Raw genomic sequence first — 51,166 nt, forward strand, 5'->3', positions numbered from 1 at the left:
TGTGCCAGCGTCAGCACGTTGGAGGTGACCCAGTAGAGCAGCAGGCCCGCCGCGAACGGGGCCATCACGAACATCAGGATCCACGGCATGATGTCGAAGATCTTCTGCTGCATCGGATCCATCGCACTGGGGTTGAGCTTGAAGGTCAGCCACATGGTGAAGCCCAGCAGCACAGCGAGCACGCCGAGGCCGAAGATGATCATCAGCCAGCCGGGCACATCGATGCCGACATAGGCCAGCGCATTGGCGAGGTTGGCCGGATCGGGCGCGGAGAGATCGTCGATCCAGGCGAATTTCTCGTGCCGCATCTCGACCGCCAGGATCAGCACCTTGTAGAGCGCAAAGAACACCGGGATCTGGAGCAGCATCGGCAGGCAGCCGGCGAGCGGGTTGACCTTCTCGCGCTTGTAGAGCTCCATGATCTCCTGCTGCTGCTTGGGTTTGTCGTCCTTATATTTCTCCTGCAGCTCCTTCATTTTGGGCTGGATGGCCTTCATCGCGGCCATGCTGGCAAAGCCCTTCTGCGCGATGGGGAACATCAAGCCGCGCACGATGACGGTCAGGATGATGATGGCGACGCCGAAATTGCCGACCGCGTCGAATAGCGTGCGCAGCAGCCACAGGATCGGCTTTTCGAACCAGCGGAACCAGCCCCAGTCGATCGCGAAACCGAACTTCTCGATTCCGGCATCCTGGTACTGGTCGAGCACCACGCTTTCCTTCGCACCGGCATAGAGACGCGAGGTCGTGGTGTACTTGCGGCCGGCCGGAACGGTCACCGGTTCGTAGATCACATCGGTGCGATAGGTTTCGTTGCCGAGCGAGCGATAGCTGGTCGCCGGCGCGCTGCCATCCTGCGGGACTAGAGCGGCAATCCAGTAGATATCGGCGAAGCCTGCCCATCTGGTGCGGCCCTGCGGGCGCACGACGCCTGCCTCGTCCACGTCCTCGTAATCGACATCGTAATCGGCTGTGTCGCCGAACACACCCATCGGGCCCGAATGCGCGTTGAAGATGTCCTGGCTGGCGGTGCGGCTGGTGCGATTGACGAGGCCGAAGGGCTCGACGACCACCTGGTTGCCGGAGGTATTGCTGACCGCCTGCTCGGCCGTGATCATGTAATTGTCGTCAATGGCGTAGGTGATTTCGAAGATCAGGCCCTGACCATTGTTCCAGCTCAGTGTGACCGGTGTCTCGGGCGTCAGGCGCTCGCCATCCGCCTCCCATAATGTCTGCACTCCGGGCACGCGAATGTTCGAGCCGACCCAGCCGAACTGCGCGAAATACTGCGCGGGGGTTCCGTTGGGCGAGAACAGGCGAACGGGGCCGCTGTCTTCATCCGTCGTCTCGGTGTGATCCTTGAGGACGATATCGTCGATCAGACCGCCGCGCAGGTTGATCGAACCAGCCACGCGCGGCGCGTCGATCGGCAGGCGGTCGGGCGAGGCAAGAGCCTGCGCAACATCGACCTCCTCCTGCGCCTGCAATGCGGGATCGACCAGTCCGCCAGTGCGCGAGTGCTGCGTGGCCTCGGCAGCACGCGAGGCCGGCGTATCGGCCACCTCTTCCACCAGCGCCTCTTCGGGCTGCGGGTAGAAATATTGCATCGCATAATCCCACCCGATCAGCAGCAGGAAGGAGAGAGCGATCGCCAGGATCAGATTGCGCTGGTTTTCCAAGGTCGGTCCCGTCGTAGTCAGTCGTGTTCGGTATGTGGGGAGGTGTGTTATATAGCCAAGACAGCGGCGCTAAGGCACCGGGTCGTAGCCATGCCCGCCCCATGGGTGGCAGCGCATTATACGCTTAAGCGCCAGCCATCCACCCTTGATCGCACCGTATTTGCCCAGCGCCTGCACGGCATATTCGCTGCACGAAGGGGCATAGCGGCAGGTCGGCGGCAGGATCCGGCTCGGCCCCCATTGCCACAGCCGCGCGATGAAGATGAAGATGTGCTTCACGACCGGCGGCTCCGGCGCTTGCGTGGGCCGCGCCCGGGATCGCCCTTGCCCTCGGCGGCCCGAGTGAGCGCCGCGCCAAGTTCCTCGCGCAGCTGCGCAAAATCGCGCTCGACCCCGCCTTCGCGGCCGATCAGGACGTGGTCGTGATCGGGCAGGCCGCTCTCCGGAAGTGCAACCCAAAGAAGCTCGCGAAAGCGCCGCTTCATGCGATTACGCACCACCGCATTGCCGATCTTCTTCGTAACCGTGATGCCATAGCGCTTCCCCTGCCCGTTGTTCGGCCGGGCCAGCAGAACGAAGCCCGGGCGCGCCACGCGCAGCCCGCGATTCGCCGCCAGAAAATCGCTACGCTTGCGGATGACGGAAAGGCTCGGGTGCATGGATGCCAGATACGCAAAACGGGCCCCCGATGGGAGCCCGCTTGCAACTGCCGGATGATCGCCGCGCGCCAGGCGCAGCGGATCACATCACGCGCAGAGGTTCTTGCGGCCGCGGGCGCGGCGGGCGCGGAGGACCTTGCGGCCGCCCGGAGTCGCCTTGCGTGCGAAGAAACCGTGGCGACGCTGGCGCACGAGGTTCGAGGGCTGGAAAGTCCGCTTCATCGGATAAGTCCTTAAGTCTTACAGTGTCCGGCGGCGCCATCCGGCTGCCACCAATAAAAAGGGCCACCCGGGCGGGGTGACCGCTTGAATGGCGCGCGCATACCCACACGGGCGCTGCGCGTCAAGAAAAAGTCATGGCCGCATAGGCGAGTTTCGGCGCCGGTTCTGCTACCTCGCGAGCAGGCGCGACAGGCTTGGGCTCGCGCCTTTCGCTCGCTTGGCGCAGGCCCGGAGCGGTCAGGCGACGCATGTCGCGCGCGCCGAGCCAGCGGGCCGAGCGGTGCGGGACCGAATTGGTAAAGTCGTAGAACGCGCGCGCCTGCCCTTCGCTCATGCCCATCTCGCGATAATAGGCAAGATACTTGCGGTTCTCCGGCGCATCGGCAGCGAAATCGGAAGCCTCGCGGCCGTAATCGTCCATCCAGCTGTGCACGGCGAATTCGGCACCGTCGGAAATGTCGCGCTCGACACCGGCGAGAAACAACTCGACCGCGCCCGACCGGACCGAGCCATTGGTCGGCACATGCGTCACCAGTCGGGCGGCACGGATCATCCGGCCGAGCTTCATATTGGCGATATCGTCCTGCGTGCCGGGGCATTCGACCATGTCGATCTGCGCGAGGCCGGGGAAGTCGCGCAGCATGGCCGCAAAGGCAGCCGGCGTTGCGCGGTCGGTTTCGCCGAGCAGGGCGACACGGCGCTCGTCGAGCACGAGGAACGGGCCGAAACGGGCAATTCCCCGGCGATAGTCGCGGCGGCTGCGGTCGATCGCGTGCGGAGCCTGCCAGCGCGGCGCATCCGACACGGAGAGCTCTGCCTGCGGGCGGATACCGACGAAGTCTGCACCGCGGCGCGGCGGCAGCGGTGCGGGAAGCGCGACGGCCTCGGGCAGCACCTTTTGCCCCTCGCGCGGATCGTAGAACGGCGCAGCCTCGATCGGCTGCACCACCGGCGTCGATGCGAACACGACCGGCATTGCCACCAGACCCAGCGACTGCGCCGCTGCGGGACCGGACAGGGCCAGTCCGACAAGCGAGAGCAGCGAGGCGAGGATGCGAAGCATATCGCCGCTGTGCGCGCGCCGATGTTGCCGAACTGCCAAAGTGATTGGTGAAGACCGTCTTTATGCTTTTCGTTCTCCACCACGATGGACCGGGTTTCCCCTCGACAAATCAATCCGTTCTGGCCATCCCCGCCGGGTACGTCACGCGGTGGGGATTAACGCTGGTAGCTCTGGTTCGGACGGTCGCCTATCTGGGGCTGGAAGCGCGCGCGGTCGAAGTGCAGTGCTCGGTCGCGCCTGGCCTGCCCAAATTCAACATCGTCGGCCTGGCGGACAAGGCGGTGGGCGAGAGCAAGGAGCGGGTGCGCGCCGCGCTATCCAGCATGGGCCTCGCCCTGCCGCCCAAGCGCATCACCATCAATCTTTCGCCCGCCGACCTGCCGAAGGAAGGCTCTCATTACGATTTGCCGATCGCGCTGGCGCTGCTCGCGGCAATGGGTGTGACCGATGCCGAGCAGCTGACCGAATGGATTGCTGTGGGCGAGCTCGCGCTCGATGCGCGGATTGTGCCCTCGCCCGGCGTGTTGCTGGCGGCCATCCATGCGAGCGAGGCGGAGTGCGGGCTGATTTGCCCGAAAGCGCAGGGGGCGGAAGCCCGCTGGGCGAGCGGGGTGCCGATCTGCGCCGCGCCCGATCTTGCAAGCCTGCTCAACCATCTGAAGGGCACGCAACAACTGCCCCCGCCGGAACGCGGCGAGGTGGAGGAGCCGGCGCGCGGGCCGGACCTCAAGCAGGTCAAGGGCCAGGAAACCGCCAAGCGCGCGCTGGAGATCGCCGCGGCTGGCGGGCACAACCTCCTCAGATAAGATAGCCCTACACTTCAATCGACGATTTCGATAAGTCAGAGGCACATGGACTGCGTCATCTACATCCGCTGGTCGAGTTCTGAGCAGGGTAAGGGTTCGACTCTCGAGCGTCAGAGAGAGGATTGTCGGCGCCATGCGCTTGAACAGGGCTGGACTGTCCTCGAAGAACTTGTCGACGACGGGATCAGCGCCTTCAAGGGAGAGCACGCATCGACTGGTTCCCTAGGTGGATTTGTGCAAGACGTCGAGGCCGGACGCTACCCCGATGGGGTGGTGCTGTTGGTCGAAAAGCTCGATCGCCTATCCCGCCAGGAGCCCGGTCGGGTCTTCATGTGGATGATGAACCTGACGGAGGCGGGCGTGATACTCGCGACTGTCGATGGAGCCCGGCGATACAGCAAGGGCAACTTCGATATGGCTTCCATCATCGAAGTCGTCGTGAAGGCGCAGCTCAGCCACGAGGAAAGCGAGAAGAAGAGCCAGCGGCTCTCTGCGGCGTGGGCTTCCAAGCGTCGTCGCCTGAATGCGGGCGAAAAGTTCGTCATGACCCGCCGAGCACCTGCTTGGCTCGATGTCGTGGGTTCGCCCCCGGTGTTTATCCCGATACCGGAACGGGCCGCCATAGTCCGACGCATCTTCGAGGAGACGGCCGCCGGCTTCGGAAAGCAGCATATCGCCAAGAATCTGAACCTGGACGGCGTTCCGACCTTCGGCCGATCGGGTGCATGGCATGCCAGCTACGTGCAGAAGATCCTCCGCAATCCCGCAGTCGTCGGTGAGTTGCATCTCGCCCGCAAGGCGCGGGGCTCTAAGCGACAGGTTACCGGCGATGTCGTCCTCGGCTATTATCCGAGCGTCGTAGATGCCGACCTGCACAAGCGAGCCAGCGCCGCGATGCGCGAACGAACTCGCCGCTACACAGGGCGCGGCCGCAGGTTGGTGAACGTCTTCTCCGGCCTTGCTCGATGCGGGACATGCGGGTGCAAGATGACCTTCCGTGGCAAGGGAAGAAAGCAGCGTGCCGACGGCTCGTGGGTCAACGAGGACTACCTCGTATGCGACGGTTATCAGCGCGGCATGGGATGCTCCAACGGCTTCCACTTCAATTATGCGATCTGGGAAGAGGGGATCCTCGCTCCAATAATCCACGAGGCTCTTCAAGATCACGATTCGGCTCCACAATCCGAAGTCCGCGAAATCGAAATCGAAGTCGCTCGACTTGAACGGCTCTGGGATGTCGCGAAGACGCGAGCAGATTCAGCTCTGCGGCTAGCGGTGGAGACTAACAGGAGCGAAGCGAAGACCCTCTGGACCGAACTTGCCACGATCGCCGACAAGGCCGGCGATGAGCTCGACGATGCTCGGGAACGCCTGCTCGAACTGGTGCACGCCCCCAGCGCCGAAGAACATCAGAGGCGCGTGGGTGAACTATGGTCCTCGCTAAATCACGAGGACGAGAAGACAAGGTTCGAGGCCAGGTCGAAGGTCATGGCAGCGACCCACGCACTCATCGATCGGCTCACGTTCCACGGCCCCGATCCGCTGGGCGTGGAGATGGAAGTGGCGGGCGAGCGGGTGATCAGCATTCACTACGACGAAGTGAACCGCAGTACCGAATGGTCGATGTGTGATATCGACGACGAACGGACCTCTCACGCCTGAGCAGGCTCTATCGGGGACGTTGAAGAAACCGCCGGAGCTCCTCGACGCGCTCATCCAGCCAAGCGAATATCGCCACCGCACGCGCAGCGGGGTCCCCGTGGAAGCTGTCATAGTCACGGAAGACGAAGAAGTCGCTCACGGGTCTGTGCCATTCAGATCCCGGAAGTCCACCCGCCCGGAACATCTCGATGTCCTCGTGCGCCAGTTGCAGGAAGACCTTGGGCGCGGACGATATCGGTTGCTTTCCGGGCTCCGCCAGAGCTTCGTCGATCGTGTCCCGATAAAGCTGGTTGGGACTGTCCGGGAACCAGAGACCCGTGTTGAGAAAGCAATTCTCGGGCCACCCTTCATCCAGATGGACCCAACGGTAGGTGTTGAACCGGCCGAATTCGACATCCGCCTCGGCCCAGACGGTGTTCCCGTTCCATCGTCCGATATCCTGGATCCGGACAAACATGTCATCGACGAGCTTCTTCAGTCGATCCGTCGAGCCGATCTGGAGACCCAGCAGCGCCACGTCCTGACTTGCGGGATATTCATCGGACATTCCATGTTCCTCCAGAAATTCTGCGAAAGCGTTGATCAGGGCTCGCGGATGTGAGTCCGGCGCGAGGTCCGTTGTGGCTTCGATGAAGATGCGTGACAGTGAACCCCACGTCGCGACATGTCGATCGAGCCCTGAGAAGCCCGGCTGGGCCGGGCGGGGCGATGTGTAACCCGGCGGCACGGGCGTGAAGTGGGTCACAAATACCAAGGCTTTGGACAAACCACTCATCTCGTGCTCTTGCGCTTGCAGCCAGACACCGTACCGTTCCATCTGCGAGGCATAGCGCGGGTCTGTCGAGCGATCGTGATCGACGTGATGAACGACCTTGTTCTCGAAGACGAGCCATGGACTTCCGTCGATGCTTATCATCATGTCGGGACGCTGCACTCCGACCTTCCGGGCATCCGCTTCCGGCCCGTCGATCGCGTCAGCGATCTCCTTTGCGATAACGAACTGCGTCGCGACATGCGGTACGGCTCCTGCCTCGAGAAGTCCTGAACAGTCCTGTCCGGTGATGGCCTCCAGGACTGCCGCGAACCTATCGTTCGGCAACGTGCGCAGCACCGCCGCAACGCATTCGGTCAGCCAGTCCTCCATGGCTTCCCGCTTCTCACGGCTCCGGTACTTGAAGAGATCGACGAGCAGGCTGCTCATACGGTTTCCCGTACAGCGGCGATGAGCCGGCTGAACTCCGCGTTGTCGCCATCCGATTTCCACCGGTTGATGAAATTGCAGACGATCTGGAGATTTCCCTTCTCGTAATGACCATCGCTGTCGATGCGATCGAGCGAACAACACAATTGGGGATCATCGCCGCCGATCCACTGAAGCTGCAGGCCGGACAGGGCGCACAATCCTTCCTGTGCCTCGAACAACTCCTCCAGGTAGCGCTCTGCTTCCATCCGCGTGCCGAGCCGGAATTCCTTGTTCTTCACGCGCCGCTCGACAATCTGCCCATTGGCCCTTCTCGCAGTGTCTTCCGCGCGCATGACCATCTGCAGGAAGGTCTTCGCTCGAGCGTCGCCGAAGATGACCGGCATGGATCGGCGCCCTCTTTCGGTCTTCGCGATCCAATCGGATCGGCGATGCCATTCGGAAAGATCGTCCCCCTTCACCAGGGATCGCGCATATTCGGCGTAATCGACGCCGAGCTTCTGCAAGGTAGCTTCCGTCGCGAGGAAGTCGTGCGCCTTGCAATGCACCGCGCTCCACCTCAGCGGCCTGCCGAGTTGGTCGATCGATGACCATGGACGACAAGGTTTCCGGTAGAAATAAACCTCGCGCGATCCCCATGGTGCGGGTTTGGGATCTGGTTCGAGATCGATCAATCCCTCCTCATCCTCTGTCACCGTCCACCAGATGCGGTCCTCGTGCCGATGGATCCACAGATCGCCGCTGCTTTCCATGATGATCGTACCCAGATTGTACCAACGGCTGGCAGTGGACTTTACCGGGGTAACACCCTTAGCGGTCTTCAGGTGGATCAAGGTCCGCTCGATATAGCCGTCCCTGTCGCCCGCCGCCCAGTAGGCGTGCAGCCGTTCGTCCTGCATCGTGGCGACATAGTTTCCGGCAAGGCAGCGCGGCCATTCGTAGTTTTCGCGACCGAAGTTGGCGATGTAGACGTTCAATTCGGTTCGCTCCTCATCCAGGACGCGCGGTTCGGTGGGAGATCCGACGGATCGAGACGCCCATCCCGCTAGCCAAGCTCTATCTGCGAAAGCGGAACGAGGGCAACGCGTAACATCGCCGCGCGAGCGAGGCCGCGAGCGCGAAAGCGGATGGCAGTATCTGCCTGAAGCCACTCGGGGAACAGTCCCCACGCTGCGACACGGCGCAAACCACCCAGTCCCGCGGATAGACGATCTTCGCCGTGGGTGGATCCGACGCTGTCGATCGTGGGACCGGACGCTCACGGGGGCAATGGGAAGAAAAATCAATCAATTGATCGCTACCGCCTCGGCGAAGGCGAACTCGCAGATGGAGGACGGGTGAAGAACCGACCTCAATGGGTATCGGAAAGGGAGAGAGCAGGAAGATGAAGGGAAAAGGGTTCCCTCGTCTGCTCCACAAGGAGACATGGAATGTACAACGGAATTCGCAGCCGGTTCGCCGATTTCGCCACTCGAGTGCGTAAGGAACTTGCCCTGGCAGGACATGGCGATGTAGCATGCCGCACCGCTTGGCTCTCTCGCGCGACCCAAGGCGATCCCTTCCAGATGAATGTGCCGGTGGCGTCCGACCTCGTGATCACCATCCGGCCGAGTGTCGCAGGAAGAAGAACGGCGCGAGATGAGGACTGGACGCTTGAAGCACGGGCCTTCGCATCCGCGCTCATCACTCTTGATCAGGGCAAGGACTCGCTCGCGGAATACGCGAGGACGATGCGTGCGGCCGCAATGCGGGAGATCGACAGCGCCCGCGCACTCGGCCTAGACATTCGCCTTGCCGCAGTCGGCTTCATGCCCTGCCGCGCCCATACCCTCGATAGGGAGGATCGACAGGAAGCGCTGGATTACGTCATCTGCGAGATCCAGGTCGAGATGACCTCTTACTCATTGGGCCGGGAGATCCTGTTCCTTACCATCGAGGAACCGGAGGACGTGCCCGCGGCAGTCGGAGAGCACCTCGATATCCAGAAGGAGCGGCAGGCTCGCGAGGACGAACTCGAAGAATTCGGCGCCGACCTCGAGATCAGTGACATCTCGCTGGAGATTCTCGACCTGACAGGCAGACCGCCGCACGAGATCCTACGGGACCTCCTCGAGCGGAACGAGCGCGTCATAAAGCTCGATGGCGATGTCCGGATCGGACTCACGAACGATTTCGGCGTGGTCGAGGTGAGCCTCGAGACCGAAGAGCTATTATGGAACGGCAAGTCGCTTCAATTGAGGAATGGCGCCGGGCCCCTCGAACCCTCGACAATCACGGGAAAGTCTCTCGGGGAGCACATCAGCGATCCCGTCTTCGCAAGCCGCCCCATCAACTTCTGCACCACATACGGGGGAAGTCAGTCGCATTTCCTCTACGACGAGGAACGTTCCTACATCGATCTGACAGACGGTCGGCATTGGAAGGTGGAAAGACCGGTCTCGGTCGCGGCCTGACGACATGAGCATCGCGAGGGTTGAGGCCCCGCGATGCCACCTCTCGGTCGAATGACCCGGCATGAAAACCGGCCTCGCCGATCGACGGCGCCCTCGTCGGGTCCGATCCACCCGCATCACCATCGGGGATGAACGGACGGGGCCGGTGCACAGCAGGGCGGAAACCAGTATTCCGGGCCGATGAAGGATGCGGACGAATCGCCCGATGACCATCTCGCTCGAAGCTTCGGGCGGTGCGTGACCAGACATCGGGAGGCAGCGGGCCAATCGATGGCGAGCCTCGCGTCGATCGCGGGCCTCTCCCGCGCCTATCTCTGGCGCATCGAAGAGGGCAAGTCCCTGCCCAATCTACGTAACGCAGCCCGTCTTGCCGCCGCGCTAGAGATGCCTCTCTCCACACTCGTCGAGGGGCTCGACCTATCAAAAGTGCAGCTGGAGAATCGCCCCTACGACGGCGCCCGCGAGGGATAATCAGCACGCATCCTTGACATGTCGCCATTTCTGTATACTTTAAAGTATACGAAAGGGCAGCGGCATGAATCTTCGACGCGGCGATATCCAACCCATCGGGCTCGAAGCCCTTCTCATCGACGAGGCGCGTCATCGACACGCGAACGAGTTCGCTTCCGCACTCGCGGCCTTGCATATACTCAAGGCCAGAACGCCAAACCCTCCCCGCATCATCGAGGAGACTATAGCGAGGCTCGAGGCCAACGTCAGGATCGAGAGGCTGCTCCTGGACGCGGGCACGGACAACCCCGCCCTGGCGGTGGGGCGACTGTGCGAGACCATCGCCATGTCCCACAGCCGAGCCCCCGAGTTCGTGATCCGCTCGATAGGCCGGGCAGCGACCGGAGAATCCGTCCCAGTTCGACTTCTCCTGCTCTTCGCCTATGAGCTCGTCACAAACGCCATCAAGCGTTCCGACCAGGACCCGGGGCGGATCGCGATCAGGATAGTGATCAAGGCCGGCATGCTCCGTCTAACGGTGGTTAACAGGATCGATGAGCATCGCGCGGCGCCGGGCCGCGTGGGGAATGGCATCGAGATCCTAGACAGGCTGGCCGACTCGGTCGGAGGCCGTCTTGCCCTGCGGAACGAGACGGATCGTTTCGTCGCGCAAGCGATGCTGCCCATGCAGCCAGGCGACCGTAGTTCGAACTGAATCAAGGAATGGAGAGCATCATGTTCCAGACACGGATCACCGACAACGGCAGCGTCGACCTGACCCACGATGAAGCGAACACCGCCCGAGAGGCGCTCGGCGCCCTGCGGCTCCCGTCCACGGCCGCCATCGCGGTCGAGAGGCTGGAGAACGGCAGGCCTATCGCGTACTGTCTGACGACGGTGGCGGAGGTTCTCGCGTGGCGGCCGGAGCTATCGGCCATACCGAGGCCGAGCGCCGGACTGGACGCCGTCCTGCCAGACGTCGCGCGGCAAGCGTCGCATGGCTGAAATAAGAAGGTCCGTGCCCGACCGCTCCGGCACAGCGCCAGCCCTACAGCCGCGAGAGCGCGACCTCGAGCGCCGCCTTATCGCAAATTCCCACATTTACGATCGCCTCGGTGATCCGTTCACCGAGCGCACCGAGATCCAGGCAGACAGAGGCGCGATGCCCCAGTTTCACCCCGGAATTGTTCCAGTCGATCATCTCCACCGAGGGGACCGCCGCCTTCCCCGAGGCGGTGGAGAGCCTAGTCGGGCTCACGACGAGGACGTCTCCCCTCCTGCCTCGAGCCCCCACCACCCTTCGCGCGACGGTTCCCCCCACGCGATTGGCCTCCTTGCACACCGCCGCGGCCGTGTCGACGTCAAAGCCCGCGTCGATGAGGGCGAACGCGGTGACCGTATCGATGATCGAACGCGGGCCGTAACTCACCTGTCGACCGCGTCCGATCTTGGGGTCAGGCCAATCGAGATAGCGAAGACGCTGCAGGCGGGTCTTTATGACCGGACCCGAGCGGACTTCGAAGGCACCCGCGACCACCCGTGCGAGCTCCGAAACGGAGATCGGGAAACTCACCCGACGAAGGACCCGGCAGAGAACGGACGAGAGCGTTCGTGCGGCGGGTAGTGGTGCTCGATCTCGAAACGGCTCCCGAGCAGCAGGCTCTCTGCCTGCTTCGTAGCGAAAAGGGCGTTGCCAGGGCGACTTGGGCCATCCAACGGATCGAAGGTCTCTGCATGCTCGTCGCGGAGGAACGCGGCGGCCGGTTCGCCGTGACCGACTTCGTCTGCGCCGACCGCGAAGCCCCGCGCGAAATCGAGCGTCATGACGAGACCGCAATGCTCAATCTTGTCGCTGATCACCTGGATCCTTCCGAATTGCGAACGACGCTCGTCACCTACAACGGGAGGCGTCATGACCTGCCAATCCTCCGCCGGCGAGCTTTCGTCAACAGCTTGTCCCACAGACCGGCCTTCCAACCCTACCCACCCTTCGACCACGAGGACGCGATGCTCAACCTCGGCCCGGACCCTATGGGTATGGCAGTCCCCCTGATACAGGCCGCCGGCGGTCTCGGCATTCCGGTGATGCACCGTTTTCCGACCCAGGCCGCATTCGCCGCCACCCCGCGAATGCGCAAATGCCAGGTGGACGTGCTCGCCACCTTCCTCCTCCACCTGCAGACTCTTTCGGCGCGGTCGGGGAACCCGGACATCTTTGACAACGGGTGGGAGGCGGTTTGCACCTTCCTGGGGCGTATCGGTGCGAAGGGCGATCACCTACTCCAGTTCATCAGAATGCAGGAGAGGCGCCTGGCGGCCCTGCTGGCTTCTCCGACCACGCAACCCGCGCGATCCGATGCCCGGAGCGATGACCCGGGACGCTCCTGTTTCGCGAGCCCGCATGACCGCCCGTCAGCACCGTTTCGGCGGCGCCCGCGACCGACATCCGATGACGGGGATGCGGGGAACGGCAAGTAAACACTCGACAGCAGGACACCGCGAACGATAGCAACCACGCATGACAGAAGAAGTCGAACAGACGCAGCCCCTCGATGGGGAGCAGATCGAGGGATACGATCCCACAAGCGGCGATGGTTGGGGGGACTACCCGCTGGATGCCGTCTTCGTGCGCACGGAGCAACGAACGGTCGGCGAGGTCGTCGGTCGGATCCAGAAGAACCGCTACATCCTCGATCCGGATTTCCAGCGGGACTTCGTCTGGTCCAACGCCAAGCAGTCGAAGCTCATCGAGAGCTGCGTGATGAGGATCCCGCTCCCGGTGTTCTATGTCGCCGAGGCAAAGGACGGCCGGATCATAGTCGTGGACGGGTTGCAGCGCCTCACCACATTCGCCCGCTTCCTCAACGGCGACCTGCGACTGACGGGCTTGGCGACGGATGAGAATTCGGGATCGCACGAACTCGAGGGCAAGCATTACGACAGCCTGCCCATAAACCTGCAAGAACGGGTGAGCGACACCCAGCTGACGATGTACATCCTCGATGCCAAGGCGCCGGAACGCGCGAGGCTCGACATCTTCGAACGCGTGAACAGCGGCGCCGTGCTCACCCGGCAACAGATGCGGAACGCGTTGTACAACGGACCCGCCACCCAGTGGCTGAAGGCGGCCGCCGACAGCGATCCCTTCCAGACGGCCACCGGCGGCTCTCTCTCAAGCAAGACCATGCGCGACAGGGAAGCGATAAACCGCTTCGCGGCCTTCGCCATCCTCGGTTGGGAGACCTACGTCTCGGGCGACATGGACGTGTTCCTCGCGAAGGCCCTCCAACACCTCGCGACCCTGCCCGAGGCCGAGCGCGAGGGTCTGCGCTCTCGCTTCGACCGCGCGATGACCCTCAGCCATCAGCTGTTCGGCCAGCATGCCTTCCGCAAGTCGCTGGCATATGAAGGCGTCGATTCGCCTCGAAGCATCATCAACATCTCGCTGTTCGAAGTCAGCGCGGTCGTGCTCTCGCGGATCACGGGCGACCTCTCAGCGCAGGATGAGGAGAACATACGCGATACGATCGCCACGCTCGTGGACGACGAGGATTTCAGCCGGGCGATCACCTACTCGACCAACAGCACACAGGCGGTGCATGCGCGGTTCTCCATCCTCTCGCACGCCCTGGAGGAATATCTGCCGTGACCTCCCCACTGACCTCGCTGCGCATCGAACAGTTCAAGTGCTTCGCCGACCTGCAAGTCCCGTTGAGGCACCTCACGCTCTTCACCGGCTTCAACGGCGCCGGCAAGTCGACGGCGATCCAGTCACTTCTCCTCCTCGCGCAGGGTGCGAAATCCGGCAGCTGGGTGGCATCCGCTCCGGAGTCCTTCGTACCGCTCAACGGCGATATCGTGCGGCTAGGTTCGATAGGGGATGTCGTTCGCGCCGGTGCGCCAGGGGGCCGCGTCCGCTTCGAAGTCGCTTCCGACACCGAGACCATCGAACTATCGCTCACCGGAAGGTCGGGCGCGAGAGTGTTGTCCGCGGAAGCGACCGACGGTTCGCCCAACGACCAGCTTCTGCGATCGCTCGACCGGCTGGTTCACATCAGCGCTGTCCGGTCCGGTCCCGCCGATTCCTTCCCGATGCCCGACCGACCGCACACGGGCGTGCCCGACGTCGGAGTGGACGGCAGGTTCGCGAGCTACTGGTATCATGCCCGGGCCGACGAACCCGTCGCCGCCACGCGATGCCTTCCCGGCAGCGAAGGAGACACCTTCCGCCGGCAACTCGATGCCTGGCTCGATTTCCTCGCTCCGGGCGCGAACGCGAACGTGCAGATCCTACCCGTCGCTTCCGCTCTCGCGCTACAATTCCGTCTGTCCGGCACCGGAGAATGGAAACGTCCGGCGAATGTCGGTTACGGCCTGACTTACGCCTTCCCCATCCTGGTGCAGCTCCTGGCGTCGGCCGAAGGCGACGTGGTCGTGATCGATAGCCCGGAGGCGCATCTCCATCCTCAGGCGCAATCGCGAATGGGGCGCCTGCTGGCGGCATTCGCGGCGGCCGGGGTTCAAATCCTGGTCGAGACACACAGCGATCACGTCCTCAACGGCGTCCGTCTCGCCGTCGCCGATGGCGTCATGCCAGCCGCGGAGCTCGGGATACTCTTCTTCGCCGGGGCGAGCGAGACCGACCACGGAGTGACCATTCCCGTGACCGACGTGACCGGCCGCATCGATTCCTGGCCCGAGGGATTCTTCGACCAGATCGACAACGACGTGGCCCGCCTTTCCGGTTGGCGCTGAACCATGTGGTTCGTCAACGACACCTCCGTCCAGGGGCAATTCCCCGACCACGCGGCATTCCGGTCCCGCATGCGCGACCTCGTAGCGCTGCGCGCGAGGCTCGCGCGTCTCAGGGACAACCTACGCGTCTCCCACCTCCTGCCGTCGTCCCCGGTCGACGGCGATGCCACCGTAAGGGACGTGATCTTCGCAGGGGGCGACAGGGATCTGACGCGGGCCGTCATGTTCTGGCTAGACCGCACGGGTCCCTTCGTCGACGACGACAGGGCCCCCGAGGAGGACGATTACTTCGAATACGCCGGGGTAGAGGTCACCGACGGCGGTCTGGGTGAGGCGGCGAGACGCACGAAGGCGGGCGAAGGCTGCGCGACCTTCAGTTTCGAGGGCGGGGACATCGACTTCGCCATCGATCCGCTGGTGACCGATCATGGGCTCGAAGAGGAGAGGTTGGGCCAATACGAAGTGGCGAACCGGTGGGACCTCGAGGCGCTAGAAGCAGACATACTCGCTTCGGATCCCCCGCCGACCAGCTGGGAACAGCTCGTCGTGACGGCCCGCGACCGCTTCCCTCACCTGGAGATAGCGGACCTTCATGCTTCCCCCGAATTATTCCGGCAGCCCTTCGAGGCCTCGATCGCGCGCAGTGCCCTGACACTTTGGGGCCACCTGGAACGCTATGCCTCGGACCGCGCGCCGGACGGATCGGTCGGGCCAATTGGTCGGGAAATCGTGGAACAACACTTCAGCGGAGACCGTGCCGCCTTCAGCAACGAATCCCCCAACAAGATCGCCGAATACCGGAATGAACTCACCTTCGAAGCGCCTGATGGAAGTGCGATCTTCGCGCCTTGGCACGGCAAGATATCCCATCGTACCTTCAGGATGCATTTCGAATGGCCTCTGCGCGCCGAACGAGATCGCATCGCTGTGCTGTACCTAGGCCCCAAGATCACGAAGGACTGAGCGGCTCCGATCAAGGCGCGATCGGATATCCACGACCGGCCGCCAGGCCAGCGCGAGAACGTGAAAGAAGGAGACCCTAGGAGAAGTCTTTCCTGCGAAACCGCAGGAAGGAATGGAAAATGAAGAATGCGTCGCTTGCCGACACCTTGCAGGTCCTGGCCGATGACAGCGAACTCACCACGTTCTCGAGAACGCTATGCCGCATTTCGCGGCGCGCCCTGTTTGAAGGCCGGATCCACATCGAAGACCTCGAGGACCTGGCCGCCGCGACCGATGGCAGCGATCTTTCGAAGGAGGTCCGCGAACTGCGCCTTCTGTGGAAGAACGATCTGCTGGATGCCACCCTCACCGCAGCCTTGGCACTCACCGAGAACGCACGACCGTCCGACGCCTCGACCGTGAGTGAAACAGGGCCTTCCCGGATCGCCGCGCTCGGCCACGATGTCCTCGCTCACGCGGACCAGATACTCATCGGGTCGCCCATCGGTCTCGCCCTGATCGAACTCGCGCGCATCGAGGCAAAACACCTTGTTGAGCTTGGGGAGGGGGAGCCGCTTCCTTCCGATGACCGATCGGGGCCGATCTCGGACCTGCTGACGACCTTCACCATCCAAATCCCCTGACCCCGTTCGGAGACGATACCATGAGCATTAAAGTCAGCGGCCTGGTGGCCGCATGGATCGAGGGCCTGCAACCGCACCGCGTAGCTGCCGCCTTCGAAGGCCTCACCGACCTTGAAGATGTATCGAGGCGATACCTGCACGACACCGAAGGAACTGAGTTCGAAGGTCTGGGGTGGCACTCGCTCACTCTCACCCGCGACGGGCCGTTCGTGGATCTCGAGTTCCACTACAAAGACATCCTGTTCACCACCGATTGCCGACGTGAGCGCGTGATCGTGATATTGCATCAGCGCGTCTCGCTCACCGTGCTCACCGCCTGGCGGACCGACCCCAGCACCCTTCTCGGGAGCACGGCGATCACGCTCCCTCCCATGACGTTGTCCGACAGCTCGTCGGAGAAGGGGGTGACCTCCCTCATCCTGACCGTAGAGAACCGGGATATCGCATGACGCAATGTTAGGCGTAACCTGTGCAGGCGGTGCGGCTCGCGGGAGCCATTGCAAGGTCGGACCCGGCTGGCTTGTAGGTCGGCCTGAAGTAGGACGTGGGTGTCGGATTGAGGCTTCGAACGAAGCGCTCTTCCGCAGCGTCACTCGATCAGAGAAGCTGAACTTCTTGGTGGAGTGTCACCGCACGCGAGAAGACCCATGAAAACATAAGGATCTAGTGGGGGTCGTCGCGTGCGGTGTCACCACACCCTACGCGGAACAAAAAAATCTCTGGAGACGTTTGGTTCATAATTTTTTATGACCTATACGTATCCATGACCGATCGCTACCACACTTTTGAAGTCGGCGGAAAATGGACCGTCGCTCTCGGCGACCGCCGAGACCCTGACCTCACTGAAGGCGTCAGGGCGGCATTCGACCGCCTCGCGGATACCTCCGTAGCACGCATCAAGGGCCTGTTCGAATCCTTCCTCAATCATCGGATGCACGACGGAGAGAGCGTGGGCTCCTTCATCGGCGAACGGCGCGACCAAGGTGTCGAGCGGATCGAGGACATGTTGGAAACCCTTGGGTTCGAATGCGTCTACAGCAATCGGGAGGACGAGGCGACCCATGTACGGCGTGGCGCCGGAGCCAGCTTCGGCGTGCTACCGACCTTCATCCAATCGCTCGACGTCCTCTACGCCAGTCTCCATCGCCAAGGGCTGCGGGAACTCGAACGGCCGACCAAGGTGCTCGGCTTCCAGACCCTGACCCCGACCGAGCTCAACGACAGGCGCCGCACCCTCTATGGCTCGGTCAAGAAGGGTGCCTCGTACAACGGCACCCAGTTCCTCACCATCGGCAGGGAAACCTATCCGCTCCGGTTCGAGGATCCGCGCGGCCTGGGCCACAAGATGCGTTCCGCCGCCGAAGCGGACGGGTGGAAGCATCCGGCATACGACCTGCTCTGCGTGATCGATGACGACGGATGCAGGTTCGAGGATGCTCACGCTCTCAACGCGCATGACTGGGCGAGATGGAACTTCGGTTGCGTGATCGCAGCTCCCAACAAGGGCTCGGACGGCCAACGCGTCAAGACCGTCGTCATCGGGAAGGAGACCGCCCTCCGGCTCGCGCATTCGTTCGACGACGATCCAGCGCGGCCATCGATGGCAGAACTCAGGCGCATGGTCGAGATCGGCGACGAAACAGGGCTCAGGGCCGTGGCGCTGTTCCCATCCGCCCTCGGCAAGCCGTTCACCTATCACACCTACAACAACGACTACGTCAGGCCGACGATGGAGCGTCACAATGTGATGATCCACTCAAAGTTCACATCCGTCCGGGCCACCATTCACCGCTTGCGCGCCGGCAAGATCCAAGCGGAGCTGGAGCACATCCTGCTTTCCGGTCAAGGAGAGGAGGAGCAGAAATGGCGCGCGGTCGATCAACTCCGGCAGGACATGTCGATCAAGTCCAAGAAGTCATTCTACCGTTACTGCGGCGAGCTTGTCGACATGATAGCTGCGGATGCGAAGGTCCGTCGCCATGAGATCCGCGTCGATAGGCGACCGCAGACCGGCGGCCTAGTCATGCCCGTGAGACGGCAGAACGGTGCCCCGAACCATACCGACCGGCGTCTGAGCGAAATCGCGCGATGACCGGTCCGGCACTCCATGCGACACACGTGGCAGTTCCCAAGCGGACAGCGGCCCGGATGATGAGCGTCAGGGCCGCAACAGTCGATGAACTCGCTCGCCTCGGAGTCATGAGGTCCTGGACCCGACCCGGTGGGAAGAGGAAACTCGTGATCATCCATCCGGTCACCCTGCTCGACGGCGTCTATCACGAGTGGCGGGAGAGGCATGGTGCTGTCACTACTCCCCATGACCTCCAGCTGTACTCGGACGCTCGGGAACTCTGCAAAATCGACAGAGACGAGGAGCATCCGCTCGACGTGCTCAAGGCAGTCGGCGGCGTCCTTTCCGAAATCGGGGTCCTGAACGAGGCAGAGGCCAGAGCATGGCTTCCGAAGTTGCCCGACGAATGGCACACCATCCAGGAGGCCATCAGGCCGCATTTCCGCAGCGCGCTCACGACCCGCTGGGCCGCCGCTGCCGGCGACGTTCCGGAGGTCGACGCGTCCCTCGCGGCGAGCGTCCTCCCAGAGGATCTCCGCAGTCTTCCGCGAACAAGCCTGGACCCACTCAGAGGTCACGAATACGAGCCGCCGGCGCGGAATGTCCTGAACAACGCGGTCAAGCTCACCCGGAAGATCGAAGCGGCCGTCCTCTACGCCTTCATCTCCGCCCGATCGAGCAGGCGCTGGCAAACGCAGGCGACCATCCTTTTCTACCTCAGGAAGTTCACCGAGATCCTGGAGGCGGCGTGGGGCGAAACCGTCTGGGAACCCGCGCGCCTTGACGAGGCTTGCAGGTGGCTCCTCTCGGACGCGGGCGCGGAGCTAAGCGGAGAAAGCAACTACAGCCGCCTGTACATGGTTCGCGCTTGGGGCTGGTTCACCTCGACCCTTGCGCGCTATTCGAGAGAACTACAGGACGAGAAGCGCAGCATCTTCCTCCGTCACATTCCCACCGCCTTCAAGCCCTCGGCGGAACTTTCGGAAGCCATGACGCGGATCGCCTCCGCCTCGTCCGCAGAGAGGAAGGAATGGCGGAAGACGAGGACCCGACGCGTCCGCGTCAATCTCGACGAGATTCTCGCGTCGGTCGATAACCGCGCATACTGTGCGCGTGCGCTCACGGAAGGCGCGATCGAAGCGATCAAGCAGCTTGGGGATGGAAGGGGCCATCAGGACTTCGAGGTCCTGCTTCCCAACCTCGATCGGCGCGGACTCTATGACGGAGGCTGGCACATACAGCATCTGAGAGTCTGGAAGGACGCAGCCGCATGGGAATCGTTGGGCTGGCTCGAAACCAGTATTGCCACCCGGGAAGCAATCAGGCGCCACCGCAACCGCCAAGAGGATGACGGTCCGGTCATCGAGTTGCTGGCGATGGACCGGCACACCGGAGCGGAACCCTCGGAATGCTGGCTTCTCGAATGCGCGCGCAACTTCACGCAGGCATCGATCGCCTCGTTGCCTGTCGAGACGAGGCTGAAACGGATCGAGACGCTTTCCAAATACGGATTGCCGACGGTGCGGGAGGCCTTCTCCGGGCTACTCAAGTTCTCGGACACCCGCGCCACGCTCGCGCGCAACGCATCGCTTCTCGGACGGTCTTTCGTGCCACTCCTGGAGATCTGCCACGCCGTCCGCCTGGCAGCGCTCCTCGTGACCATCGGCGCACAGACCCAGGCCCGGCTCGACGAGATCCTGCAGCTACGTGTCGATCGCTGGACGCGCGACGACATGATTCCGGGCCAAGCTCACTACTCGCAAGAGGTCATACCCAAGGTCCCCAGCCATACCCCGCTTGAGGATGTCGAGCCGAAGCTGCTCGTGGTGGACCGGGCGACCATGGACGAAATACTCGATCTGCATGATCTGGAGCTCTTCAGGACCGGCCGGGACCGCTTTCCCACCGTCGAAGCGGATTTCCTCAGGGCCTGGAAGGTCGAGCCCGGCCCCCTCACGTTCTCGCATTCGGGCCGGCGGTTACCCGATCTCTTCACGATCACCTGTCTGGCTTACGCACTGGCCGGCTGGGAGCGCTTCACCATCCACGACCTTCGACACGCCCTCAATGAGGAAGCGCAATTCGAAGGGGTGCCGGACTGGATCCGGGCCGCGCGTCTCGGGCACTCGGGTCTGTTCGCCCTCGTCACATACGATACGGACGAAGAGGAAGCGAAGAGCGCCGCCTCGGCCGCGAGCATCGAGCGCCGCTTGGGGCGCCTGGAGGACGGCGCATGAGCTACCTGCGCCTCGTCGGCCTCGAGGATGAGGCGAACCTGCCTACGCACCCGGCAGCGCCATCCGCACGAGCGACCAAGAGGGGTCGCGACAGCATGCCGGTCGGCTCCGGCGGCCCGGCGTCGCTGGACGACTACGACAAGCGGCGGATCAGGGACACTACGAGAAAGCTGCAGATCGCCTGCCGGCATCTCATAGAGTCGGGGCTGATGCCGACGATCCGGAAGGTCGCCGAGATCATGGGTTCGAGCGCCACGACCCTGGGCCGCGACCCCCACCGCCGCAACCTGCTGCGCTACCAGCGCCTCGCCGAAGCTCGCGGCCTCGGCAAGGTCGTCGTCCGCCATCGCCGCGAGACCTGCCAAGGATGCATGGCCAAAGACAGGCTGATAGAGAAGCTCCAGAAAGATGTCTCCAAGCTCGTCCGCAAGGCGGGAGCCTTGCGTCGGCTGGTCACATGGCATCGCAAGACGCTCAGCAAGGTCCTGCGCGAGTTGCGGACCGTGACCAACCCCGACCTTCCGCGACGGCCCAGGCGAGGATCGGAATGACCCGCGCCGGATAGCGGCGTACTCCTAAGGCCTGCGCAGGAGGTCGAAACCCGCGCGCCACGCGCGCAGGTCCGAACGACATGCCTGACCGCTCGATCGCGCATCGCTCGCTATCTCCGCGATCCGACATCTCGTGTCCCATCTCGCGACTTCGAGGGCCAGGTCGCGCTCCCAATACGTATCGCATGCCGGGGCCGGAAGGCACCGATGATCTGGATTCCAGGCAAGCAGGTCCGCTGCCCTGACGAAGCGTACGAGAACCAATCCAGACCACGCCGCCCGGAGCCTGAACTCCCCCCGCCAAGCCTCGCGGATGCGCGTCTCGATGATCCCGGACAGCCGCTCCGGGTCATCCACGGTCTCGGACAAGGCGAAGAGCCGGTCTCCCCGAGGCCTCCAGGACAACGTCCATCGCCGAGATGCGGACCCACAGCTCACCTGCGAGACGCGGATCCGAGGAGATGCCCGGCCAGGATCAATCGACCGTGTAACCATCGGCTCATACAGGTCCCCCCGACCCACCGGACTCGAACCCGGCCCGCCGACGACGGGCCGCCTCCAGCATCGCGCCCAGTTCAAGCGATCCGCGAGACATGAAGGAGAGCGGGTTCGGGTCGCTACCTACGGGGTCCGGCGCGCGCAGCCATTCCTCGACTGGCATCCGGAACGGTAGATCCCGAAGCACGCAATCCAGCGTCAGCACCGTTCGCATCGCGCGTTCACGCTGGACCACACCCTGGCCGAGCAGACCCTCGATCTCCGCGTCACTTAGCGACCACCGGTCACAGAGCGCTCGGAACTCCCGGCGCATGGCCTCTTCCTCAACGCCTCTCTCAAACTTCATCACCGAGACTCCTGTATACTTTTTAGTATACTTTCTCGTTGCCAGCTCGTTCCCGGATGCTATGCTTGTTCGATGACGCTGAACCCATCCTCCCTCGAGCCAGCGGCCCTGCTCTCCAAATCGGAGTTCCTTTCTTTCCGGGAATGTCCAAAGGATCTCTGGCTCAGGCTCCGAAAGCCGACCGTCGTGCCCCGTTCACCACCATCCGATTACGACCGGCTGCTCATGGAGGACGGATACGCGGTCGAGGCCATCGCGCTCGATCTGCTCAGGACGCGTCCGGATGCGGAGCGTTTCGAGTTCCAGGTCACGATCTCCGATGGACGATGCCTCATCCGCGTGGACGCGCTTCGGCGCAACAGCGACGGCTCCATCGATCTGTACGAGGTGAAATCGTCCTCGTCCCCAGAAGACCATCTCGTCGACGCCTGCTTCCAGGCCATCGTCGCCGCTCGCGCGGGCCTGATCGTCCGATCGGTCCGCGTGGTCCACGTGGACGCCGACTATCGGCTGGATGGTGAGCTCGACCCGTCGCGCTTCCTCGCATTCGCCGAGGTCGACGAGGAGCTGGAGGCCATCCGAAAGGAGGTCGAAGCCGAGATCGACGAGGCACTCGGGCTCCTGGCCATGGGGGAGATCGATGAACGCGGGTGCCGCTGCCTGCTCAGGACGGCATCGAGACGGTGTGCCTCGTTCCACCATCTGAACCCGGAAATCCCGGTCCCCTCGGCGCATCTCCTGCCACGGATCTCGAGCCCTCGCCTCGCCCGCCTCGCCGACGAAGGCCGGCTGGCCATCGCCGACATGTTGCACGATGACGTCACCCCTTCGCAGCTGGACACGTTCGAGGCGCTGAGGACCGGGCAGCCCGTGGTCCGGACGGAAGAGGTGAAGGCTTTCCTGTCCTCGCTCAGGTACCCTCTCCACTTCTACGATTACGAAACGGCAGCCGGCGCCGTCCCGATGGCGCGCGGACACGGACCACACCAACAGATCCCCGTCCAGTTCTCCTGCCACGTCCTACATGCCGACGGTTCATTGGAGCATCGTGAATTCCTCGGCGACGGCCACGGGATGGAAGAGGCGCTCGTCGATCGCCTCAAGGCGGCGATCGGAACGACCGGAAGCGCGATCGTATGGAACCAGACCTTCGAGAAATCGTGCAACCGTCGGATGGCGGAGCTGCTACCCAGACACGCCGGTTTCCTGAAGGACCTGAACGACAGGACCGCGGACCTGATGCTCCCCTTTCGCAAAGGCTACGTACACCCCGCCTTCGAGGGTTCGGCGTCGATCAAGAAGATCCTACCGGTCGTATGCCCGGATCTCGAGTATGACGAAGACAGTGTCCATAACGGGACGGGCGCCATCCTCGCGTTCCGTGAGATGGTCACCTCGGATGAGACGGAAGAAAGGGAGCGTCTCTTGAAGGAATTGAGGGCATATTGTCATCTCGACACGCTCGCCATGGTCCGTCTGCACGAATTCCTGTTGAACCTTGCGGCTCCATGATCGGTCGGCCTGCGTGTTCCGTGCAAGGAGCCCCGGATTTTCAGAGCGACGGCAGGTCGCGACCGCTTCCCACCTGCTCGACATCGATGGTCACGATTCGTCCGTCCTCACTCAGCATCACCTGGTGGTCTCGCGGTGCCATGACCGCTGAGAGTGCCCGAAGCCTGTTCCAGTTCTCACGGTATCGGGACCCGACGTCCTGCGGAGCGTGGGATATCAACGCGCGGATGGCCCGGACCTGCGTGATGGCCTTGTAAGGGCCCATCCGCGCCTTCGCCTTCCAGTTTTCCCGCCAGCAGCGCGGCGGTACTCGGCGATGGCGTCCTTGGCTTTGGCCATCTCGGTCGCCCTCACCTCAGGCGACGTTGCTGCCCTAGCTGGACAGATGATTGGATCTTCGCCTTCTCCATCCGTGACGAGAAGATCGCGAGTATCCGGGAGTACTTAGATACACAAGCGTTGGCGGAAGCGTCCGCGCACTAAAGATCAGGGTGGCAAAAGCCGCCGACGTGTCTTCTTGAACGAAGGATACGTATGGTAAGGGCTTCCCTTGGGCTACTGATCAACTCGCTGCCCTTGAGAAACCCATGCGCAATACCAGTTGATTGCATGTGGTTGTTGGCGCTCACGACACTTGGTTGTTAAGAGGTGGCGCAATGGAAGGCGCTCATCCGATGTTAAGGGAGCGCCCAGTTTCGGGGGACCCGACACTTTGAATCAGATCGTAGCCTTGGCAATCCACGACATAGAGCGCCGCGACGGCATGTATCAGGTCCACGCCGCAGACAAGCAGCTTGCCGTCACGCCGACGACCCAGAGGCTTATCGACGAGCTGTATGACCTGTATAATCGGCGCGCATCGAAGACCCATGGTAAATTCACGACGGCGGAGGGTTATCCGACGCAAGCGCAAGTGCGCGATTACGTCGAGGATACCGAGAAGGACTTTCTCCTCCTCACGACGCGCATGATGGACACATTGCGCAATCAAGCCCAAGCGCGGTCCGCCTCGACCGGGGGGCATGTACTGTTCGCGCATTTCCGCCGGGAAGCGCGTGACTATCTCCTTGTCTCGATCATCACCGACAAGCTCAGCGCCGCGCTCACCTCGGAGCGAGACGTGCGGGACGTTCGGCACCTTGATCTCGACGGGTTCCGCTTCGCCGGACGCATCAACCTCACCGCTTGGGCGAAAGGCGAGGAACGCTACATCAGCTTCCTCAAGGGCAAAGGTGACGTCTCCGAATATTTTCGACATTTCCTCGGTTGCGACTCCGTCGTCCAGGATCGCGTCGATACTTCCAACCTCGTCACAGCCTTGAAGGAGTTCGTGGCTGCCACGGGCTTGCCGGAGAGGGAGGGCAACGAGTTCCTCGGGCGCGCCAAGGCAATCTGCGAGCGCGTATCACGCGCCAGGGAGGAACTCGAGTTCGATGCGCTCGCCAACGAACTGATGCCGAAGGATCCGAAGAAGCTCGGAGATTTTCTCGCGCACACCGACCGCGCGCTGACCGACCGGTTCGTGCCGGATCGCCGGGCACTCGTCTCGCTTGTTCGCTTCCGGGGCGGGACGAAGCAGTGGAAGGTCGAATTCGATAGAGATGCGGTCAGCAATCGTGCCGTGATCTTCAATGCCGCAGCAAACACGCTTACCCTCACCGATCTTCCCGACGACCTCGTGGCACAGCTTAACGCCGAAGGCCTGGGAAATGGCTGACGTCGGCTTCGCCGATCTCGTCGAAATATACAGGCACACCCGTTTCGACGGCGAAGGTGGTGGCGTCCTTACGATCGCGAATGACCACGTGGCGGACACCATGCGGGCCATCGAATCCGATCCGGACCTGTACGATCTGACACAGATAAGTCTGGTCGATCAACAGGACCCGATGAAAGGCGTTGAGGTTGCGATCAATGTCGCGGCACCCAGCCTGAGATTGGGTATCCTCGCCGCTGATTTCGACTCCTTGTTCCTCTCCCCCGACGCGGCATTCGCCGAACCCGCCAACTATTTCGTCGTAGATCTCAAGTACGCTGCCGGCGATCAGCCAGCGCCCGAAATCCTCATCCGCTATCGCGCGCTGCTTGCCGTCATCGAAGTGTTGGCGGACGCGGCGACTTTCGTCGACAAATCGCAGAGGGAGATGGTCTTCATCGGCAACGAGACCACCGTGGTGCCGATCCTGTTCAAGCAGATCGACCTGCCGGCGTCTCTGATGGAGAATGCTGACCGACTAGCGCGCCTATTCGCGGACCCGCTTCACCGACAGGAGAAATCCGATCTGCTCGCTGCGGCCATGATCGACATCGCCAGTGCTCAACGGCCATCCAAGCGGTTTCAGTTCATCATCGCCAACCTCGACCATCTCTGTGATGAAGTGGAAAAGGGCTATCGCCTCTTCGTTTCGAGCTTCTCGTATTCGAAGATCAGGAAGGAGATCGAAACAGCGAGGCTCGAGTATACGAACAAGATCCACAAGACGATCGTGGACATTCAAGGTCAGCTGCTGGGCATTCCCATAGCGACGATCGTCGTCGCGACCCAGTTCAAGCCTTCGCGGGGCTGCGGTATCGAGTTCTGGGCGAACCTCGCCGTGCTGTTGGGAGCCTGGATCTTCGTCGCGCTTCTCGGGCTTGCCGTAAGGAACCAGTGGCACACGCTCAGGACGCTTGCGCGCGAGATAGAAGGACAACGGACAGCGCTTGAGAACGATTATGCGGCGGTCAGCAACGACTTCATGGATCTATTTGATGATCTGGACGACAGGATCGGATGGCATCGCAAGGTGCTTGTCGCGGTAGGCGGATTGGCCATCCTCGGCGGCCTGAGCGCGACAGTCACGTTCCTTATGTTGACAGAAACCGGATCCGCCCGATGCCTCGTCGGAGGATAGGGCTCCAGCCAGCCCTTAAAATTCGAGTACGGGTACGCGCCCGAATTGGCGGAGCATACGTTGCAGGGCGGCTGTGGGCTGCTGTGCGGGAAAGGATTTCGGGCACTGGCCCGAACTCACCGACGATGATTAATTCCGAGTGGGCGACCATCGCAGGAGCGGTTCGCGCATTCGTTGCCGAGGTCGATCATGCCGAAGCGAATAACAATCCGCAGGCAACTTCTCCTAATCCCCGGCGCCGGGCCTTGAAGGGTGAACGCCGAGCGCTTCGTTTATCTCGGCCAATCGAGCCCGAAGAGCCGGCTTGTCCAGATCTGAGAGAAACGTGGCATCGGCAGCGTCGAAGGTTCCGGCTAGCGCACCGATCACCGCCTCCCGCTCCTCTTCCAGCGCCCTGACGTTCCGCTCCCTCTCGGCTTCCCAACGACTTCGCCTGGCGTCGCTGTCAAGCTGCAGGCTGCGTTCGACAGTAGCGAGGTTCGTCTCGAACTCCGGATGCCTGTCCGCTGCGACCCTTACGAAGTTCCTGAACTCGTACATGTGGAACCTCTGGCCGGACGACCGGGCGAACTCTTCGACCAGTTCGGGACGTGGCCCGATCTTCCTGCCGGCATGTATCCACCACCAATCCTCCTTGACGTCGTCGGTGATGAAGATGACTGGCCGCTCCTGCTCCGTCGCGACACGGATCATGTCACGCCAGATTATGAGATCGCCGTAACGTCGGTACTCGTCCCCGTCCTTTCCCGCGTCCTTGTATCCCGGTGGCTGCTGCCTGGCGTACCTCGCCTCGCCTTCCTTCTTCACCTTCGCCAGCTCGTCGGCCGGCCAAGGATCCCCGACCTTGCCTTCCAAGATGTCCGACAGTCTCCCGACGGCCTCCTCCAGTTCCTGGTCGGGGTGCTGCGCCCTCGCGGCTTCGATCCGTCGCCGGAAGTCGTCGCCATACATCGCGAGCGCGGCAAGCTCGCGATCGATGTCGATCGTCGGATGGGCGCGAAGTTGCCGCAGCTGGTCCCTCAGCTGAGCAAGGCTCTTCTCCGACCCACGGAGGATCTGATCATAAGCCTCGTGACCCGAGCGTAGGACCGCCAATCGGTTGCGGTGGAATTCCAGCCCCGCCTGATAAGGGACCCATAGCGATTGTCCGAGCGCGGCGAAGAGTTGGAACAGGTCTTCGCGAACCGCGAACGGATGCCTGATGGTGTGCAACAGGATGTTCGCGTCCGGCACGAAGACTGCGGAATCCCACAGGTCCGCAACCTCTTCCGAGGACTTGGGATACCATCCATGCAGGAGCGCGCGCATGGTCAGTCCCACCATATCAGCGGGTTCACGCCAAGACGCGTGGCCGCTTCGCGGACGAGTTCACGATCCTCAGGGTCGGCAGTCTTCCCCGTCTCGATGATGACAAGGGCGGTCGCGTCCCCGCCCCCGCGCAAGCGCCGGCGCTCGAACGCCGCCATGACGAGGTGCTTCCAGTCCCGACTGTTACCCCAGGTAACAAGCGAACCATCGACCAGCAGTACCCCGTGCGGCTTGATGAATTCGCGCGCCACGGGGCTGTCCGGTGGAATCCCGAGAAGGGACAGCACGCTAGACCCGCTGCTCAGCAGGCGTTCGCGCGCATAGTCCTTCACGAGGGTGTCCTTAATGTAGACCCTCACCGCGCGCGGATCCATGAAGTGGCCAAGCTTGCCGCCGATGTCCGCGGCCCTGGTCCATTGTTCATAGTAGTTGGAATGGTCCAGATCCGAGAGCGATGGCCAGTCCAGGTCATCAAGCCTGCGCCAAAGCGCTTCCCGGATGGACCGTCGCATGCTTTCGGGCATGTTCATTGCACGTTACCCTCGCCATGCGGCTTGGGGAAGTCGAACGACGGCAACTCGAGGGTCGGATCGCCTTCGCGCGAAAGCAGGTCAGCCTGATCCTTCATCCACTCGAGCATGAACCCGCCAGCACTCGCATCCCGGAATTCGATAACGCCCGGGAGACGCAACCGCTCGATGTCGCCCCTCGAACCCTTCTCGAGTTGGATGACCTCGGCGATGCGCCTGATGTCGCTCACGAAGTCAAGTACCACCACCTTGTCCTTCAGCGGGCTCGTGCGTAGTCCACGTCCCAGCTGCTGGACGAATATGCGTCGGCTGTGCGTGACGCGCATGAAGACGACCAGGTCCACATCGGGGATGTCGACCCCCTCGTTGAACAGGTCCCTGGTCGTGACGATGTCGAGCGCTCCGGACCGGAAGCCGGCCATCACCTCGTCGCGCTCCCTAGCCGTCATGTCGCCGGTCATGGCCGCGCTCCTGAAACCGAACAGACCAAGCATTCCAGCGAAACTCTTCGCATGAAGCACCGTTGGGCAGAACACGATGCCCGATCGCCGTCGCTCCTCGTCGAAGATGGTCCTGATCTTGCGCGCTGCTTCCTCGTCCCGGGTAGGAAGGAGGAGCCTCTGGTTCAATTGCTTTATCGAATACTGATTGCGCGAACGCTCTCGCACGAACTGCCAATCGATATCATCGGCGAACATCCTGTAATCGGCCTCGCACAGAAATCCCCGCCTGAGACCTTCCGCGATCCCCACCTGGAGCGCGGGCTGGCCGAGTAGGGTGTCGATGTCGTAGCCATCACCGCGCCAGGGGGTCGCGGTGACGCCACCGATCATGGCGTCCTCCATCCGATCCGTAACCTGACGGAAGGAGTTGGAGCCGACATGGTGCGCCTCGTCGATGAGGACCAGTCCGAAATCGGGCAGTTCGTCGAGCCGCGCCACCGCGCTCTGTACGGTCGCGAAGGTCACGCCATCCCAGAAGGACGGGAATTCGCCGCCCGCGAGCCGATGCGTCGGTATGGAGGTCGCCAGCTGTTTCCAGAACGCCACCTCAAGCTGATCGACGAGTTCGCGGGTCGCCGCCATCACAAGGGCGCGATTGCCCTTGACGTTCCCGTCCTCGAAAAGGCGCGTGGTGAGTTCGGACATGACGACGGTCTTGCCGAGTCCGGTCGCCAGCACCACCTGTCCCCGACCGGTCTCCCGCATGGCCTCCTCGAAGCGCTGAACGGCCTCCTCCTGATAGTCTCGCAGGTCGCGTCGCGAGGCGGGATATTCGGGGCCGCGAGCGCACATCAATTCGAGGGTTCGCGGCTCGAGGACTTCTATCTTCACGCCGATCTTCGCCCACTTCGCGATCGCCTCGCGCAGCGCTGGACCCGCAGGTCTCGAAAGCGCGACGAACATCCTGTCTGCCCGATAGAACCGGCCCGCCTCGGCCACCTCGTCCGCGGCGGACGCGCTCGCGTATCCATTGCGGGTGTACTTGCACTGGATTACCCACAGTTCGTCGTTCTTCCTACCGAGGACGTCGCCGCCTCGGTCGCCGCTTCCCCCGACGATCCGCACGTCGCCGAAGCCGTTCGTCGAGAGCAGCCTCGCGACGTCGCGCTCGAACGCCTGCCAAGGTCCGTAAAGCAGTCTTCGGTCGTCGAGGAACCGACCGTGCTTCACCCTTCGACGTCCGGCCGGAGCAGCCTGAGCGAACATGTCGCGCGAATGAGGACATCCCGGTTGGCGAGCTCGATGTCGCGCGCAGACTGGCTGGCGAGCCATATGGCATCCACGAGGTAGGCCTCGTACCGAGCGATGACTCTCTGGCGCGCTTCCTCCTCGACGACATCGTCGTCGAAGCTCAGCGAAGCATATGGGTCGTCCCAGTAATTGCCGTCGAAGAAGAACTCCGGATGCTTACGGACCATGTCGCGAGCGCCATGAGGATCCGTGAACTCCCAGAAGCGCCCCTCTTCCACGATCTCGTCGATCGACGCTCCTCCACGCGCGGCGACCTTGCGTACGATATGGGAGCGGTCCTGAACGGTGAGGCCGTCATAGAATTCCCTGGCACGGTCACTCGGGAAGATCTCCGGCAACGCCTTCGTGAACTCGTCCAGCGTGGCGTTGGCCTGCGAAATGATCTCGGACGGATCCAGCCTCGTCGCGACGGCATAGGCGCCGCGAAATCCGGAGATGACGTTTGCCAACGTGAGATCAGGCAACTCGCCCCTGAGGAATTCGCGTGTCTGCACGGCAAGCTCGAGCAGAAGGGCGTCCAGCGGCGTCATCGTACTGGACCTGAATACCTCGTGCTTCGCGTCGAAGAGGAACTCGTACGTCCTTGTCGCGACGTCACTAAGTCCGAAGGTCCACGGGGAGTTCGCGGTCAATCCGGGGTTGTCGGCCTCGGTCGCGAACGCCTCCACCTCGTAGTCCACCCGATAGGTCGGATGCGTGTAGGTCCGCGAGAGTTCATGCACCATCGTCCGCTCGACATCCGGGCTCGCAGCGCCATCGTCGGTCTCGTCACCTTGACCATAATCGCCCTCAACGGTGGCTTCATCCTCCTCCCCGTCCTCGTCGAGGAACCCTTCGGGAATCTCAGCGCCGTCACCGGTCGGATCCCCGAGGATCGCCTGATCCTGTTCCTTGACGAGCTCCCACCACGCGTGGTCCTCAATGTAGTCAGGGTCGTTCGCGTGGAAAGACTGGGCCATCTGTTCGGCACGGTCGTTGTCCTTCACGACGAGGATCCTGGACCAGAGACCGTTCTTGCCTTGCGGACTCGACCGTCGGAAGGCCTGGAAGAGCTTGTAGAGCGGGCTGGTGTTTCCGGCATAACCCCTCTGCTTCGCCGTCAGTGGGCGGAGTGGTCCCTGGCCGCGGACGATGCTGACCATCTCCTGCCAGGAAGGGTCATCGCGTTCGAACCGGTCCTTGGTATAGCTGACCCGGCAGTGATCCATGTGCACCTCGCCCACGAACCGCCCGCGGTTCCTGGGGTCATCGATGGGATATTCGATCTCTTCGCTGTCGCCGTCCGTCCAAGCGAAAAGATCCTTCGAGCCGATCTCGATCTTCCGGCCATTGCGGATGAAGTCGATGCCGAAATCGGACTTGTGGAGATAGCGCTGCAGGCCCACCCAGCCCCGCACACGTCGTTCCCTCTCGACCACACGGCACTCCGGAGCATTCGTCGGACAGGCGTCCTCGTCACTCGCCAGTGTCCGCATGCAACTGGTGCAGTAGCGGCGAGGCGCCAGCTTCACGTCGAAGGTCTCGACCGCGTTGACCTCCGTACCGTCGGGCAGCTTGACCTCGCGGTCCGGGTCCCAGTGACAGTGTCGCCTCGGCTCAAGATTGGTACCGTTCACCTTGAAACGGATCCGACCGGCCTGAGACGCCTGCAGCAGCGACGAATAGGAACGGGCGAGATGCCGACGGATCGTCGCGAGGTTCCCCGACCGCGCCAGGTATTGCCTCTGCTCCGGCTTAAGCTTGCTCACGATGATCTCAGTACCGTGCGTGGAATGATCGAGCTTTGGCCTCGTCCGACGCGGCACTTTGAAGGTCCGCGAAGTCCTGAGTTCGTTCAGGTCAATGCGGACACCCACCCACTCGGGGTCGTTCTCGCGGGTCGTCCATACCTCGGTCACTCCGCCCAATCGGGCCGTCGCGATATTGAACCCCATGCCGAAGAGTCCGAGATTGGTGAGCGGGTCGTTGCCGGTCCAACCAGCCCTTACGGCGTGTTCAAGCGTGTCGATGGACATGCCGGCCGCATTGTCTCGGACGACGAGCTGCGCGTTAGGCTTGTCCGACGTCGGGATCGTGATCGTGATCTCGGGGCTCTCGACGGGATTGCCGGATCGCGCGGCCTCGACCAGCGCATCGATGCCATTGTCCACCAGCTCGGCGACGCAACGCCATTGATGAAGGTTGATCTCCCCGAGCATCTGCAGCACGCGAGGGTCTGGCGTAAGATCAAGTTCTTGATTCATTCTGTCGCGGTCCGAAAGTGAAAGTCGCGACATTTGCTAGGACATTTCCGACCGTCACGGAAGGACACCGGCCGCGTGTTCCACGGACGCCAGTTCACTCCGCCGCACAGCCGTCGGCGGGACTGGATTTCGCGCCATGGATATGGAAGAACAAACCGGAGACGCGGCATGCGCAAGAAGACACCGCCGAGTTTGGACAGTCGCGACGATGGTGGACAGCCTCAACCCATTGGAACGCTCCGCGCGCATGGCGCGCGTACGCGGGAAGGACACGAAGCCGGAGCTGCGAGTTCGACGCCTGGTCCACCGCATGGGCTATCGTTACCGCCTGCATCGACGTTCGCTTCCCGGCAGCCCGGATCTCGTCTTCGGCCCTCGGCGGAAGGTCATCTTCGTGCACGGATGTTTCTGGCACCGGCACGAGGCTCCTTCCTGCAAGCTCGCGCGGATACCCAAGTCCCGCGTCGAATTCTGGGTGGCCAAGCTCGAGGGCAATCGTGAACGCGATGAACGAAACATCGCGAAGTTGCGGAAACTGGGTTGGGACGTCTTGGTGATCTGGGAATGCGAGACTAGGGACGAGAGTGCTATGGGGCTTCGTGTGCAAACCTTCCTGGACGATGCCGGATGAAGGCGGTCGAACTGTTCGCCGGCGCGGGCGGGCTTGGCATCGGCATCAGCCGCGCCGGCTTCGAGCCGACCCGGATCGTCGAATGGGAGCCCAATTGCCAACGAACGCTGCTGGCCAATCGAAGGGCGCGGCTGGCGGATACTCGAAAGTGGCCACTGAGCATCGAGAGCGACGTGCGCGACGCCAGTTTCGTCGAGCACGAGGGAAAGGTAGAACTCGTGTCAGGGGGGCCACCCTGCCAGCCCTTTTCGGTCGGCGGTCGCCACAAGGCGCAGGCCGACCGGCGCGACATGTTCCCCGAAGCGGTACGCGCGGTGCGAGAAATCAAGCCTCGCGCGTTCATCTTCGAGAACGTTCGGGGGCTCACCCGCGAGCGGTTCGCCTCGTACTACGAATACGTCAAGCTGCAGATGCAGTATCCCGAACTCGTCGCAAGGGATGGTGAAGACTGGGCTACCCACCTACGGCGACTGGAGTGCCATCACACGGGATCTCGCGGCGACCGGGGGCTGGAATATCGGCTGGTGGCCGAGGTCCTGAACGCAGCTGACTATGGCGTGCCGCAAAAACGGCATCGGGTGTTCTTCGTCGGTTTCCGGATGGATCTCGGGGTCCGGTGGTCCTTCCCCGAACCGACCCACTCCCAGGACGCGCTGCTGTGGGATCAGCTGCATGGCGACTACCACGATCGGCACGGGATTCGACGAGCGGATCAATGGTGGAACGCCGAAAGGCTGCGGGCGCGCGCGGAGAAACTCATCGAGAAGCCGGGTGCAATTCCCTGGAGGACGGTCCGCGACGCCATCTCGGACCTACCGGCCCCCGATATCGGGCCGAACGGATCCAGCGGGTTTCTCGGGCATCGCTTCCAACCCGGCGCGAAAAGCTATCCCGGTCACACTGGAAGTCCCCTCGACGACGCGGCGAAGGCTCTGAAGGCGGGAGTTCACGGAGTGCCCGGTGGAGAGAACATGTTGGCTAACACCGATGGTTCGGTACGCTACTTCACCGTGCGCGAGAGCGCGCGGCTGCAGACCTTCCCCGACCGCTACAGGATAGAGGGCGCGTGGTCCGAGGCGATGCGTCAGATCGGCAACGCCGTCCCAGTGACGCTCGCGGAACGGGTCGCGCGCAGCGTCGCGGGCGTCCTTTCCCAACATAGTGTCGACAACAAGTAGGCATGCCTCGCGATCCGTCGATCGAGAAGGCCGCACAGCTCCTCGCCGGGATCGAGCGCCTGCTCGAGAGCACCCGGACTGGCGAACTCACCGCTCCGGCCCGAAAGAAACTGGTTGCAAGCATCGATTCCATGCGGGACCGCCTCGATCGCCTTACGCGCAAGATCGATCCGAACGAGCTTCCTGACGCGTTCTTCGATCCCGCCGAGCCGACCCTGATCGGGAACTTCGTGGCGCTTGCTCTCGTCGCGCAGGACCGAAGATCGCTCGCCAGCCTCGGACGGTTCTATGGCTCGGGCGTCTACGCCATCTACTATAATGGCGGAAACCCGCTCTACGCCCCGATCAGCGGGACCGAAACACCGATCTACGTCGGCAAGGCTGATCCCAAGGGGAATCCGAAGACGGCAATCGATCAGGGGACGAAGCTCGCCGACCGACTAAACGAGCACCGCCGGAACATCGATAAGGTCAACGGTGTGGACATCGCCGACTTCGACTGCCGCGCACTCGCGGTCCAGACCGGCTACCAGGCGGCGGCGGAGAGTCATCTCATACGCATGTTCCGCCCGATCTGGAACAACGAGACCGGAATACTGTACGGTCTCGGGAAGCACGGGGACTCGGCGACGACGCGCGCGAACAACAAATCGCCGTTCGACACCCTGCATCCCGGTCGAAGATGGGCGGATGCCAGTCCCGAAGCCCAGAGTGTCCCGGAGATCGTGGACAAAGTACGGGAGCACTTCGATTCCGCCATCGTGTTCGACGATCAAAGCGCCGTGCTCCGCGCCTTCGTCGCCAACATACGTCGGGAGGATCGACTAGACCGGGACGACGAAGCCGCGAAACGCACTTAGACAGGATTTGCGGAGCGCAAGCGAGGTCAGCAAGGCCGCTCCAAACCCAAGGGATCGCTTCTCCTTCAACTCCGAACGGCCTGGATGCCCCGCAACGGAATCCCGTCTTGCAACTGGTATTTTCAGCTGATGGGATAACCGTCCACTGCATAAATCTCTATGAGTGTAGGCATACCAAACCTGCTGCAATGCGACCGACCGCCCATTGCGTAAATTGCAATTGGCGGAGACGAACAGCTCATATGCTGACGTTACCTTGGTCAATCAAGAACTGCTTGAATAATCGGCCTGCCAGATTTTTTATCAGGCACCCGCATGGCATCATGCGCTAATTGCTCTCGCGTCGCGCTCTCGCTCACGGAGCGTCCATGGTCGATAGATATCCTGCTTCAGGAGACCAATAGCCCCAGAAACTTTTCGACCATTCATCCTTCATGGTAATGAGAAGAGCTTTACATCGCCGTCGCTCCCCTCCAGACCTTTGCATTTCGGGACTACGGCGCATTCTCGTAACATTTTTTAAGGAATGGACTACCGGGTTCGAACGCACGAAGAACAAGGGTTTGAAATCGGAAAAATCTACTAGGTCGAGCAAACGGTAGTTCCCCGAGGAGCCTGCAGCACAGATCGTCGCGGGAAGCTCCTTGTCCCAGATTGCAAGCATGGAAAAGCCGTTCTTGCTTTCACGGAAGCGAAACCACCTGTACTCGAGGTCAAGCGTTGCTCGTTTTGCGAACCGTGCATGCTCCATCGATCCAGCTAATAACGAGCCCCGTTTTTCGAGCACGATGTCCGTTTCTGACCAACAATCGTACTTGGACCGAAACCTTATCTTCTGGTGCTGGTGCTTGTTCAAGGCACCTCCGGACTGAGCGATCCCCGGCTTGAGATCGACGTCGGAAAGGAAGTTCGCACAGCTTCTGCTGATCATTGCCCGGGCCATAATCTTTTCGCGCACTTTTCGCATTCCAGCCTCCTTCAACAAAGATATGGACACAACGGATCAGCTTTTCAGATTTATTTTGTTGCATTGGCGGAAAGGCTGCTTGTCCCCCTGTCTCGCAGCGACTGCTAGGTTGTCTTCTATTGCCTATCTGACCTTCATTTCGCCGATCCACTTTTCGACCGCGTCGAGCGCCCGTTTGAATGCGAGATCGAGGGAGCGCGCGCGGCGCCAGTGCGCGCAACATTTCAGCATGCTCTTCCAGTTCCGATTCCTGACTGTATGCGTTAAGATGCCGTAAGCCAGATCTATCTCGCATGCGGCAGCCGCGCACGAGGCAACAACCAGGACGGCGCAGGAGACACTGTCGCTTTTAACAGTGTCGAACACTGCTCTAGAGGTCGCCCGAGCTCATCTCCCCCTCCCCCCCAACAGCATGATCGCTACCGCCTCAAGCAGCTGCGATGATTATGAGGGGATGTCTGCTTTCACGAGATGACCATTCCAACAGTGGGCAGTCCGGTCACGGCCCACTTCCCGCCATTTCTAGAGGCCCTCCACAACATTCACCCGTACGGGTGTAGCCGGACACAACCTGCTCCAATCCGACCAACCGCTTATCGCGTAGCCCGCAATCGGCCGAATACTAACGGTTCAATCACTGCCGTTAACCTTCGCTGGTTAAGAAGCGTCAAGTTATTCGCGCCAAAACCGTTATGCTCAGGGCAATCGACCAACGAAGATAGATCCTGTGTGGCGATGCCGGATCGTCCATGGACGATCCGGCGCACTATGAAATTTAGGCCGCCTGGGCGAGGTAAGGCAGGTCGAAGGTATCACCCCGCTCCCACTGCTCGGCTTGGATCGCCATAAGTCGGTTGTAGGCCCTCACCATGTCACCATTTGCCGATTCGAAGGTCGAGGCCGGTGCTTCCGTGATGTGGTGCAGATCGAGCGCATCGTCGAATCTGTACGCGCCCAGATTGAAGCCGTCTGGTACGAGGGTCGCGCGGTCGTCTTCGCCAGTCAGGCAGAGCATGCAGCTCTCGATGTAGTGCATCCCCCCTCCCATCTGCGCGATCAGGCCGATCTGCGGAACAGGGCATTCTGCAGACTGATGAACCCAGAGGAGCGGGCGGCCAGTTGTCTGGACCCGGGAAGCGAACTGCATCAGGCCGAAAGCGTGAGGAGCCGTACCGCTCAGCATTATGTCCACCTTGTCTCGGAATTCAGTGAAGCGTCCGGACTGGCCGCTCAGCAGGCGAGCAAGGGCGGCAAAGAAGTTGGCGATGCGGTTCTGCTGTTCAATCTGAGTCATTTCAAGTCTCCATAGGCCGCGGGGATCGCATGCCTTTTTCCGCTCTCGTCCAGAGAGCCACCTCCTTTCGTTCTTAAGAAGATCATCAGTCGGCCACGGCCGCTTTGCATCCTAATCTCTGCCGGTTAGAGTTAGACTTGCTGATCTAGGAAACTGCCACTCTTTAGATTTTAGCCCTCATTGCAAAGGAGTGCGCTGTGCGACGATTAGACCGTTCTGCGGATAGGTCGCCAGGCGCTATGGCTGCAATCGGAATTGCAGTTTGGCGAGGTCGTCGGGCGTCGTCTCAGTTCCGAGCAGGTTTTGCGGCGCTCGCGCGGGTCAGCATCGGTTTCCCCCTACCGCAGGCGACTAGGCCTCGAGCGGCGACGGCGCTACAGCGATGATTTCGCCGGTCGTCACCAGCACGATCAGGCCGCGCGTGGTGCCGGTCATATCCAGATAGGCCCGCACCTGAGCGCGGTAGTGATCGACCGTCTCAGGCGTTGGCTGGACGTCGCTCTTCCAGTCGATGACCACCTGCGGCGTCCCATCGGGGGCCCAGCCGATGGCGTCGACGATGCCGGCGGACGCCTGCTCAACCTCATTGAGGAATGTTGACGCATAGACCGGGAGCTCCGGGCTGAGGACGGGACGAAGCTCTGCGATTTCGGGCAAGGCAAGCGTGCGGGAGACGCAGCCGACAAGTTCAGCGGGTGAAAGGCCCTGTGACGGGTCTTCGACCGCCGGCCAGCCGAGCGCCGCGATGAGCGAGCGCGCCCGATCGGTCAGCGCGGCGCTGTCTGGAGCGGTCTCGCCGGTCAACACCTCTTCGAGAAGCTTGTGCAGGATCAGGCCGCGCTCGCGTCCCCCCTGTATGCTGGGGCGTTTGGCCTCGTCATCGGGCTTGCGCTCGTCGCGCGCCGCCCAGATTTCCACCGCTTCCGAGGTAAGCACTGGGCCGACGCTGCTTTCGTCACGGCTGGGCGCCAGCCAGGTCAAGCGGCGATGGCGCTCGGCGATAGCGGCGGCTTGTCGGTGTATTTGTCCTTGTCTCCCTTCGCCATCACGTTTCTCCTCGTGTCGTGTCGAGTACCCGTCCGCGCTAAGAAAATATATGAGCGACCCCGTATGGGGCAAGGGTCCCAGGAAGATATTGTCTCACGTTTGCAACGGGTTATCGTAGGGGCCTGGCCGGCTGTCGGCGGGAGAGAGCAGCCAACCCAGCAATTGCAGCACTCGGGTTGATTGTCCTATCAGCTTGCGGCGAGCGGAAAGACCCATCCCGGGATCCGGGCAGAAAGCGGAGCAGCCAATCATGGAACTCAACCCTGTCACATCCCTCGAATGGCTCGATTGGGATATCATCAGCCGGCTTGGCGTGGCTGCGATTCTCGGTCTGGTGCTGGGGCTTGATCGCGAATGGCGCGGCCATGCCGCCGGCATGCGAACGCATGGCCTGATTTGTGTTTCGGCTGCGGCCATGGTGGGCATCGCCTGCGGTGCCGCGCAATGGCCCCTGGTGGCAATACTGACCGTAGTCAGCCTGATCATGATCACGGTCCTGCGGGTTGCCGAAGACAAGTTCGGCAAGGAGGATCGCAACATCGCGCGCTCGATCGGAAGGTCGCCCGACGAATAGGCGTCCGCCTCAGATCCGCGTATTCGTCGGAGCAGCCCAAACTGGTCAGCTGCGCTGTATCGCCCCCTTACTCGGGCAGCCGGCAGATCACATCATCGGTTTGCCGCCGGTAACGGCGATTGTGGCTCCCGAGATGTAGCTCGCTTCATCGCTCGCCAGCATGACGTATGGCGGCGCGAGTTCGGCGGGCTGCGCCGGGCGGCCAAGCGGATAATCTTTCCCGAATTCGGCGACGTCCTCTTCGGGCATCGTAGAGGGGATAAGCGGTGTCCAGACCGGCCCGGGCGCGACGCAGTTCACGCGGATTTTCCGGTCTGCCAGCAGCTGCGCGAGGCCTGCCGTGTAATTCTGGATCGCCCCCTTCGTGGTCGCATAGGGCAGCAGCGTGGGATTGGGCTGGTCGGAATTGATCGATGCCGAATTGATGATCGAACTGCCTTCACCCATGTGGGGCAAAGCGGCTTTGGCAAGATAGAACATCGCGTGGATGTTGGTGGCGAAGGTCCGCTCCCATTCCTCGTCGGGAATGTCCTCCAACGTCCTGAAAGTCATCTGGTGGGCAGCGTTGTTTACCAGCACATCGATCCCGCCGAAGGTGTGGGCAGCCTCGTCGATAATCGCCCGGCAATGCGCCGCATCGCTGATATCGCCGCGCATCAAGGCGCATTTGCGTCCGGCTTTTTCGACCCATTCCTTCGTTTCCTGCGCGTCGTGATCCTCGCACAGATAGGCTATCAGCACATCCGCGCCTTCGCGCGCGAAGGCGATTGCGACCGCGCGACCGATCCCGCTGTCACCGCCGGTGATGACGACCCTTTTTCCTTCGAGACGGCCGGAGCCCTCGTAGCTGTCTTCGCCGTGATCGGGCTTGGGGTGCATTGCCTCGGTCGCGCCCGGAACACGCTGTTGCTGCTCAGGCAGGGGCGGCTCGATCCGGCTGGTGGTTCCTTGTCCCATGATGGTCTCCCAAGAGATTACGGAGTGTGAGCGTTCCGGGCCGTCAGGCCTTCGTCCCGGGGTAGGTGTCGCCTGCAAGTAGTTTGGCGAGATGCGCGGCATTGATCGCGCACATCTGCGCGGTCTCGGTCACCGCATCGGGGGTTTCGGCGAACTCCTTGAAGTCGGTGCTGCCCATCGCCTCGCCGACCCAATAGCAGGCCGCGCCCGCCGGGATCGTCCAGCCGGTGTCGTTGAGCGACTGGAACAGCTGCGCCGAGCTCCAGTGCGCGCCATCTTCATTGCCGACGATCGCGGCAATCGCCACCTTGCCGAAGCTCGGCATCCGGCCTTGGCCATCGGTTTCGCTGGTGAAGGCATCCATGCGTTCGAGCACGCGTTTGGCGACCGACCCGATCTGGCCCATCCAGATCGGCCCGCCGAAAACGAGGATGTCGTGGCTCAGGATTTTCTCGCGGATAGCCGGCCAGTCGTCGCCCTCGCCCTCGCCCTCGCCCTCGTTCGACGTTACGCCCGGGGGTACATTGTAATCGGCGATGCGGATGGTTTCGGCCAGTTCGACATCCTGCTCGGCCAGATGCTCTTTCAGCACGGCGATCATGGCGTCGGTCGAGCTTGCTTCGCCCAAAGATTTCTTGAGCGAGCAGTTCAGGGCGATGGCGGTGAGAGGCATAGGTATTCTCCTCGGTTTCTTGCAGACTGGCGAAGGCGTGCGGCCTCAGCGATCGTCGGGTTCGGCCATGCGGCGGTGCATCTGGGCAAGCACCGTGTCGGGGATCACGCCGGCGAACATATCCTGGACCTTGTTCATGAAGCCGCTGACCGTGTGCGCGTCGCCTTCGAGAAGGGCCTTATAGCCTGCCTCGGCGACCATGGCGGGATCGTCCTTGCTGTCCGATTTGCCGACATCGGTGTTCTCGAGCCCGGCGCGGTCGAAGAACTGGGTATCCGTCGGCCCCGGCATCAGGCACGAGACGACAACATCGGTATCCTTGAGCTCGTTGCGAAGCCCGAAGCAGAAGTAATCGATGTAGCTCTTGGTGCTGTTGTAGACGAGCTGGAAAGCGCCCGGGATGTGCCCCGCGATCGAACCGGTCACGAGGATGCGGCCGGCATTCTTCGCCCGCATCTTCTGCCCGACATGGTGCAGCAGCCAGGTCGTGCCGGTGACATTGGTGTGGATGACATGGGCGACGTCCTTCCACTCCTGATCGAGGAACGCTTCGCCCAGCCCATGGCCGGCATTGGCCAGCAGGACATCGGGCGTTCGGTCGCCGAGCGCCGTCACGAGGGCCTTGAGGCCGTCGCGGGTGGCGAGATCGGCTTCGACCGTCTCGACGCCAGCGGAACCGCACTGCCGCGCGGCTGCTTCGGCCGCCGCAAGATCGCGGTCGGCGGCGAGGATCAGGTCGCACCCATCGCGGGCCGCCAGCTTCGTGAGCTCGAGCCCGATGCCGCTCGAAGCACCCGTGATCACGCACAGCCCGGACAGCCTGTCGATTTTCCCGGCCATGATCAGTTCTCCATCCCGGGCTTCAGAATGACCTTGGTCCATTCATTCTGCTGCTCCTTGAAATTCTTGTAGCCCTCGGCTGCTTGTTCGAGCGGCAGCCGGTGGCTGATCAGGAACGTGGTATCGAGCGTGCCATCCTCGATCTTCTCGAGCAGCGGCTTGGTATATTTCTGGACATGGGTCTGGCCGCCGCGGACCTGCAGGCCCTTCTCCATCATCGCCCCGAGCGGCCATTTATCGGTCATCCCGCCATAGACGCCGGGGATCGAGACCTTGCCGCCGAACCGGACCGCGAGGATCGCCTGTTTCAGCGCGCTCGCGCGGTCCGCCCCCATGCCGACCTTCTGCTTCACGACGTCGAACATGTTGTCGATCGCGAAGCCGTGCGATTCCATGCCGACCGCGTCGATTACCGCATCCACGCCGATCCCGCCCGACATTTCCATCAGGGCCTCGCGCACATTGGTCTCGCGGAAGTCGATGATCTCCGCGCCCAGCTGCTTCGCCAGCGCGAGGCGGTTCGGATAGTGGTCGATCGCGATCACCTTGGATGCGCCCATCACGATGGCCGACTGAATCGCGAACAATCCGACCGGGCCGCAGCCCCACACCGCAACCGTATCATCGGGCTGGATGTCGGCATTTTCCGCCGCCATCCAGCCGGTCGGGAGGATGTCCGAGAGGAACAGCACCTTGTCGTCTTCTAGATGGTCGGGAACGACGATCGGGCCGACATCGGAAAAGGGCACGCGGGCGTATTCGGCCTGTCCGCCCGAGTAGCCGCCGGTCAGGTGCGAATAGCCGAACAGCGCGGCCATCGGCTGGCCGTAGAGCGTCGCCGACATATCCTGCTTTTCAGCCGGGTTGGAATTGTCGCAGGCGGAATATTGCTGCTGCTTGCAATGGAAACAGCCGCCGCAGCTGATCGTGAACGGCACGACGACGCGCTGCCCTTTCTTCAGATCGCTCGCAGACCCCGTCTCGACGACTTCGCCCATGAATTCATGGCCCAGCACATCGCCCGGCGCCACGCCGGGAATGACGCCATCGTATAGGTGAAGGTCGGACCCGCAGATGGCCGTGCTGGTGATCTTGATGATCGCATCGCGGGGATTGATAATTTCCGGATCGCTGACCGTGTCCACGCGAACGTCGTTGGTTCCATGCCAGGTAAGTGCTCGCATCATCCGTTCTCCTGCTTGGCTGCACGGGTTTCGTCCCGCGTTCGCGCCGATGTCGCTATTTCTCCGGTTTCCATGAGCATCTTGAAACGCTTCAGATCATGCCGGGCCTGAACCTGCGGCTCGCGCAGGAACAGCTTCGCCACCGCTCGGCCGAGCGCGCCTGCGGGCGGGTCGTAGGCCATCACCAGGCTGACCCTGGTTCCGCGCTCGCCCGGTGCATCCTCGAAGCGAACCTCGCCGCTGGTCTCGATCTCGGAATCCTCGACCGAGCGCCAGGCGATCACCTCGTCCTGCTTCTTGCTGGCGATTTCGGTTTTCACCGCGACCGTCTGGCCCGCGGGGGCCTTGATCCGCCAGGTTGAAACCCCGTCTGCGCCGGCTTCGATCGCTTCCACATTCTCCATGAATTGCGGCAGGTTGGAGAAGTCCGACCAGAACGCGAACATTTCGGCTCGCGGCTTGCGGATGGTTACTGATCGGCCGACCTGCGCGGTGTCGCCTTCAGGCTGGCGTTTGGTATGGTTGGCGGCATCGCCATATCCGCGATTTTGGTGCCTGTTGGACAGGAACGCTCCGAATGCGATCGCTCCGGCAGTAAGAACGACGCCGCCCAATCCGGCGCCGATTTTCGAATTTTGAGACATAGATTTTCTCCGCGACATGATGACGCAGCGAATTCCCTCTCAAACCGTTCCGGACGTTCTCGGCGAGGCGTTGGTGGGTTGCGACCAATTTTACCGAGCTTTCTTCGGTGAAATTTCAGGCCGGATTTATCTGTCAGACGCAGTTGCGAGGTCGCAATCGCCTGCCGGGCTTGAACGGATGGTCGGCAAGGCGGGCAAACGCCCGGGCCAGAGAGCAATCACGACTGACGGAACCGCCGCGATGGCGAACATCGCCTGTCCTCCCATTTTTTCGGCTATTCCGCTCACGAGAGTCGGTCCGATCAAGCTCCCGATCGCTAGCGCCATGAGGGCCGCAGTGAATCCGGTCGTGCTCCATCCGGGGAACAATCTCAGGCTCCAGAAAGAGATCACCGCGCTGACGACCATGAGCGCTGCTCCGTGAAATGCGCTTGCGGTTATCACGGTGATCCAGTCATTGGGTGCGAACGCGATGAGGACCATCGAGAGGGCGGCAGCCGCGAAAATCACGCGCAGCACGCCGCTCAGACCGAACCGGTCTACCAGACGCCCTGCCGCTACGCCGACTAAGCCCAGGATACCGTAACTGATGAAGACCACGGCCGAAGCGCCGTCCGATACCAGGCTAGGCAGCCCTCCCGTATCGGCTATGCGCTTCGCCGCGAAGGTAATGAAGACCGCGTTAGTCGCGCCGAAAACCAAAGCGAGGGTGTGGAGCGGCCAAGCCTTGCGGCCATAGAAATGCGAAAGGGCGAACCCCTTCATCGATTGCCTCTGTTCGAGCTTCGGGGTCCCGAACCACGCCACGATTGCCGCTAAGAGGGCGATGCCGGCGAAGGCCCACCAAGCGTGTCGCCAGTGGATTGCGCCCATCCCTGTAAATAATGAGAGAACGCCTGCAATTACTACGCCGGTGGCCGTTCCTGTCGCGATTATCGAGAGGGCCGTATTTCGCCGATCTTCGGTTAAACTGTGGCGCGCGGCATCGTTGAACGGGGTCCAACACAGGCCTGCGCTGGATCCCGCGATGACTATCCCTGCGGTCAGCATTGTCGCATTCGATGCAGTAGCTACCAGCACTGATCCCGCGCACGCCATCAGGCAGGCCAGAATGACAGGAGTGCGAGGTCCGAGCCGAAAAACAAAGATAGCAGTTATTGGCAAAGCCACCATAAAGGCGGAAAATGCGATACTCGCGATATGCCCGCCATCGGCCACCGAAAGGCCGAACTCATCGGCGAACTGGGGCATGAAGAGACCTAGACCGACTCTCGCGGGACCGAAGCCGATTGCAGTGGCGAGAAATCCAGCGATCGTGAGACGCGCGGCCGAGTTCAACGCGTTCTTTGTCCTGCAGTGCTGCACGAGCTAGAGCATGGTTTCGGTGAAGATGCCAAGAGGCTTTACCTCATTCCCCAGCAAGCGACCGGGTTAATTCCGCCAAGCGCTCACGGAGCAGATGGTCCGTATCCCGAGCTTGCTGGCGAAACGCATTTAACGCTTGGTTTTTCGCGGCCCCTTCGTACTGATCGAGCGCAATGGCCGTTTCCAGCGACACGATGTCAGCAGCCAGAAATTTGCGGATCGCTCCAATTACGGCGACGTCTCGCACCCGTCCCTGCGCTGTCGACGCTACGTCGCGCAATGCATCGTCCATTATGCCATTTGCCCAGAGATTAGGTTTCCCATCAGGATCACCCAGCATCTGGCCGAGGATGTTTGCTTCTTCATTGGACCGAGTAATCAAAGTACGGAAGGTCTCTCTCGTAACGGCATCGTTTGTTGCGACAGCAACTTTCTGCATCCTGCACGCAAGTGAGCGACGGCCCTCCCGCAGGTCATCAAGCGCCACTCGTAGCAATTGGCTGAAGTTCGTCGTGGTCATACTCCGTGAGCGCCGGACGTTCGAGTTTGTTCCAGCCTTCCCTTGTTCCGCGGGTTTCTCGACTTTTCATAATAATGTGAGCGTGTTAGATAACATTTCTTATCGTCAAAAGCAGAGCTTGGGCGGAACCTATCGATCTAATTGAAATTGATTCTGCATTCGTCCGAACCTGCAACACTAGGTTCAGGAGATGCCCTTGTCTTTCAATCCACTTACAGAAAAAGGCATTCCGATCGACCGTCAGTTCCGCAATTGGTCGGAATTGACGAGCAAACCTTTCGACACCCGCGAGGTCCATCCCTATACGAGATGCCGCGTGATCCTGATGAACGGGATCGAGGTGGAGGCGATCATCAATTCGCACAACGCCGCGCGCCGCATTGCCGATACGGGCGTTAAGCAGATGCTGGCTCTGGTCCGCAAGGAGGATAGCTTAGCGAACTCGGGGGTCATCTACCGTTCCTCAATCGTAGCGTCCGATCAAACTGCAGATATTGCATGACGACAAAGCGTCTAAAGAATCATGGTCCGACAGACGCCAAGAGATAATTTACGGGCGCACGCTTTTGACGCTTATCGGCTAGGCGAAAAATACGCGCATATTAGCCCGATCACAGCGATGCGCTCAGTGCTTCCTGATTAGTCTTCCGTGCTTTCGTTTGGCTTACCTATCAGCCAGACCCCCGTTTTGCCGACCAGTTCCATAGAGCAGACAGGTCTTCCGTTTTCGTAAAGGTCGGCCTTGGTCCCGCTCGCGATGTTCTTCGCCTTGTCCAGCGCTCCAGCAATTGAAACGCTATCGAAAGCGATCTCTTCGCGCGCCGCAGAACGTTGGTCCCAAGAATGCAGAACGTAGTGACTCATCAGCAACCTCACTTCTGAAATTGATTTCCGGCCCCCGTCCTTGCCTTTTAAATATCCGCTTTCCGGCGACGAAACGAAATCCACGCTCTTGGCGCGCCGTTTCCCCGCCTCAACGGCCGAGCTTAGATTATCATCTGCACACACTACGGCAAAGGCAATGGCTGTTAAACGGTCGCATGACGGGAACCATTGGTCGCACACGATCAAGAGCGAGCCGCAAGTAAACGCACAATGGCCCTCTTAGCCCACTTGTTGAACGTCCTGTCTGACAGGGGCCACGAGTTCTGGATCAACATTCAATCGAAGGCATTTTTTGCCGTAGCACCGGCCCGTTCTCGATGTGCTTTCGGGTAGTCTGGTGTGTTTCAGCAAAGGAGTGGCACAATGCATACTGAAGCAGAAAAGAATTCCGCTGTTATTTCGAGTGATCGCGTCGAAGGTACAGCCGTCTTTGATCGCGGCGGGAAAAACATCGGCCACGTAGATCACGTATTGATCGAGAAGCGCGGTGGACAGGCAACAGAAGCAGTTTTGTCGGTCGGCGGTTTCCTGGGAATGGGTGATGAAAAGCACTGCGTCCCTTGGTCGAAGCTCGATTATGATACCGACCTTGGTGGCTACCACCTTAACATCGACGAAGATGCCCTTCGCGAAGGGCCGCGCTTCACTTCCGAGGAACGACACAAGGCCTACGACGATAATTTCCGGTCTGGCGTTCACAAATATTATGAAAAGGCGCAGGTAGCTTAGCGCTATGAGCATTGGGGGCCCGGCTTGACTGTCGGGCCCTCTTGCAACTGTCTCCCCCGGACGTCACCGCCGCTACAGTCCTGTCGCGGAGGCTCAGTTCTTGCCCCCATTCCGAATATCAGAGAGTCGAATGATCACATCATCGGTTTTCCGCCGGTCACGGCGATTGTAGCTCCCGAAATGTAGCTTGCTTCATCGCTCGCCAGCATGACGTATGGCGGCGCAAGTTCGGCGGGCTGCGCGGTGCGGCCAAGCGGATAATCCTTGCCGAATTCAGCAACATCCTCTTCCGGCATCGCGTCGAGGGAAAAAGCGGTCTCCAAAACCGGCCCGGACGCGATGCAGTTCACCCGTAGCGGCCTCGTGACTGTCGATCGACATCTTTGGCATCGCCTTCTCCGCCACGGGATTGGACAGCTGGGCTCTACAATCGTCGGAAAGTCATTCGGCAAAGGCGCCGCCCAGGATCGCCGCCAATCCCGCACTATAGGCGACAAGCACGGCGATTGAATCGTAGCCCATGCGGAGCATGGCCTTGTTCCGCCGTTCGAGCAGGCCGATCAGGACCAGCATGGTCAGCAATATGCCGAGGAGCGCGGCCACCATCGCGCTGCGATCGACCTGATTGAGTACGAGCGGCCCCGCCGCCAAGATATCGATCAGCAGGACCAGTGTCACATCGAACATGTTGCCGCCCAGTATATCGCCAATAGCCAATTCCACACGGCGGATGCGAACCGCGGCAATTGCCGTGCTGAGTTCGGGCAGTGACGTGGCGAAGGCGAGCAGGGTCAGGCCCATCACTCCGGTATCGGTACCCGTTTGTTCGGCCATCCCCTCCGCCGCCAATGTCACGAGTGTGCCGCCTGCACAGATCAGCACGGCTGCTGTTACGGTGACGCCGACAAGTCGGGCATTGGAAAGCTCAGAAGGGGCTTCTTCTTGTCGATCCACCTCCGGCAAGGCTTCCGGCGTCCAGCCTCTCGAAGAGACGCTCCTCCCTAACCGCCAGAGGCACAAAAGATAGGTTGTGGCGGTCAGCACCGGGAAGAAGCCGACCCCGATGCCCCATAATTCCCAGTCGCCCACCATCACGCCCAGCGCCACGAGCACCAGAAGCACGATGCTGACTGCCGCGTTGAGCATAACGCGCGGCCCCGGCACCATACTGGTCAGCGCATTTTTGCCCACGAACAGATCAGCCAGCGCGATGACGACCACCTGAAAGGCGACCCCGCCGACGAGATTATTGACCGCCATGCGCGGATTGTCGGAGATTACCGCGACGCTGGTGGTGGTGATTTCGGGCAACGAAGTCACCGCGCCCAGCAAGATGACGCCGATAGTCGCCTGTCCGATGCCACTCCGCTGCGATATCGTGTCGGCATAGCCCGCCAGCCGTGCTCCGGCGAACCAGACGAGCACGGCTCCGGTCAGGAACAGCGGGACGAGCGCGAACAGAGACAAGCCAGCAAGGCTCATGTCACTGTCCAAGATAAGTCGAAGTCAACAGGAGTGCTCCGAAGCCCAGTGCGAAGGACGGGCTCGATATACGGCGCTTAGCCTTGGGCTGGTCGGCTTCGGGCACCATATCCTCGATCGTCGCGGTCAGTAGCAGGCCCGCGAACACAGCGAGCACGAAGCCCGTCAGCACATCCCCCGCTCCGGCCAACACGGTATACCCCGCGAACGCACCGATCACCGGAAGCAGCGGATAGATCGCCAGCGCGCTTAGCCGGTGCCTGCGCGTAATCTTTGCCGAGCGGAAATTCGCAGCGATGGCGAAGCCACCCGGCAAGTTGCCCGCCACTTGAGACAGGGCCAGCAGCAGCCCCAGTTCGCGCGCCACCGCTCCCCCGCCGCCGGTCATCAGTCCATCGGTCAGCAAGTCAACGCCCACTGCGGCATAGGCCCCCCAAGTGGTCGCACGGCCTGCGGCGCTACCCATTCGGTCGCGGATCTTTCGTGTGGCTTTGGCGATACTTGCGGAGCAGATTGCCCCGACGATCAGCGCCACGACCAACAGCCAGGTCTCGATCCGCTCCTGCGAACGCGGGATGAGCTCAATTGCGGCAACCGCGGTGGCGATCCCAGCAGCGGCATGGAGCGCGCCGCCGACCAGCCATTCGGGCGGCTTGCGCCATTCGGCCAGCGCAACGCCAAGAAGATTACCCAGCGAAGGCAGCAGCGCGAGAGCGAGTACCGCAAGAAGGCCAGAAGACTCCATACTGTCAGCGGATCACCGCTTGAGCGCGTCCGGCACGCTATCGAACCGCACCGCCACCAAAATCGCGTCGAAGGACGCCTCGTTCGGCAGACCCTTCAGACCATCTCCCGTAATGATCTCGCAATCGTCGTAGGCCAACTCCCTAATCCGCGCCGCCGCCTGCCTTGCCAGCGCCTCGTGCCACTTGATCGCATGGACCTGCCCAGCAGGGCGGGAGAGGACGGCTGCGGCATAACCCGTTACCGCCCCGACCTCGAGCAATCGGTCGTCTGCCCCGACTTCCCCCCCATCCATCCGGTGATCGACGTAGGTTTCGCGCGGGGCTTTGGCAAAGGCGGACAGAAACGCCTCGCCGCGAAAGCCGCGCGCGGCAATCTGGTTGCGGTTGATCAACTGGCGCCGGTCAGCATAGTCGGTGCCGCTCACGATGCACCTCCAGCTTGGTTAGCGAACACCACGCGCGTCCCCTGGCGCACCGCATCCGCCAGTTCCTTCGCATCCCAGTTGGTAAGTCTTACGCAGCCATGGCTGGCGGTCTTGCCGATCAGTTGCGGGTCGGGCGATCCGTGGATGCCATATCCGGGTTTGCTCAGATCGATCCAAATGCCGCCCACCGGATTGTTCGGCCCGGGCGGGACGATCAGCGTTTCGTCGGGACCCCATTCGCGCCCGCTCGGATCGAAGGTATAGTTTGCATCGGGCGCTACCGCGACCACCTCCATCGAACCGGAGGGGCTGGGAAATTGCGCGCTGCCCACCGTCGCGGGATAACTGGCAAGGATATTGCCCCGCTCGTCGAAAGCGACGACCGAATTGTCCGACTTGCGGACCTCAATCCGGGCGACCTGCGAAGGAAGTGTTTCCTCTCGATGCGCAACAATAGTGATCCGCGTCCCCACGCGGCTGAAATCGGCCTCGGGATTGAGCGCCCGAAGCAGGTCCTGATCCATATGGAACCGGTCTGCGATCAGCTCCTGCGGCGAGGTCCAGCCAACACGCTCCAGCGCTGCCATTGCCGACATAGCGTCGGGCACACGAAAGAACGGTCCGTCCACGTCGTCGCGCGTGATCGTGTAGGTCTGGAAAATCTCACCGCCCTGCGAGTTTATCAGTGATCGCATAAGCTGCGGATCGATGCTTCCCTCGGCAGGAAGCCCGCGGGCTCGTCGGAAATGCTGGATCGCCCGCATCGTGTTGCCGCCCATGAGACCATCGATCACGCCGGGCGAATGGCGGCTCCGATCGAGCATAACCTGCGCGGCAAGCACTACGCGCGAACGAGCGCCAGAAAATGCCGTTTCCGGCACCGAGGGTGGGATTTTCAGATCAAGACTTTCGCTTTGTGTCGTCTCGATACCCGCTTCGGCATCGGTTGTTGACTGGGCCGGCGATACCGAGGGAACACAGAGAAGCGCGGTGGCGATCAACACCACCAAGATACGGTCAATAAGAAGAAATCCAGGCATGGTTGACTAACTGGGCTGCCTGCGCGGATGTTCCGATCTACTCAATCCCGAAAAGGCTGTTGAGCGTACGATTTGATATTTGAACCAAGGGCGCGCATCCGATGCACGCAAGCGCCATCCCGGTTTCGGGCGGCGCTACCAAACGGAGTTACCTGGTGGTGGGTGCTGTGGACGGCGGCCGTGGGTCGCCAGGCAACTGGGTTGTGTCTCCCGAGGAGTTACGGCGTGCTGCACCGCGTGGGGCGATACGCCAAACGGTGTTCGACACATCATCCGCGACATATAGTACACCACGCGCCTCATCGTACGTCACGCCCACGGGGCGCCCCCTCGCGTGCCCGTCTTTCAAAAAACCTGTGAGCAGATCGATGGGTTCGCCGCTCGGGCGGCCGCCGCGGAAAGGTACGAAGACGACTTTATAGCCCGACGGATCGGCTCGATTCCAGCTTCCGTGCATCCCGACGAACGCGCCTTCGGCGAACCGGCCACCCAAACCCCCGTCGGTGGTGAAATCGACACCTAGTGCAGCTACATGCGAGCCTAGCGCGTAGTCGGGCACAACGGCCTTGTTCACCAGGTCGGGCCTCGCCGGCCTGATCCTCGGATCGACGTTCTGGCCGTAGTAACTGTAGGGCCAGCCATAAA

General features: G+C 61.9%; 52 protein-coding genes and 2 pseudogenes (1 of these 54 only partly in view). 24 read left to right on the forward strand and 30 right to left on the reverse strand.

The features are described 5' to 3' along the window. From yidC to P8R33_RS04965, 5 genes are all read right to left on the reverse strand, one after another. A protein-coding gene (gene yidC / locus P8R33_RS04945; protein ID WP_278327862.1) for a membrane protein insertase YidC crosses the window boundary here: on the reverse strand, positions 1–1,679 show its 5' portion. Its footprint begins 94 nt before the window's first position; the window shows 1,679 of its 1,773 coding nt (coding positions 1–1,679); it begins with the start codon at positions 1,677–1,679; its stop codon lies beyond the left edge, outside the window. Between the two features lie 69 nt (positions 1,680–1,748). After that, entirely contained in the window at positions 1,749–1,958 is a 210-nt protein-coding gene (gene yidD / locus P8R33_RS04950) for a membrane protein insertion efficiency factor YidD (protein ID WP_278327863.1), read from the reverse strand. Beyond that, positions 1,955–2,338, reverse strand: coding sequence for a ribonuclease P protein component (gene rnpA / locus P8R33_RS04955; protein ID WP_278327864.1), 384 nt, complete (start codon positions 2,336–2,338; stop codon positions 1,955–1,957). Before rnpA ends, yidD begins: the two co-directional genes overlap by 4 nt. A gap of 87 nt (positions 2,339–2,425) precedes the next feature. Beyond that, positions 2,426–2,560 carry a 50S ribosomal protein L34 gene (gene rpmH / locus P8R33_RS04960; RefSeq protein WP_278327865.1) on the reverse strand — a complete coding sequence of 45 codons (135 nt, stop codon included), beginning with the start codon at positions 2,558–2,560 and terminating at the stop codon, positions 2,426–2,428. A 121-nt stretch (positions 2,561–2,681) separates the two neighbouring features. Then, positions 2,682–3,623: a hypothetical protein gene (locus P8R33_RS04965; RefSeq protein WP_347569027.1), complete on the reverse strand. Its 942-nt coding sequence runs from the start codon at positions 3,621–3,623 to the stop codon at positions 2,682–2,684. Positions 3,624–3,784: 161 nt separating this feature from the next. Here P8R33_RS04965 and P8R33_RS04970 point away from each other — a divergent pair. Together P8R33_RS04970 and P8R33_RS04975 are read left to right on the forward strand one after the other, a co-directional pair. After that, positions 3,785–4,423 (forward strand): annotated as a pseudogene (locus tag P8R33_RS04970) (magnesium chelatase domain-containing protein); the annotation flags it as partial. Between the two features lie 51 nt (positions 4,424–4,474). Further along, a complete protein-coding gene (locus P8R33_RS04975; protein ID WP_278327866.1) occupies positions 4,475–6,091 on the forward strand; it encodes a recombinase family protein in 1,617 nt (538 codons plus the stop codon). A gap of 7 nt (positions 6,092–6,098) precedes the next feature. On the opposite strand, the gene P8R33_RS04980 is transcribed toward P8R33_RS04975, so the two are convergent. Continuing rightward, a complete protein-coding gene (locus tag P8R33_RS04980) occupies positions 6,099–7,292 on the reverse strand; it encodes a hypothetical protein (RefSeq protein ID WP_278327867.1) in 1,194 nt (397 codons plus the stop codon). Continuing rightward, on the reverse strand, positions 7,289–8,269 hold the full coding sequence (locus P8R33_RS04985; RefSeq protein WP_278327868.1) for a hypothetical protein: 981 nt from the start codon (positions 8,267–8,269) through the stop codon (positions 7,289–7,291). Before P8R33_RS04985 ends, P8R33_RS04980 begins: the two co-directional genes overlap by 4 nt. A 453-nt stretch (positions 8,270–8,722) precedes the next feature. Between P8R33_RS04985 and P8R33_RS04990 the strand changes: the two genes are divergently transcribed. The 4 genes from P8R33_RS04990 to P8R33_RS05005 all read left to right on the forward strand — a co-directional run bounded on the left by P8R33_RS04990 (position 8,723) and on the right by P8R33_RS05005 (position 11,200). Further along, a complete protein-coding gene (locus tag P8R33_RS04990; protein ID WP_278327869.1) occupies positions 8,723–9,745 on the forward strand; it encodes a hypothetical protein in 1,023 nt (340 codons plus the stop codon). A 237-nt stretch (positions 9,746–9,982) separates the two neighbouring features. After that, positions 9,983–10,216 carry a helix-turn-helix domain-containing protein gene (locus P8R33_RS04995; protein ID WP_278327870.1) on the forward strand — a complete coding sequence of 78 codons (234 nt, stop codon included), beginning with the start codon at positions 9,983–9,985 and terminating at the stop codon, positions 10,214–10,216. Positions 10,217–10,280: 64 nt separating this feature from the next. Further along, entirely contained in the window at positions 10,281–10,910 is a 630-nt protein-coding gene (locus tag P8R33_RS05000) for a sensor histidine kinase family protein (protein ID WP_278327871.1), read from the forward strand. Between the two features lie 20 nt (positions 10,911–10,930). Continuing rightward, positions 10,931–11,200 (forward strand): hypothetical protein, encoded by a 270-nt coding sequence (locus tag P8R33_RS05005; RefSeq protein WP_278327872.1) that lies wholly within the window; start codon positions 10,931–10,933, stop codon positions 11,198–11,200. 43 nt (positions 11,201–11,243) lie between these two features. Here P8R33_RS05005 and P8R33_RS05010 read toward each other — a convergent pair whose 3' ends face one another. Then, on the reverse strand, positions 11,244–11,768 hold the full coding sequence (locus tag P8R33_RS05010; protein ID WP_278327873.1) for a hypothetical protein: 525 nt from the start codon (positions 11,766–11,768) through the stop codon (positions 11,244–11,246). 53 nt (positions 11,769–11,821) lie between these two features. On the opposite strand from P8R33_RS05010, the gene P8R33_RS05015 reads away from it, so the two are divergent. The 9 genes from P8R33_RS05015 (at position 11,822) to P8R33_RS05055 (ending at position 21,395) form a co-directional block, all read left to right on the forward strand. After that, the gene (locus P8R33_RS05015; protein ID WP_278327874.1) at positions 11,822–12,673 is read left to right on the forward strand and encodes a 3'-5' exonuclease family protein; all 852 of its coding nucleotides are present in this window, start codon (positions 11,822–11,824) and stop codon (positions 12,671–12,673) included. Between the two features lie 40 nt (positions 12,674–12,713). Continuing rightward, positions 12,714–13,844: a DUF262 domain-containing protein gene (locus P8R33_RS05020; RefSeq protein ID WP_278327875.1), complete on the forward strand. Its 1,131-nt coding sequence runs from the start codon at positions 12,714–12,716 to the stop codon at positions 13,842–13,844. After that, on the forward strand, positions 13,841–14,950 hold the full coding sequence (locus tag P8R33_RS05025) for a DUF3696 domain-containing protein (RefSeq protein ID WP_278327876.1): 1,110 nt from the start codon (positions 13,841–13,843) through the stop codon (positions 14,948–14,950). The genes P8R33_RS05020 and P8R33_RS05025 overlap by 4 nt, the downstream gene beginning before the upstream one ends. 3 nt (positions 14,951–14,953) lie before the next feature. Further along, positions 14,954–15,913, forward strand: a complete 960-nt coding sequence (locus P8R33_RS05030) for a hypothetical protein (protein ID WP_278327877.1) — start codon at positions 14,954–14,956, stop codon at positions 15,911–15,913. A gap of 119 nt (positions 15,914–16,032) precedes the next feature. Further along, positions 16,033–16,536 (forward strand): hypothetical protein, encoded by a 504-nt coding sequence (locus tag P8R33_RS05035; RefSeq protein WP_278327878.1) that lies wholly within the window; start codon positions 16,033–16,035, stop codon positions 16,534–16,536. Positions 16,537–16,556: 20 nt separating this feature from the next. Then, complete coding sequence (locus P8R33_RS05040; RefSeq protein WP_278327879.1) at positions 16,557–16,985, forward strand: hypothetical protein; 429 nt, start codon at positions 16,557–16,559, stop codon at positions 16,983–16,985. A 314-nt stretch (positions 16,986–17,299) separates the two neighbouring features. Continuing rightward, positions 17,300–18,628 (forward strand): hypothetical protein, encoded by a 1,329-nt coding sequence (locus P8R33_RS05045; protein WP_278327880.1) that lies wholly within the window; start codon positions 17,300–17,302, stop codon positions 18,626–18,628. A gap of 146 nt (positions 18,629–18,774) precedes the next feature. After that, a complete protein-coding gene (locus tag P8R33_RS05050; protein WP_278327881.1) occupies positions 18,775–20,844 on the forward strand; it encodes a hypothetical protein in 2,070 nt (689 codons plus the stop codon). Then, entirely contained in the window at positions 20,841–21,395 is a 555-nt protein-coding gene (locus P8R33_RS05055; protein ID WP_278327882.1) for a hypothetical protein, read from the forward strand. The genes P8R33_RS05050 and P8R33_RS05055 overlap by 4 nt, the downstream gene beginning before the upstream one ends. Positions 21,396–21,894: 499 nt before the next feature. On the opposite strand, the gene P8R33_RS05060 is transcribed toward P8R33_RS05055, so the two are convergent. Beyond that, positions 21,895–22,239 (reverse strand): hypothetical protein, encoded by a 345-nt coding sequence (locus P8R33_RS05060; protein ID WP_278327883.1) that lies wholly within the window; start codon positions 22,237–22,239, stop codon positions 21,895–21,897. A gap of 72 nt (positions 22,240–22,311) precedes the next feature. Between P8R33_RS05060 and P8R33_RS05065 the strand changes: the two genes are divergently transcribed. The 3 genes from P8R33_RS05065 to P8R33_RS05075 all read left to right on the forward strand — a co-directional run bounded on the left by P8R33_RS05065 (position 22,312) and on the right by P8R33_RS05075 (position 26,645). Continuing rightward, a complete protein-coding gene (locus tag P8R33_RS05065; protein WP_278327884.1) occupies positions 22,312–23,751 on the forward strand; it encodes a DUF2779 domain-containing protein in 1,440 nt (479 codons plus the stop codon). A gap of 712 nt (positions 23,752–24,463) precedes the next feature. After that, positions 24,464–25,468: a nucleoid-associated protein gene (locus P8R33_RS05070; protein WP_278327885.1), complete on the forward strand. Its 1,005-nt coding sequence runs from the start codon at positions 24,464–24,466 to the stop codon at positions 25,466–25,468. After that, complete coding sequence (locus P8R33_RS05075) at positions 25,461–26,645, forward strand: hypothetical protein (RefSeq protein ID WP_278327886.1); 1,185 nt, start codon at positions 25,461–25,463, stop codon at positions 26,643–26,645. Before P8R33_RS05070 ends, P8R33_RS05075 begins: the two co-directional genes overlap by 8 nt. Positions 26,646–26,870: 225 nt before the next feature. Here P8R33_RS05075 and P8R33_RS05080 read toward each other — a convergent pair whose 3' ends face one another. The 4 genes from P8R33_RS05080 to P8R33_RS05095 are packed head-to-tail and all read right to left on the reverse strand — an operon-like array spanning position 26,871 to position 32,435. Then, the gene (locus tag P8R33_RS05080) at positions 26,871–27,953 is read right to left on the reverse strand and encodes a PIN-like domain-containing protein (protein WP_278327887.1); all 1,083 of its coding nucleotides are present in this window, start codon (positions 27,951–27,953) and stop codon (positions 26,871–26,873) included. A gap of 2 nt (positions 27,954–27,955) precedes the next feature. Next, positions 27,956–28,483 carry a hypothetical protein gene (locus P8R33_RS05085; RefSeq protein WP_278327888.1) on the reverse strand — a complete coding sequence of 176 codons (528 nt, stop codon included), beginning with the start codon at positions 28,481–28,483 and terminating at the stop codon, positions 27,956–27,958. Further along, the gene (locus tag P8R33_RS05090) at positions 28,480–30,192 is read right to left on the reverse strand and encodes a DEAD/DEAH box helicase family protein (RefSeq protein ID WP_278327889.1); all 1,713 of its coding nucleotides are present in this window, start codon (positions 30,190–30,192) and stop codon (positions 28,480–28,482) included. The genes P8R33_RS05085 and P8R33_RS05090 overlap by 4 nt, the downstream gene beginning before the upstream one ends. After that, on the reverse strand, positions 30,153–32,435 hold the full coding sequence (locus tag P8R33_RS05095) for an ATP-binding protein (protein ID WP_278327944.1): 2,283 nt from the start codon (positions 32,433–32,435) through the stop codon (positions 30,153–30,155). Before P8R33_RS05095 ends, P8R33_RS05090 begins: the two co-directional genes overlap by 40 nt. 253 nt (positions 32,436–32,688) lie before the next feature. Here P8R33_RS05095 and P8R33_RS05100 point away from each other — a divergent pair, with 253 nt between their 5' ends. Genes P8R33_RS05100 through P8R33_RS05110 form a run of 3 tightly spaced genes read left to right on the forward strand, consistent with a single transcriptional unit; the run spans position 32,689 to position 35,149 of the window. Next, positions 32,689–33,111 carry a very short patch repair endonuclease gene (locus P8R33_RS05100; protein WP_278327890.1) on the forward strand — a complete coding sequence of 141 codons (423 nt, stop codon included), beginning with the start codon at positions 32,689–32,691 and terminating at the stop codon, positions 33,109–33,111. After that, positions 33,108–34,289 carry a DNA cytosine methyltransferase gene (locus P8R33_RS05105; protein ID WP_278327891.1) on the forward strand — a complete coding sequence of 394 codons (1,182 nt, stop codon included), beginning with the start codon at positions 33,108–33,110 and terminating at the stop codon, positions 34,287–34,289. Before P8R33_RS05100 ends, P8R33_RS05105 begins: the two co-directional genes overlap by 4 nt. A 2-nt stretch (positions 34,290–34,291) precedes the next feature. Continuing rightward, positions 34,292–35,149: an Eco29kI family restriction endonuclease gene (locus P8R33_RS05110; RefSeq protein ID WP_278327892.1), complete on the forward strand. Its 858-nt coding sequence runs from the start codon at positions 34,292–34,294 to the stop codon at positions 35,147–35,149. Between the two features lie 355 nt (positions 35,150–35,504). On the opposite strand, the gene P8R33_RS05115 is transcribed toward P8R33_RS05110, so the two are convergent. The 3 genes from P8R33_RS05115 to P8R33_RS05125 all read right to left on the reverse strand — a co-directional run bounded on the left by P8R33_RS05115 (position 35,505) and on the right by P8R33_RS05125 (position 38,391). Further along, a complete protein-coding gene (locus P8R33_RS05115) occupies positions 35,505–36,116 on the reverse strand; it encodes a hypothetical protein (protein ID WP_067468607.1) in 612 nt (203 codons plus the stop codon). 775 nt (positions 36,117–36,891) lie between these two features. Further along, entirely contained in the window at positions 36,892–37,410 is a 519-nt protein-coding gene (locus P8R33_RS05120) for a hypothetical protein (protein WP_278327893.1), read from the reverse strand. A 351-nt stretch (positions 37,411–37,761) separates the two neighbouring features. Continuing rightward, complete coding sequence (locus P8R33_RS05125) at positions 37,762–38,391, reverse strand: PD-(D/E)XK nuclease family protein (RefSeq protein WP_278327894.1); 630 nt, start codon at positions 38,389–38,391, stop codon at positions 37,762–37,764. 316 nt (positions 38,392–38,707) lie between these two features. Between P8R33_RS05125 and P8R33_RS05130 the strand changes: the two genes are divergently transcribed. After that, a complete protein-coding gene (locus tag P8R33_RS05130; RefSeq protein ID WP_278327895.1) occupies positions 38,708–39,031 on the forward strand; it encodes an MgtC/SapB family protein in 324 nt (107 codons plus the stop codon). An 87-nt stretch (positions 39,032–39,118) separates the two neighbouring features. On the opposite strand, the gene P8R33_RS05135 is transcribed toward P8R33_RS05130, so the two are convergent. From P8R33_RS05135 to P8R33_RS05165, 7 genes are all read right to left on the reverse strand, one after another. Then, on the reverse strand, positions 39,119–39,988 hold the full coding sequence (locus tag P8R33_RS05135; protein ID WP_278327896.1) for an SDR family oxidoreductase: 870 nt from the start codon (positions 39,986–39,988) through the stop codon (positions 39,119–39,121). 43 nt (positions 39,989–40,031) lie between these two features. Further along, positions 40,032–40,661 (reverse strand): flavodoxin family protein, encoded by a 630-nt coding sequence (locus P8R33_RS05140; RefSeq protein WP_278327897.1) that lies wholly within the window; start codon positions 40,659–40,661, stop codon positions 40,032–40,034. A 45-nt stretch (positions 40,662–40,706) separates the two neighbouring features. Further along, a complete protein-coding gene (locus P8R33_RS05145; protein WP_278327898.1) occupies positions 40,707–41,501 on the reverse strand; it encodes an SDR family NAD(P)-dependent oxidoreductase in 795 nt (264 codons plus the stop codon). A 2-nt stretch (positions 41,502–41,503) separates the two neighbouring features. Next, a complete protein-coding gene (locus P8R33_RS05150; protein WP_278327945.1) occupies positions 41,504–42,685 on the reverse strand; it encodes a zinc-dependent alcohol dehydrogenase in 1,182 nt (393 codons plus the stop codon). Continuing rightward, on the reverse strand, positions 42,685–43,329 hold the full coding sequence (locus P8R33_RS05155) for an SRPBCC family protein (protein WP_082835583.1): 645 nt from the start codon (positions 43,327–43,329) through the stop codon (positions 42,685–42,687). The genes P8R33_RS05150 and P8R33_RS05155 overlap by 1 nt, the downstream gene beginning before the upstream one ends. A 126-nt stretch (positions 43,330–43,455) precedes the next feature. Continuing rightward, positions 43,456–44,694 (reverse strand): MFS transporter, encoded by a 1,239-nt coding sequence (locus P8R33_RS05160; protein WP_278327899.1) that lies wholly within the window; start codon positions 44,692–44,694, stop codon positions 43,456–43,458. 43 nt (positions 44,695–44,737) lie between these two features. Then, positions 44,738–45,214: a hypothetical protein gene (locus P8R33_RS05165; RefSeq protein ID WP_157052051.1), complete on the reverse strand. Its 477-nt coding sequence runs from the start codon at positions 45,212–45,214 to the stop codon at positions 44,738–44,740. 190 nt (positions 45,215–45,404) lie between these two features. Between P8R33_RS05165 and P8R33_RS05170 the strand changes: the two genes are divergently transcribed. Next, positions 45,405–45,716, forward strand: a complete 312-nt coding sequence (locus P8R33_RS05170; protein WP_050599277.1) for a hypothetical protein — start codon at positions 45,405–45,407, stop codon at positions 45,714–45,716. A gap of 137 nt (positions 45,717–45,853) precedes the next feature. Here P8R33_RS05170 and P8R33_RS05175 read toward each other — a convergent pair whose 3' ends face one another. Next, positions 45,854–46,162 (reverse strand): hypothetical protein, encoded by a 309-nt coding sequence (locus P8R33_RS05175; RefSeq protein ID WP_156494034.1) that lies wholly within the window; start codon positions 46,160–46,162, stop codon positions 45,854–45,856. A gap of 300 nt (positions 46,163–46,462) precedes the next feature. Between P8R33_RS05175 and P8R33_RS05180 the strand changes: the two genes are divergently transcribed. Continuing rightward, positions 46,463–46,828, forward strand: coding sequence for a PRC-barrel domain-containing protein (locus tag P8R33_RS05180; RefSeq protein ID WP_278327900.1), 366 nt, complete (start codon positions 46,463–46,465; stop codon positions 46,826–46,828). Positions 46,829–46,962: 134 nt separating this feature from the next. Here P8R33_RS05180 and P8R33_RS05185 read toward each other — a convergent pair whose 3' ends face one another. The 6 genes and pseudogenes from P8R33_RS05185 to P8R33_RS05210 form a co-directional block, all read right to left on the reverse strand. Continuing rightward, positions 46,963–47,178 carry an SDR family oxidoreductase gene (locus P8R33_RS05185; protein WP_318245739.1) on the reverse strand — a complete coding sequence of 72 codons (216 nt, stop codon included), beginning with the start codon at positions 47,176–47,178 and terminating at the stop codon, positions 46,963–46,965. Between the two features lie 91 nt (positions 47,179–47,269). After that, on the reverse strand, positions 47,270–48,310 hold the full coding sequence (locus P8R33_RS05190; protein WP_063511751.1) for a sodium:calcium antiporter: 1,041 nt from the start codon (positions 48,308–48,310) through the stop codon (positions 47,270–47,272). Between the two features lies 1 nt (position 48,311). Then, positions 48,312–49,055, reverse strand: a complete 744-nt coding sequence (locus tag P8R33_RS05195; RefSeq protein ID WP_224801997.1) for a ZIP family metal transporter — start codon at positions 49,053–49,055, stop codon at positions 48,312–48,314. Positions 49,056–49,067: 12 nt separating this feature from the next. After that, positions 49,068–49,481, reverse strand: a complete 414-nt coding sequence (locus P8R33_RS05200; protein ID WP_224801996.1) for a protein-L-isoaspartate O-methyltransferase family protein — start codon at positions 49,479–49,481, stop codon at positions 49,068–49,070. After that, a complete protein-coding gene (locus tag P8R33_RS05205) occupies positions 49,478–50,362 on the reverse strand; it encodes a L,D-transpeptidase family protein (protein ID WP_370301163.1) in 885 nt (294 codons plus the stop codon). The genes P8R33_RS05200 and P8R33_RS05205 overlap by 4 nt, the downstream gene beginning before the upstream one ends. A 307-nt stretch (positions 50,363–50,669) precedes the next feature. Beyond that, positions 50,670–51,166, reverse strand: a pseudogene (locus P8R33_RS05210) (sorbosone dehydrogenase family protein); the annotation flags it as partial.

It is taken from the genome of Qipengyuania flavescens (genome assembly GCF_029688735.1).
In the GTDB taxonomy this organism is placed as follows: domain Bacteria; phylum Pseudomonadota; class Alphaproteobacteria; order Sphingomonadales; family Sphingomonadaceae; genus Qipengyuania.

Coding starts and splice junctions, on each gene's coding strand:
- rpmH (WP_278327865.1), bottom strand. CDS start 2,560: ATGAAGCGGACTTTCCAGCCCTCGAACCTCGTGCGCCAGCGTCGCCAC.
- P8R33_RS05005 (WP_278327872.1), top strand. CDS start 10,931: ATGTTCCAGACACGGATCACCGACAACGGCAGCGTCGACCTGACCCAC.
- P8R33_RS05115 (WP_067468607.1), bottom strand. CDS start 36,116: ATGCGAAAAGTGCGCGAAAAGATTATGGCCCGGGCAATGATCAGCAGA.
- P8R33_RS05195 (WP_224801997.1), bottom strand. CDS start 49,055: ATGGAGTCTTCTGGCCTTCTTGCGGTACTCGCTCTCGCGCTGCTGCCT.
- P8R33_RS05130 (WP_278327895.1), top strand. CDS start 38,708: ATGGAACTCAACCCTGTCACATCCCTCGAATGGCTCGATTGGGATATC.
- P8R33_RS04965 (WP_347569027.1), bottom strand. CDS start 3,623: ATGCTTCGCATCCTCGCCTCGCTGCTCTCGCTTGTCGGACTGGCCCTG.
- P8R33_RS05075 (WP_278327886.1), top strand. CDS start 25,461: ATGGCTGACGTCGGCTTCGCCGATCTCGTCGAAATATACAGGCACACC.
- P8R33_RS05105 (WP_278327891.1), top strand. CDS start 33,108: ATGAAGGCGGTCGAACTGTTCGCCGGCGCGGGCGGGCTTGGCATCGGC.
- P8R33_RS05190 (WP_063511751.1), bottom strand. CDS start 48,310: ATGAGCCTTGCTGGCTTGTCTCTGTTCGCGCTCGTCCCGCTGTTCCTG.
- rnpA (WP_278327864.1), bottom strand. CDS start 2,338: ATGCACCCGAGCCTTTCCGTCATCCGCAAGCGTAGCGATTTTCTGGCG.
- P8R33_RS05060 (WP_278327883.1), bottom strand. CDS start 22,239: ATGAAGTTTGAGAGAGGCGTTGAGGAAGAGGCCATGCGCCGGGAGTTC.
- P8R33_RS05155 (WP_082835583.1), bottom strand. CDS start 43,329: ATGTCTCAAAATTCGAAAATCGGCGCCGGATTGGGCGGCGTCGTTCTT.
- P8R33_RS05100 (WP_278327890.1), top strand. CDS start 32,689: ATGGTGGACAGCCTCAACCCATTGGAACGCTCCGCGCGCATGGCGCGC.
- P8R33_RS05140 (WP_278327897.1), bottom strand. CDS start 40,661: ATGCCTCTCACCGCCATCGCCCTGAACTGCTCGCTCAAGAAATCTTTG.
- P8R33_RS05145 (WP_278327898.1), bottom strand. CDS start 41,501: ATGGCCGGGAAAATCGACAGGCTGTCCGGGCTGTGCGTGATCACGGGT.
- P8R33_RS05090 (WP_278327889.1), bottom strand. CDS start 30,192: ATGTTCGCTCAGGCTGCTCCGGCCGGACGTCGAAGGGTGAAGCACGGT.
- P8R33_RS05065 (WP_278327884.1), top strand. CDS start 22,312: ATGACGCTGAACCCATCCTCCCTCGAGCCAGCGGCCCTGCTCTCCAAA.
- P8R33_RS05055 (WP_278327882.1), top strand. CDS start 20,841: ATGAGCTACCTGCGCCTCGTCGGCCTCGAGGATGAGGCGAACCTGCCT.
- P8R33_RS05085 (WP_278327888.1), bottom strand. CDS start 28,483: ATGAACATGCCCGAAAGCATGCGACGGTCCATCCGGGAAGCGCTTTGG.
- P8R33_RS05150 (WP_278327945.1), bottom strand. CDS start 42,685: ATGCGAGCACTTACCTGGCATGGAACCAACGACGTTCGCGTGGACACG.
- P8R33_RS04990 (WP_278327869.1), top strand. CDS start 8,723: ATGTACAACGGAATTCGCAGCCGGTTCGCCGATTTCGCCACTCGAGTG.
- P8R33_RS04975 (WP_278327866.1), top strand. CDS start 4,475: ATGGACTGCGTCATCTACATCCGCTGGTCGAGTTCTGAGCAGGGTAAG.
- P8R33_RS05020 (WP_278327875.1), top strand. CDS start 12,714: ATGACAGAAGAAGTCGAACAGACGCAGCCCCTCGATGGGGAGCAGATC.
- P8R33_RS04980 (WP_278327867.1), bottom strand. CDS start 7,292: ATGAGCAGCCTGCTCGTCGATCTCTTCAAGTACCGGAGCCGTGAGAAG.
- P8R33_RS05110 (WP_278327892.1), top strand. CDS start 34,292: ATGCCTCGCGATCCGTCGATCGAGAAGGCCGCACAGCTCCTCGCCGGG.
- P8R33_RS05170 (WP_050599277.1), top strand. CDS start 45,405: ATGCCCTTGTCTTTCAATCCACTTACAGAAAAAGGCATTCCGATCGAC.
- P8R33_RS05040 (WP_278327879.1), top strand. CDS start 16,557: ATGAGCATTAAAGTCAGCGGCCTGGTGGCCGCATGGATCGAGGGCCTG.
- P8R33_RS05165 (WP_157052051.1), bottom strand. CDS start 45,214: ATGACCACGACGAACTTCAGCCAATTGCTACGAGTGGCGCTTGATGAC.
- P8R33_RS05120 (WP_278327893.1), bottom strand. CDS start 37,410: ATGACTCAGATTGAACAGCAGAACCGCATCGCCAACTTCTTTGCCGCC.
- P8R33_RS05035 (WP_278327878.1), top strand. CDS start 16,033: ATGAAGAATGCGTCGCTTGCCGACACCTTGCAGGTCCTGGCCGATGAC.
- P8R33_RS05135 (WP_278327896.1), bottom strand. CDS start 39,988: ATGGGACAAGGAACCACCAGCCGGATCGAGCCGCCCCTGCCTGAGCAG.
- P8R33_RS05000 (WP_278327871.1), top strand. CDS start 10,281: ATGAATCTTCGACGCGGCGATATCCAACCCATCGGGCTCGAAGCCCTT.
- P8R33_RS05180 (WP_278327900.1), top strand. CDS start 46,463: ATGCATACTGAAGCAGAAAAGAATTCCGCTGTTATTTCGAGTGATCGC.
- P8R33_RS05045 (WP_278327880.1), top strand. CDS start 17,300: ATGACCGATCGCTACCACACTTTTGAAGTCGGCGGAAAATGGACCGTC.
- P8R33_RS05080 (WP_278327887.1), bottom strand. CDS start 27,953: ATGCGCGCGCTCCTGCATGGATGGTATCCCAAGTCCTCGGAAGAGGTT.
- P8R33_RS05095 (WP_278327944.1), bottom strand. CDS start 32,435: ATGCTCGGGGAGATCAACCTTCATCAATGGCGTTGCGTCGCCGAGCTG.
- P8R33_RS05030 (WP_278327877.1), top strand. CDS start 14,954: ATGTGGTTCGTCAACGACACCTCCGTCCAGGGGCAATTCCCCGACCAC.